Origin of the sequence: Micromonospora sp. WMMD956 (genome assembly GCF_029626125.1) — a bacterium.
Taxonomy (GTDB): domain Bacteria; phylum Actinomycetota; class Actinomycetes; order Mycobacteriales; family Micromonosporaceae; genus Micromonospora; species Micromonospora carbonacea.
The window spans coordinates 1,107,916-1,164,307 of record NZ_JARUBI010000005.1 but is presented as its reverse complement, the minus strand read 5'-3'; the positions used below and the strand labels follow the sequence as shown (position 1 = coordinate 1,164,307).

Sequence of the window (56,392 nt, the reverse complement as noted above, 5' to 3'; positions counted from 1 at the left end):
CGCCCGCCGTCACCCGCCGCCCGGTGGCAGCTTTCCAGGCATCCGTTCGCCCGGTCGGGTCACGCCGAGCCGGAGCCCACCTGCTCCGGGGTGATGATCTGCTCGCGCATCTCGTCGAGCAGTCGGGCGCTGTCGTCCACGGAGAGCTGGGAGAAGATCCCGTTGGTGAGGCTGCCGTGGTCGACCGAGGTGCAGACCACCACGTCTGTGCCGTCGAGCGCGCCGACGGCGCAGCGGGCGAACCGCCCCCGCACGTCGGTGTCGACCACCTGGGGATCGCCGAGCTGGTATCGCGGCTTGAGCCGGGCCAACTCGTCGTCCGCGTCGCTCTCGGGGGTCAGCCGGAAGCCGGTGCCGCCGAACACGACGGCGGGCTTGCCGGCCGACGAGACGTACACGCCGGCGAAGGTGTCCTCGGCCAGGAGGTGCGCCTCGCGCGTCTCGGCCTCCAGCTGATTCGCGGTGGTCTTGCTGCGGGCGTCCTCGCGCAGCGACAGGTCGGCGATCTGCGCCGGCAGCGCCGCCTTCGCCGGATACTGCTCCCACATCGGCTTCACCCAGTACGCGGGGCAGCCGCAGCAGCAGGCGATGCTCAGCAGCAGCACCCACGGCCAGCGCCGCCGGCGTCGGCGGGGCGCCTTCGGCGCGGGCGGGGGAGGGGCGGGCCGGCGTTGCTGCGGAGGCGGTGGCGGCGGTGCCACCGGACGGGCCGCGGGCGGCGACACCGGCCGAGCCGGCGGCGACACGGGTCGGGGCGGCGACACCTGCCGGGCCGGCGGCGGCAGCGGCTGGGCCATGGGCGGCGGCGCGGACCGGGCGGCCGGCGGCGGGCTCACGGGCCGGGCCGCCGGCGACACGGGCCGGGCCGGCTGCGGCGGGGTCACCGGGTGGGACGCCGCCGGGGTGCCGCGACCGACGACGGGCGCTGAGCCGGCCGCCGGCCCCGGGTACTGCCGGGTGGGTGGCGTCGCGGGGTACGGCATGGCCGGCGGCAGCTCGGCGGCGTGCAGGTCCCAACTGCCGGTGTCCACGCCGGCCCACGGGTCCACCGGAACCTGGCTCTCCGGGGGCGGCAGCGGCCCGTGCCCGACCGGTGCGGGCGGCGGCGGAGCCGGGGTCGGTGGCGGAGGGGCGGGCGGGGTGAACATGACGGACTCGCCCCAGCTCCGCTTGCGCGGGGCCGGCGGCGGGACCGATGCGGACCCGCGCAAGCGGGGCGCGGGCGGCTCGGCGGCGGCGGGGTCGACGGTCGTCCGGTCCGGACGCGGGTCCAGCTTCGTGGCGTCGGGGCGGGCGGCGGATCCCGGGGCGTCCGGGCCGGTGTCCAGCCTCGTGGCGTCCGGGCGCGGGCCCAGCTTCGCGTCCGGGTGGGCGTCGATCCTCGTCGGGTCCGGGGTGGGGGTCGGCCTGCCGGCCCTGGCGCGGCCCGGGGCGAAGGCCGGCGGGGTCACCCCGGCCCGGCCGAGGGCGGGCCGCGGCGGCGTGGGCTCGACCCTGGTCGGGTCCGGGCCGGACAGCGGCGGGGTGGGGGCGATCCGGGTCGGGTCCGGGCCGGGGCGCACCGGGGTGGCGGTGCCGACCGGTCGAGGCGGCGCGGGAGGCGCCCCGTGGGCGCCGGCCGGATCGACCCGGGTGGGCTCCGGCCCCGGCGACGACCCGGGCTCCGGCGAGGCGTCCGCTACCGGGACGGTCGCCTCGGCGGCCCCGCCGTCGGGGAGCGCGGCGGTCCTGGTCGCGTCGGTTCCGTGGTCGGTCGCCACCGTCCGGTCGCCGGTCGCTTCCGCCTCGTCGCCGGTCGCTTCCGCCTCGTCGCCGGTCGCTTCCGCCTCGTCGCCGGTCGCTTCCGCCTCGTCGCCGGTCGCTTCCGCCCCGTCGTCGGTCGCTTCCGCCCCGTCGTCGGTCGCCCCGTCGGTCGCCGAACCGTCGGCCCTCACCCCACCGTCGGCCCTCGTCGTACCGTCGGTCGGCGGCTCTCCGTCGGCGCCTGTCGCGCCGTTCGTCCTCGGCTCACGGTCGGTCGGCGTCTCCGGGTCGGTCGGCGTGTGCCCGATGGCCGCCGTCTCGACCGGGGCCGTCGTGTCGTCGGTCGCCGTGGAGCCGGTCGCCGTCGTGTCGTCGGTCGCCGTGGAGCCGGTCGCCGTCGTGTCGGTCGCCGTGGAGCCGGTCGCCGTCGTGTCGCCGGTCGCCGTCGTGTCGGTCGTCGGCTCGGCGGAGGGGACCTGCACGGCATCGACCGGCTCGACCCGCTGGGTGTCGACCCGCTGGGTGTCGACCTGCTCGGTGTCGGTCTGCCCGGCCTGCGTGGGGTCGGTCTGCGGGGGGTCGGCCTGCCCGCTGTCGGTCGGCTCGGCGGAGCCGCGCGGGGCCGGTGCGACCGGCGATGGTACGGGGGAGGGGGCCGCCTCTCCGACGACCGCCGGATCCTGGTCCCGGTCGACGGCCGGGGTGCCCCCGTCGGCCGGTCGATCTGCTCCCGGCTGCGGGTGCGGCATCGCGGCAATCTCCTCTCGCGCCGGTCCGAGGTTAGTACCGGCGTGCCACCGGCGGCGATCCGCCCACGTCCGGGGCGATCATGACGGGGCCCGTGGCGTGCTCCCGGACGCCGCGGGCCGGGGGATCCCAGCGGTGACCGGGGCCGTGCCTCGGCGACGGGCGTTGTTCCGGGTGGGGCAGGCGGGTGGGCGCGCCGGGCGGGCGGCGGGCGGCCGCGTACCCTTGGGCATCATGAGCGTTCCGTCCACCACGCCGAGTCCCACCGTGGAGCCGTCGATCTGGCCCCGCCTGGAGCCGCTGCTGCCCCAGGTGACCAAGCCCATCCAGTACGTCGGTGGCGAGCTGGGCGCGGTGGTCAAGGACTGGGACGCGGCGACCGTGCGCTGGGCGCTGATGTATCCCGACGCGTACGAGGTGGGCCTGCCCAACCAGGGCGTGCAGATCCTCTACGAGGTGCTCAACGAGCTGCCCGACGTGCTGGCCGAGCGGACGTACGCGGTCTGGCCCGACCTGGAGCGGCTGATGCGCGCCCACGGCGTGCCGCAGTTCACCGTCGACGCCCACCGCTCGGTGCGCGGGTTCGACGTGTTCGGCGTCTCGTTCTCCACCGAGCTGGGCTACACCAACCTGCTCACCGCGATCGACCTGGCGGGCATTCCGCTGCTGGCGGCCGACCGCACCGACGCCGACCCGGTGATCGTGGCCGGTGGGCACGCCGCGTTCAACCCGGAGCCGATCGCCGACTTCGTCGACGCCGCCGTGCTCGGCGACGGCGAGGAGGCGGTCCTGGAGATCACCGCGATCGTCCGGGAGTGGAAGGCGGAGGGCTCCCCGGGCGGCCGCGACGAGCTGCTGCTGCGGCTGGCCCGCACGGAGAGCGTCTACGTGCCGCGCTTCTACGACGTGGACTACCTGCCCGACGGCCGGATCCAGCGGGTCGTGCCGAACCGGGCGGACGTGCCGTTCCGGGTGCACAAGCGCACGACGATGGACCTGGACGCCTGGCCGTACCCGAAGAAGCCCCTCGTCCCACTGGCCGAGACGGTCCACGAGCGGTACGCGGTGGAGATCTTCCGGGGGTGCACCCGGGGCTGCCGGTTCTGCCAGGCCGGCATGATCACCCGGCCGGTGCGGGAGCGGTCCATCACGACGGTGGGGCAGATGGTGCAGCAGGGGCTGGAGTTCTCCGGCTTCCACGAGGTGGGCCTGCTGTCGCTGTCGTCGGCCGACCACTCGGAGATCGGCGACATGTGCTCGGGCCTGGCCGAGCAGTACGCCGGCACCAACGTGTCGCTGTCGCTGCCGTCGACGCGGGTCGACGCGTTCAACATCGACCTGGCGCAGGAGCTGTCGCGCAACGGCCGGCGCACCGGGCTGACCTTCGCCCCCGAGGGCGGGTCGGAGCGGATCCGCAAGGTCATCAACAAGATGGTGTCGAAGGAAGACCTGATCCGCACCGTCGTCACCGCGTACACCAACGGCTGGCGGCAGGTGAAGCTCTACTTCATGTGCGGCCTGCCCACCGAGACCGACGCCGACGTCCTGGAGATCGCGGACATGGCGCACGAGGTGATCCGGGCGGGCCGGGCCGCCACCGGCAGCAAGGACATCCGCTGCACCGTCTCGATCGGCGGGTTCGTGCCGAAGCCGCACACCCCGTTCCAGTGGGCGGCGATGGAGCGGCCGGAGGTCATCGACGGCCGGCTGCGGCTGCTCAAGCAGGCGATCAACGCCGACCGTTCGCTCGGCCGGGCGATCGGCTTCCGCTACCACGACGGCGAGCCGTCGTTGATCGAGGGCCTGCTCAGCCGGGGCGACCGCCGGGTCGGCGCGGTCATCCGGCGGGTGTGGGAGAACGGTGGCCGGTTCGACGGCTGGAGCGAGCACTTCTCGTACCAGCGGTGGGTGGACGCCGCGGCCGAGGTGCTGCCGGCCTTCGGCGTCGACCTCGACTGGTACACCACCCGCCAGCGCGACGAGCTGGAGGTCCTGCCCTGGGACCACCTGGACTCGGGCCTGGACAAGGACTGGCTCTGGCAGGACTGGCAGGACGCCCTGTCCGAGTACGAGCAGGACGACTGCCGGTGGACCCCGTGCTTCGACTGCGGAGTCTGCCCGTCGATGGACACCGAGATCCAGATCGGCCCCACGGGCAGGAAGCTGCTCCCACTGACCCCGATCAACGGTGCCGGGCTGCGGATTCCCGCCCCCACCCCGCAGTGATCCCCCGCGCGGGATGACCAACCGATCCGAGGAGCACGACGATCAGTAGGAAACCACAGCCGGAGGGCGGTCAGGCGCCGGTCGTCCAGCGCGTCCGCATCCGGTACGCCAAGCGTGGGCCGTTGCGGTTCACCTCGCACCGCGACTTCGCCCGTGCGTTCGAGCGGGCGCTGCGGCGGGCCGGGGTGCCGATCGCCTTCTCCCAGGGCTTCACCCCGCACCCCAAGATCTCGTACGCCAGCGCGGCGCCGACCGGGGTGGCCAGCGAGGCGGAGTACCTGGAGATCGGGCTGCGCGAGCCGGTCGACCCGGCGCAGCTCCGGGCGGCGCTGGACGCCGCGCTCTCGCCCGGCCTCGACGTGCTCGACGCGGTCGTCGCCGCCGGGGGCAGCCTGGCCGACCGGATCGAGGCGTCGCACTGGCGGATCGAGCTGCCGCAGGTGGAGCCGGCCGTGCTGGAGCGCGCCGTGGCCGCCTTCGCCGCGGCGGGGGAGGTTCAGGTCGAGCGGATGACGAAGCAGGGGCGGCGCACGTTCGACGCCCGCGCGGCAGTCATGAAGATCGATGTGATCCGGTCCGTCGAGACGCCTTCCGGGGTGCCGGGCGTGTCGTGTGCGATACTCGAACTGGTCGTCCGGCAGGTCACCCCGTCCGTACGACCCGATGACGTCCTTTCCGGCCTGCGCGCGGTGGCCGACCTGGAGCCGCCGGTCTCCCCGAGGGTGATCCGGCTGGCGCAGGGCACGCTGACCGCACAGGGCGAGATCGTCGATCCGTTGGACGCGGATCGCGACGGGGCAGCCATCGTGTGAGCGTTGACCGACGGTCAGCGTTCTGGCAGGCAGACTTCGGCGGTCGCGCAGCTTGCGCGCCCGGCGGAAACACTTTTGCGGCGACCCTGCGTGGCAGCGCTCACCCGCGCCCGGGGCAGCCAGAACTGGAGAACGTCCATGCTCGAGAACGAGCCCGAGGGCGGCGAACGGACCGGTTCCCAGCCGGCCGGCGAGACCGCTGACCGCACCACCGACACCGGCCGCGCCAGCGGTGACACCGTCACCGGCACGGCGGATCTCACCGCGGGCGGCCCCACCGCCGAGGGCGCGGCCCCGGCCGGCGGCCCCACCGCCGCGCAGGGCGAGGCCGCCGGGGACGCCGCCGGCGAGGCGCCGGCCCCGCCGCCCCGCAAGCGGGCCACCCGTCGGCGGGCCACCCCGCTCAACCAGCCGGAGCAGACCGAGGCTCCGGTGGAGGCGTCCACCTCCGCCGGCTCGGCCAGCGGGGAGGCCCCCCAGGCCGAGGTCCTCGCCCCGGTTGCCGGTGAGCTGGAGGAGATGCCGAAGACGCCGCGTCGACGCCGGAAGGCGACCACCGCGAAGGCGACGGCGGAGCCGGTCGTCGCCGCTGCCGCGGAGGAGGCCGGCGCGGAGGTCGTACCCCCGGTCAAGGTGACCCGGACCCGCCGCCGCAAGGCCACCGCGCCCCCGGTGGAGGCCCCGGCGGCCGAGCCGGCCGAGGCCGCCGCGACGGGCGAGCAGCCGACGGAGGCCGCGCCGACGCCGGCCGTGGTCGAGCCGCCGGCAGCCCAGCCGCCGTCCGCTGCCGCAGCCCAGCCGGATGCTGCCGCTGCCGGCGGTGCCGTGGACCAGCCGGCAGCCGGCGCGACCGAGGCCAGCCAGCCGGCCGCTTCCGGCCGGGCCGCCGCCGGGCGTGGCCGCCGCCGGTCCAGCGGTGCCGAGAACCGTTCCGGTGAGGTGCCGCCCGGGGTGGCCGTCTCCGGTGCCGTCGAACTGCCGGCCGGCACCGCCGAGGCTGCCGAGATCATCGAGCTGGCCGAGCCCGCCCAGGCCGCCGAGCCCGCGCAGGCCAGCCAGCCCGTCGAGGCCGCCGAGCCCGCCACGCCCAGCGAGCCGGTCGAGGCCGCCGAGCCGAGGACCCGCCGGCGGCGGGCCGCCCTCTCCGCGCCGACCGTTCTGTTCATGGCCCCGCAGCCGGACGAGCTGCCGGTGGCCCGCGTCGTGGTGCCGGCCCCCGTGGAGCCGGAGGCGGTCGAGGAGCAGCCCGAGCCGTCCCGCCGGCGTCGCCGCGCCCGGCGCGAGGTCGAGCCGGTCGAGCAGGCCGAGGTGCCGGAGGTCGAGGAGGAGCCGGCCGCCGAGGCGGAGGAGCCCGAGGCCGCCGACGACGAGGAGGACGAGGAGAGCGCCGCCCGTCGGCGGCGCCGCCGGGGCCGCCGGGGCCGGGGCCGGGGCAAGGGCGGCGCGGACGAGGCCGACGACGACGAGGCCGAGGAGGCCGCCCAGGCCGAGGAGCCCGAGGCCGAGGGTGACGAGGACGAGGGCGAGACCGACGAGGGCGGTGACGGGCTGACCCGTCGTCGGCGGCGTCGCCGCCGCCGGGGCGCGGGGGACACCGACGGGGGCGCCGACGACGGCGTGCCGACGGTCGTCAAGATCCGTGAGCCGCGCAAGGCCGTCGACGAGGTGCAGGGCGTCTCCGGCTCGACCCGGCTGGAGGCCAAGCGGCAGCGCCGCCGGGACGGCCGGGAGCAGCGCCGGACCCGCCCGCCGATCCTGAGCGAGTCCGAGTTCCTGGCCCGCCGGGAGGCGGTCGACCGGGTGATGGCCGTCCGCCAGCGCGGTGACCGCACCCAGATCGCCGTCCTGGAGGACGGCGTGCTGGTCGAGCACTACGTCACCCGCAACTCCTCCGGCACCATGGCCGGCAACGTCTACCTCGGCAAGGTGCAGAACGTCCTGCCGAGCATGGAGGCGGCCTTCGTCGACATCGGGCGCGGCCGCAACGCCGTCCTGTACGCGGGCGAGGTCAACTGGGACACCACCGGCCTGGAGGGGCGGGCCCGGTCGATCGAGCAGGCCCTGCGTTCCGGCGACTCGGTGCTGGTGCAGGTCACCAAGGACCCGATCGGGCACAAGGGGGCCCGGCTGACCAGCCACATCGCGCTCTCCGGCCGGCACCTGGTCTACGTGCCGAACGGCAACGCCTCCGGCATCAGCCGCAAGCTGCCCGACACCGAACGCAAGCGGCTGCGCGACGCGCTCAAGAAGCTGGTCCCGGACGGCGCGGGCGTGATCGTCCGCACGGCCGCCGAGGGGGCGAGCGAGGACGAGCTGGCCCGCGACGTCAAGCGCCTCCAGGCCCAGTGGGAGGACATCCAGGCCAAGGCCGCCTCCGGCGGCGCGCCGGTGCTGCTCTACGAGGAGCCGGACCTGGTCATCCGGGTCGTGCGGGATCTGTTCAACGAGGACTTCCGTGAGCTGGTGATCGAGGGCGACGAGTCGTACGGGATGGTCGAGTCGTACCTCTCGCACGTCTCCCCGGACCTGGTCGACCGGGTGCGCCGGCACGCGGGCGCGGCCGACGTGTTCGCCACCTACCGGATCGACGAGCAGATCCTCAAGGGCCTGGACCGGAAGGTCTTCCTGCCCTCCGGCGGCTCGCTGGTGATCGACCGCACCGAGGCGATGACCGTCATCGACGTCAACACCGGCAAGTACACCGGCTCCGGCGGGAACCTGGAGGAGACGGTCACCCGGAACAACCTGGAGGCGGCCGAGGAGATCGTCCGCCAGCTCCGGTTGCGCGACATCGGCGGCATCGTGGTGATCGACTTCATCGACATGGTGCTGGAGTCGAACCGTGAGCTGGTGCTGCGCCGGCTCACGGAGTGCCTCGGCCGGGACCGCACGAAGCACCAGGTCACCGAGATCACCTCGCTCGGCCTGGTGCAGATGACCCGCAAGCGCATCGGCGCGGGGCTGCTGGAGGCGTTCAGCGAGCCCTGCGAGTGCTGCAAGGGCCGGGGTCTGATCATGCACACCGAGCCGGTGCCGGAGAAGCCGCGTTCGGGCGGTGGCGCGGGGGAGAAGGTCAAGGCGGTCGCCTCGGCGGCCCCCGCTCCCGCCGCCGCCCCGGCGACGGCCGAGCCGGTCGGCGGGGCGTCGTCGCGACGCCGGGCGCGCAAGAGCGCTGCCCCGGAGCGCACGGTCGTCGAGGTGGTCGAGGCCCCTGCCGACACCGACACCGACTACCACGACACGATGGGCTACGACCTGTCCCGGTACGAGGCGGACACCGCCGCCGCGCCGGCCGTGGCGGACAGCCAGCAGGGCGAGTCCGCCCGGCTGGCGGGCGCCGACGACCCGGACGCGCTCGGCGACGACGAGGGCGACGGTGACGGCGGCGACACGGGCGGGGGCCGGCGGCGGTCCCGCCGGGGCGGCGCCCGGCGGCGTACCCGCCCGTGACCGGCTGACCGGCCGCGCGTTTCGCAGGACCCCTGCCCGGGTGACAGCACCGGGGCGGGGGTCCTGTCGCGTGCCCGACCCCGGTTAGGATCGGCCACCCCCGGTCAGGAGAAGAAGAATGCGTCGTCTGCTCGCCCTCACCGTCGCCGCGGTCGTCCTGTCGGCCACGGCGGCCTGTTCCGCCGGGCGTTCCGGCTCCGACCCCGCCGACGGGCCGGGCGGCTCCTCCCCGGCCCCGGCCGGCGGGGCCACCCCGGGCGGCGGGGGCGCGGCGCCCGGCGCGCCGGGCGGGCCGTCCGCCGCGAGCGGCGCGGCCGGGGGGAACGCCCCGGAGGTCTGCGCCGCCGCCCAGCAGGCCAGCGGCACGGCGGTCCGCACGTACGTGGCGGAGCTAGGCCGGATGATCGGGGCGGTCGGCGCGAGCGACAGCGCCACGGCGGAGGCCGCCCGCAAGCGGGCGGAGGCGGCGCTGACCGGCTGGCGCACGGCGCTGCGGGAGCAGTCGACCCGGGCGACCGACCCGCAGCTGCGGACGCTCCTGGCCGATCTCGCCACCGAGGTGGGGATGCTCGGCACCGACGTGGACGCGATCGACGAGGAGGAGCTGGACGAGCTCCAGCAGCGCCTCGACCAGCTCTGCGCCCGCTGACCGGCCCGGTGCGGGTGGGCGGGGTGGCGCACCCCGGTTTGGGTGTCGCCCCGCCGATGGCGTACGCTATCTTGCGGCGCACTTTGGTGTGCCGAGTTCCCGCGTGCCCGCGCCGCCGCGCTTCTGCTACCCGGCGAGCCGCCGAGGGAACGACCGCCAGCAGCCTCAACGACAGGGAGTCCGCCTCCGATGTACGCGATCGTCAAGACCGGCGGCAAGCAGTACAAGGTCGCCGAGGGCGACGTGATCGAGGTCGAGAAGCTCGCCGGTGCCCCCGGCGACGCGGTGAAGCTCACCGCGGTGCTCCTCGTCGACGGTGACGACCTGGTGACCGACGCGGCGAAGCTTGCCGAGGTCGCGGTGTCCGGCGAGATCGCCGCGCACACCAAGGGCCCGAAGATCAAGATCCACAAGTTCAAGAACAAGACCGGCTACCACAAGCGCCAGGGTCACCGCCAGCCGCTGACCCAGGTCAAGGTGACCGGCATCTCCAGCGGGAAGTAGGTCGTCCTCAGATGGCTCACAAAAAGGGTGCGTCCAGCTCGCGTAACGGCCGTGACTCCGCGGCCCAGCGGCTCGGCGTGAAGCGCTTCGGTGGTCAGGTCGTCAGCGCGGGTGAGATCCTCATCCGGCAGCGTGGCACCAAGTTCCACCCCGGTGACCTGGTCGGCCGTGGCGGCGACGACACGCTCTTCGCGCTGGCCGCCGGCTCGGTCCTGTTCGGCACCAAGCGCGGTCGCAAGACCGTCAGCATCGTGCCGCAGCAGTAACTTCGACGCGTCGCGGGCCGCGGACCGGTTGGTCCCGGCCCGCTTCGCTTTTCTCGTACGTGCGGGGCGTCTCCCGCTGGAAGGATTGACGACGTGACGATGTTCGTGGACCGGGTCGTCCTGCACCTGCAGGCCGGCGACGGCGGGCACGGCTGTGTCTCGATCCACCGGGAGAAGTTCAAGCCGTTCGGCGGCCCCGACGGCGGCAACGGCGGGCACGGCGGCAGCGTGACGCTGGTCGTCGACCCGCAGGTGCACACCCTGCTCGACTTCCACTTCCACCCGCACGTCAAGGGCGAGAACGGCAAGGGCGGCGCGGGCTCGAACCGGGACGGCGCGAACGGGCGCGGCCTGGTGCTGAAGGTGCCCAACGGCACCGTCGTGCAGACCCCCGGCGGTGAGGTGCTGGCCGACATGGTCGGCGCGGGCACCACGTTCGAGGTGGCCCGGGGTGGCCGGGGCGGCCGGGGCAACGCCTCGCTGGCCAACGCCCGGCGCAAGGCGCCCGGATTCGCCGAGCTCGGCGAGCCCGGCGAGCAGCTCGACGTGGTGCTGGAGCTCAAGAGCGTCGCCGACGTGGGCCTGGTCGGCTTCCCGTCGGCCGGCAAGTCGTCGCTGATCTCGGTCATCTCCGCCGCCAAGCCGAAGATCGCCGACTACCCCTTCACCACCCTCGTGCCGAACCTGGGCGTGGTCCGGGTCGACAACCACACCTTCACCGTGGCCGACGTGCCCGGCCTCATCCCCGGAGCGGCCACCGGCAAGGGCCTCGGGCTGGAGTTCCTCCGGCACGTCGAGCGCTGCGCGGTGCTGGTGCACGTGATCGACACGGCGACGCTGGAGCCGGGCCGGGATCCGCTGGCCGACATCGACGCCATCGAGTCGGAGCTGAGCCAGTACGGCGGGCTGGCCGACCGGCCCCGCCTCGTCGCCCTCAACAAGATCGACGTGCCGGACGGCCGGGACCTCGCCGAGATCGTCCGCGCCGACCTGGAGGCCCGTGGCCTGCGGGTGTTCGAGGTCTCCGCGGCGACCCGCGAGGGCCTCAAGGAGCTGATGTTCGCCATGGCGGAGCTGGTCGAGAAGGCCCGTGCCGCCGCCCCGCCGGCCGAGCCGACCCGCATCGTCATCCGCCCGAGGGCGGTCGACGACACCGGCTTCACCATCACCGCCGAGCCGGACGGCTCGTTCACCGTGCGGGGCGACCGGCCGGAGCGCTGGGTGCGGCAGACCAACTTCGACAACGACGAGGCGGTGGGCTACCTGGCCGACCGGCTGGCCCGCCTCGGCGTCGAGGACAAGCTGGCCAAGGCCGGGGCCAACCCGGGCGACCTGGTGCGGATCGGGGAGCGCGAGTTCGACTGGCAGCCCACCCTCTACGCGGGCGTCGACTTCGTCCCCGGCAACCGGGGCACCGACGTGCGGCTGGAGGAGAAGTCGAGCCGCCCCTCGGCCGCCGAGCGGCTCGCCGCGCGCAAGGCCCGCCGGGTGCGGCCCGCCGACGAGCTGGGGGCCGACGTCAGCGACGACGAGCCGACCGCCGGCGCGCACCTCGACGGCGACCTCGACGACGAGGAGTAGGCCGGCGCGGGGCGGGGAGGCCGGCGACGGGGACCGGCCCGCCCGCGCGACCACGACCGCTCGCGGGGCCTCCGCCGGCGGGTCGCCCGCCGGAAACCTGCCGGAAATCCGCCGCGCCTAGCTTGACGGAATGCTGATCGAATCGCGGCCCACGACCGACCCGGAGATCGCCACCCTGGTCGTGGCGCAGCAGCGTGAGCTGCGCGAGGCCGACGGCGGGCTGGACGGGCAGGCGACCCTCACGCACGACGACATCCGCTACCTCGCCGTCGTCGACGCCGGCCGGGTCGTCGCGTGCGGCGGCATCCAGGAGCTGGACCCCCACACCGGCGAGCTGAAGCGGATGTACGTCCGGCCCGCCCACCGGGGGCGGGGGATCGCCCGCCAGCTGCTGGCCGCCCTGGAGGACCTGGCCTTCCAGCAGGGGTACGCCGAGCTGCGGCTGGAGACCGGCAGCTACCTGCCGGCGGCCATCGGCCTCTACACCTCCTGCGGGTACGCCCCCATCCCCGGGTACGGCGAGTACGTCGACAACCCGTACAGCCGCTGCTTCGCCAAGCGCCTCCCGGTGGCCGCCTGAGCGGGCAGGGGCGCGCCGGCCGGTCGGGCGGCCCGGTCAGGGGCGGTCGATCGGGTCGTCCAGCCGCCCGCCCGTGCCCATCCCGTTCGACAGCAGCAGGCCCAGCGCGAGCATGCCGAGGCCGAGCAGCAGGTGCAGGAAGTCGTCCGCGCCGTTGAGCGGGATGAAGTTGGCCGCGCCCTGCTCGTTCTCGGCGAACTTGACGAACAGCCCGTAGAGGCAGAGGCCGAGGTAGAGCGCTCCGCCCCCGGCCAGGAAGAGCCGCGCCCCCGCGACGCTGCGGGCCAGGGCCAGCCCGGCCAGCCCGAAGAGCAGGTGCAGGGCGTTGTGCAGGACCGAGACCTGGAACAGCCCCAGCAGCTTGGCGCCCGAGTGGTGCCCGGCGAAGGTCAGGTCGTCGTATCCGGTGGTGACGCCGGGGACGAAGCCGAGGACCCCGAGCAGGAGGAAGAGCGCGGCCACCGCGACGGCGGCCACCTGCACCCGGGCCCGTGGGCGGTGCCGGTCATGCGCCATCGGCGTCACCTCCGTGGATCAGCAGCCCTCGACGATCCTCCATTTTGGGTGCGCGCCGACGCGTTCCGCAGCGAAACCGGGAATCAGGTGTGGGCTGCCGGAGCCAGGGTAGGTCAAAAGACGCCGGCGGGATGAACGCTGGCGAATCCCATGAATTGGCTACCGCTACGACTTTCCGAGCGGAAGGGACATCATGACCTACGATCTCTCACCCACGACGTCCACGTACGGGCAGGAGTCGAGCAACGGCCACGGCGTACGCGATCAGGCCCGCCAGGTGGGCTCGGAGGCCGCGCACGCGGGCGGTGCGGTCGCGCAGACCGCCAAGGAGCAGGGCCGGGAGGTCGTCGGCGAGGCCGCGCGGCAGGCCCGCAACCTCTACGGCGAGGCCCGCGACCAGCTCGCCGGGCAGGCCGGGGAGCAGCAGCGCCGGGCGGCCGGCGGGCTGCGTTCGCTGGCCGACGAGATGCGCACGATGGCGCAGAACAGCGGCCAGTCCGGCCCGGTGACCGAGCTGGCCCACCAGGCCGCCGAGCGCGTCAACGGCGTGGCCGGCTGGCTGGAGGAGCGGCAGCCCGGCGACATCCTCACCGAGGTCAAGGACTACGCCCGCCGCAACCCGGGCACCTTCCTCGTCGGCGCCGCCGTGCTCGGCGTGCTCGCCGGCCGGCTGACCCGGGGCCTGTCCGCGGCGTCCGACGCCACCGGCGGCGGCTCGGCCCCGGCGTACGACCCGGAGCGCACCGCCGTCATCCCGACGCCGCCGGCCCAGCGTGCCGTGCCGGACCAGATCCCCCCGGGCGGCTACCTCGATCCGACCCCCGAGGCCGGTCACACCGGCCAGGGTGCGGCCTACCCCGACCCGGGCACCACCACAAGCTACGCCGACCCGGCGGACGGCACCGGGACGCCGCTGCCCCCGGTGACCCAGACCGACCCGCTGCCGGGCGTGCCGTCCAGCGGCGCTTCCCGCCCGTGAGCCGTCGAGCCAGCCGAAGGGAGGAGACGACATGACCGCGCCGACGCAGGACCCGGGACTGGACTCCGGGTACCACCCCGCGGGTGCCCCGCACACCGCGGACGAGGTCAGGAGCAGCTCGATCGGTGAGCTGCTGCGCCAGGTGACCACCGACCTGTCCACGCTGATGCGCCAGGAGGTGGAGCTGGCCAAGGCCGAGATCCGCCAGGAGGGCAGGAAGGCGGGCAGGGCCGCCGGGCTGTTCGGCGGCGCCGGCTTCGGCGGGTACATGGTCGCGCTGTTCCTGTCGATCGCGCTCTGGGCCGGGCTGTCCAACGTGCTGGACGCCGGCTGGGCCGCGTTGATCGTCGCCGTGCTCTGGGGCGCGATCGCCGCCGTCCTCTACTCCATGGCCAAGAAGCACGCCCAGCGCGTACGCGGCCTCAGGCAGACCAACGACAGCGTGCAGCGCATTCCCGACGCGCTCAAGCCCCACCCGGAGGGAGTCACCCGATGAGCACCGATCCCGACCAGATCCGCCGGGAGATCGAGGCCACCCGCAACAGCCTCAGCACCGATGTGGACGCCCTGGCGTACAAGGTCAGCCCCGGCCGCATCGTCGACGACCGCAAGCAGCGGGCGCGCAACGCGCTGCAGAATGTGAGGGACAGGGTCATGGGCACCGCTTCCGACTACGGCCACAGCACCGGACACGCCGCCCACGCGGTGGCCGACCGGGCGTCGTCGGCCGCGTCCACGGTGAGCGACAAGGCGCACTCGGCGGCCTCCACCGTCGGCGACGCCGCCCAGCGGGCACCGCAGGTGCTGCGGGAGAAGTCCGAGGGCAACCCGCTGGCCGCCGGCCTGATCGCCTTCGGCGTCGGCATGCTGGTCTCCTCCCTGATCCCGGCGAGCCGCCGCGAGCAGCAGGTGGCCGCCCAGGTCAAGGAGCGGGCCGGCGAGCACGCCGGAGTGGTGAAGGAGAAGCTCGGCGAGGCCGCCGGCGAGCTGAGGGAGGAGCTGCGCGAGCCGGCGCAGCACGCGGGCGAGTCGGTGCGGGCCACCGCCCAGGACGCCGTGCACGCAGTCAGGGACGACACCCGGTCGGCCGCCCGCGACGTGCGGGACCACGCCCAGCAGGCCAGAGAGCAGGCCCGGCACTGACGGGACACCCGGTGACGGCGTGGCCGCCCGCGTCGGGAGCGTCGCCCGTGTCGGGAGCGTTAGGAAGGGCCCCCTGTACAACAGAATGCGTTAACAGGGGGCCCTTCCTTGCGCCGGCGGGCGCCGGCCTCAGGCGGTGCGGCGCACGTCGGTGACGACGAGGCCGCTCGGCGGCAGGGCGGGCATCCGCCGCAGGTCGATCGCGAGGTCCTGCGGCGGCACCTCGTAGCGCATGGTCGTGGTCAGGTTGGTGACGGCCCGCTTGAGCAGCTCGATCGTGATCCACTCGCCGGCGCAGCGGTGCCCGGTCAGGTGTTCGCCGCCGCCCTGCGGCACCAGCGCGAACGGGTCGCCGCGCCAGCCGGCGAAGCGCTCCGGGCGGAACCGCTCCGGCTCGGGCCAGAGCGCCTCGTGGTGGTTGGTGCCGTACAGGTCGAGCAGCACCCGCCGCCCCTGCGGGAAGTGGTGCCCCTGCCAGTCGAAGGAGCGCCGCACCCGGGCGGCGGCGACCGGGAAGAACGGGTAGTAGCGGCGGACCTCCTGCACGAAGCACTCGGTGGCGTCGTCGTCGCCGCGTACCTGGTCGCGCCACTGCGGGTGGTCGTGCAGGGCGAGCGCGGCGAAGACCACGAAACGATCGACGGCGACGGTGGGGCGCAGCACGTTGAGCAGCTCCACGGCGGCGATCCGGCGGGGCAGCAGCCGCCCCTGGCCGTCCCGGTGCTCGGCGATCGCCCGCAGCGCGCTGCCGGGCGGGGCCGGCAGGACGCCCACCCGGGCGCGCTCGACGACCTCCCCGAGCCACCGCTCGCCGCGGCGGCGGCCGATCCGGCCCCGCCAGTGCCGGGGGCCGAACGCGGTGGGCCCCTCGATCATCGACCGCATCACCGCGGTGCGCCGGGGCACCTCGGCGTCGGCCAGCGGCACGCCCGCCCAGGCGCAGACGGCCCGGGTGAGCAGCGGGGCCACCTCGTCGTGCAGCACCACCCGGCCGGCGCGCTCCCAGACCGGCACCCGGGCCCGCCACTCGTCGTCGAAGAGCTGGCCGAGCTGCCGGACCGCCGACGGCGTCATGATCGACATGAACATGGCCTTGCGCTCGTGGTGGGCCGTCCCGTCGAGGCCCTGCACCCCGCCCACGCCGGTGAGGGTCCGCTGCATCCGCTTCGGCGCCGCGCCCGCCCGGACGAACCGCTCGGGGTCGTAGAAGAGCGCCGCCGCCGGTCGGCCGCGCAGGCAGATGGTCGGTTCGAGCAGCAGCCGGGTCTGGAAGATGTCCGTGCCGTACCGGTCGCAGCGGTCGCCGATGAACCGGTAGCCCTCGCGCAGCAGGGCCAGGGTGCTGTCCGGGCTGCGGTCGGCCGGCATGCTGGCCATCGGACCCCTCCTGGTGTTCCCCGCCCGGCGGCACCGCGCGGTGGGGGTTCGTCTACCCATCTCGCGGCGGCCGAATCCCCGCCGCCCCTGTCGAGCCCGGTCGAGGCCGGCGGCGTGGCGTCCGTCCGTGCGGCGCGCGCCGGCTGGCCCCTCCCAGGGCGGCGGGAACCTGGTTGGCTTGAGCGCACGGGCCGGCGACCGGTCGGCCCGGGGCGCTCGGGCCGCCGGTGGCGGGAGCGTCGGGTGATCACGACGGGGAGGGCACATGCGGGAGAACGCGTCGCGCTACTGGCGACAGCGGCGGGCGGTCGACGCGCTGGGCGCGGGCCGGGCCGGCGGCGGGGAGCCGCCGGGGCCGCTGCTCGCCCGGCCCCGCCGGGAGCAGCGGCCGCCGCGCTGGTTCACCGTGCATCTCGGCTTCGCCGCCGCCGGGCCCGACGCGGCCCGCGAGCTCGCCGTGACGTACGCCGAGGGGCTGAGCGTGCTCCGCCCCGAGCTGGCCCTCGGGGCCGCCGCGCTCTCCCCGGCCGACGCCTGGCACCAGGCCGAGCGGCTGTTCTGCGGGGCGGTCGGCCCCGACGGCGAGCGCTGCGCCGACGTGACCGGTCACCCCGGCTTCCACCACGCCCCGGGGCCCGGCGGCCTCGGCTGGGGCGACGGCGACTGACGGGCGGTTCGGGGCCGGGCCGGGACCGCCTGCTGCCCGGGGAAGGCGCACGTCGCGCCCCGTCCCCGGGGGTGGCAGGCGGTCCCGGCCCGGCGGCCCGTCGGCTCAGTCCAGGTCGAACTCGCCGTCCTGGGCCCCGGCGACGAACGCGTCCCACTCGGCCTGGGTGAAGACGAGCACCGGGCCGTCCGGCTCGGCGGAGTTGCGCATGCCGATCAGGTCGTCGACGAAGGCCACCTCGACAGCGCCTTCCGAGGTGTCGCCCTCGGCCCGCTGCCAGACCGCCCGGGACAGGTCGAAGTCGCCCTTGGGGTGCTGACCCATTGTTGCTTCCTCCATCGCATGCCGTGACGGGAAACGAGTGTGCTTCCCCATCGGGCAGGATAAGCGGATGCCGAGCCTGAGCCGTGTAGAGGCGACCGCGCGTGGCGCGTTGATTACCGTCGAGTCCTACCACGTGGACCTCGACCTGACCGCAGGCGACGAGCGGTTCCGCTCGCACGCCACGATCCGTTTCCGGGCGACCCCCGGCGCGGAGACCTTCGTCGAGGTGCTGCCCGCGCGGCTGCTGGGGGCGCGCCTGAACGGGCGACCGCTCGACCCGGCGACGCTCGCCGGCAACCGGCTGCCGCTGACCGGCCTCGCCGAGGCCAACACGCTGGTCGTCGAGGCCGAGATGGCCTACTCGAACACCGGCGAGGGGCTGCACCGGTTCGTCGACCCCGCCGACGGCGAGACCTACCTCTACGCGATGTCCTTCCTGGACAACGCGCAGCGCATCTTCGCCGCCTTCGACCAGCCCGACCTGAAGGCTCCGGTCCGGCTCGCCGTGACCGCCCCGCCGCAGTGGACGGTCGCCGCCAACGGCGCGCTGGCCGCCACGCCTCGGCCGGGGCGTTGGGAGTTCGCCCAGACGGCCCCGCTGGCGCCGTACTTCGTCACGCTGATCGCCGGGCCGTGGCACGTGCGCCGTGCCGAGCACGACGGCGTCCCGCTGGGCGTCTGGTGCCGGCGCTCCCTCGCCGCCCACCTGGACGCCGACGTCGAGGAGATCCTCACCGTCACCCGGCAGTGCCTGGACCGGTTCCACGAGCTGTTCGCCGAGCGTTACCCCTTCGGCAAGTACGACCAGGCGTTCGTGCCGGAGTTCAACGCCGGCGCGATGGAGAACCCGGGCCTGGTCACCTTCCGCGACGACCTCGTGTTCCGCTCGGCGGTCACCGACACCCAGCGCGAGCTGCGGGCCACCACGATCGCTCACGAGATGGCCCACATGTGGTTCGGCGACCTGGTCACCATGCGCTGGTGGGACGACCTGTGGCTCAACGAGTCGTTCGCGGAGTACCTGGGGACCCGGGTCACCGCCGAGGCGACCCGGTTCGACCGCGCGTGGACGACGTTCGCGCTGCGCCGCAAGGGCTGGGGGTACGCGGCCGACCAGCGCCCCTCCACCCACCCCGTCGCGCCGGAGGAGGTCGCCGACGCCGCCCTGGCGCTGCTCAACTTCGACGGCATCTCGTACGCCAAGGGGGCCAGCGTCCTGCGCCAGCTCGTCGCCTGGCTCGGCGACGACACGTTCCTGGCCGGGCTGAACGCCCACTTCGCGGCGCACCGGTTCGGCAACGCCACCCTCGCCGACCTGCTCGGCGCGCTCTCCGCCGCCGCCGGGCGGGACCTGTCGGGCTGGGCCGAGCGCTGGCTGCGCTCGGCCCAGGTCAACACGCTGCGGGTCGACGTCACGCTCGACGCCGACGGCCGGTACGCGGACGCGGCGATCGTGCAGACCGCCCCGGTCGGTCACCCGGTGCTGCGCCCGCACCGCGTCGGCGTCGCCCGGTACGCCGCCGACGGCACCGTCACCCACGACGAGGTCGACCTCGACCCGGACGCCGACGGCGGCCGGACGGTCCTCGCCGGGCTGCGCGGGCAGCCGGCCGCCCGGCTGCTGCTGCCCAACGCCGGTGACCTCACCTTCGCCAAGATCCGTCTCGACCCCGCCTCCGTCGACGCGCTGCCGCTGGTGCTGCCGACCCTGGCCGACCCGCTGGCCCGGGCCCTGCTGTGGGGCGAGGCGCTGGACGCGGCCACCGACGGCGAGCGCCCCGTCGCCGCCCTGGTGGAGCTGGTCGCCACCGCGCTGCCCGGCGAGACCGAGGTGATCATCGTGGAGGACGTGCTGCGCAGCGTCCGGCCGCTGGTCGACCGCTATCTCGACCCCCTCGCCCGCGACGCGGCGCTGCTCCGGCTCGCCGACGCCTGCCAACGGCTGCTCGCCGCCGCCGAGCCGGGCGGGTCGCGGCAGCTCGCCGCCGCCCGGGGCCTGATCGGCGCGAGCACCGACGCCGACCTGCTCGCCGGCTGGCTGGCCGGCAAGGACGTCCCCGCCGGGCTGGCCGTGGACACCGAGCTGCGCTGGACGCTGCTCGGCCGGCTCGTCGTGCTCGGCGCGGCCGGGGCGGCCGAGATCGCCGCCGAGGCGGCGACCGACCCGAGCGCCACCGGCGCCGAGCGGGCCGCCCGGTGCCGGGCCGCGCTGCCCGACCCGACCGCGAAGGAGGCGGCGTGGGAGGTCGTGGTGCGCAACACCGAGCTGTCCAACCGGCTGGTCGAGGCCGCCGCGCAGGGGTTCTGGCAGCCGGAGCAGGCCGAGCTGACCCGGCCGTACGTCGAGCGGTACTTCGCCGACATGCCGGCGGCGGCGCGCAGGCGTACCCCCTGGGTCGCCGACCAGGTCGCGGCCGACGCCTACCCCTGCTACGCGGTGGCGCAGCCCACCCGGGAGCTGGCCGCGGCGCTGCTGGCCCGCGACGACCTCACGCCCGGCCTGCGCCGGGTGGTCACCGACGCCGACGACGACCTGCGCCGCGCCCTGGTGGCCCGCACCGCCGTGGCCGCCGCCTCGGCCTGATCCGCCGCAGCCCAGGCCGGAAAGCCCATCTTCGTCACGTTTTCGGCCTTCCCCGGCCCTGGTCGCGTCCCGTGACCTGGGCCGGGGGAGCGGCCGCGGCCCAGGCCGGAGGCGCCGCCGCGCGCGGCCCGCATACGATCGGCGGGTGCGGGAAGACATCCGGCGGGTCGGGATCATGGGCGGCACGTTCGACCCGATCCACCACGGTCACCTGGTCGCGGCCAGCGAGGTGGCCGACCGGTTCGGGCTGGACGAGGTCGTCTTCGTGCCGACCGGGCAGCCGTGGCAGAAGGCGGACCAGCCGGTCACCCCGGCCGAGGACCGCTACCTGATGACGGTGATCGCCACCGCGTCCAACCCCCGGTTCCAGGTCAGCCGGGTCGACATCGACCGGGGCGGGCCGACGTACACCGTCGACACGCTGCGCGACCTGCACGCCGAGTACGGGCCCGAGGTGCAGCTCTACTTCATCACCGGGGCGGACGCGCTGGAGCGGATCCTGTCCTGGAAGGACCTCGACGAGATCTTCGCGCTGGCACACTTCATCGGGGTCACCCGCCCCGGCTTCGAGCTGACCGACGAGCACGTGCCCGCCGACACGGTGAGCCTGGTGCAGGTGCCCGCGATGGCCATCTCGTCGACGGACTGCCGCGCCCGGGTGGCCCGGGGCGAACCGGTCTGGTATCTGGTGCCCGACGGTGTGGTGCAGTACATCGCGAAACGGCGGCTCTATCAGCGGTGATCGCGCCGGATATGCGGTCGTTCGTCCCCGAAACCGGCCAGAACCGACAGGTCGTCACGTCAGCGGGTGTGAGACGCTTGGAGGGTCGCACGGTTGATCGAAGGAGAACGGTGACAGTTTCCGAACGCGCTCACGAGCTGGCGATGGCCGCCGCCCAGGCCGCGGCCGACAAGAAGGCGCAGGACATCGTCATCATCGACGTGGGTGACCAGCTCGCCATCACCGACGCGTTCCTGCTCGCCGCCGCCCCCAACGAGCGTCAGGTGCTGGCCATCGTCGACGCCATCGAGGAGCGGCTGCTGGAGCTGCCGGAGAAGGCCAAGCCGGTCCGGCGCGAGGGCGAGCGGGGCGGCCGCTGGGTGCTGCTCGACTACGTCGACATGGTCGTGCACGTCCAGCACACCGAGGAGCGCGAGTTCTACGCCCTCGACCGGCTCTGGAAGGACTGCCCGCAGATCCCGTTCGTCGACCGGGACCTGGTCGAGGCCGAGGCCGCCGCCGGCACCGCACCGGCCGAATGACCCGACTGATCGTCTGGCGGCACGGCAACACCGACTGGAACGCCGCGAGCCGGGTGCAGGGGCAGACCGACGTCCCCCTCAACGACCTCGGCCGCGAGCAGGCCGCCGCCGCCGCGCCGCTGCTCGCGGCGCTGCGCCCCGACGCGATCGTGGCCAGCGACCTGCGCCGCGCCGCCGACACGGCCGCCGCCCTCGCCGCGCTCACCGGCCTGCCGGTACGCGCCGACGCCCGGCTGCGCGAGCGGCACTTCGGGCGGTGGCAGGGGCTGGAGCTCGCCGAGGCGGCGCGGCTCTACCCCGACGAGCACGCCCGGTGGCGGGCCGGCGACCCCGACCCGGGCGCCGACATCGAGAGCCTCGACGACCTCGGCAAGCGGGTCGGCGCCGCCCTCCAGGAAGCGGCCGACGCCGGGCCCGGCGCGACGATCGTGATCGCCACCCACGGCGGCGCGGCCCGGCAGGGCTGTGGGCACCTGCTCGGCTGGGACCACGCGGTGCTGCGGGCCATCGGCTCGCTGCGCAACTGCCACTGGACCGAGCTGCGCGACAGCGGCACGCGCGGCTGGCACCTGCGGGCGCACAACGTCGGCGTGCTGACCACCACGGCGGCGGCCGAGGCGGTCTGACCCGGCGACCCCCGGTGCACGGCTTCCCGGGCCGGGCGGCCACGGCGGTCCGGGCCCGGATCGGCTACGGTGCCGGAATGCCCGTCGCGGTCGTCACCGACTCCACCGCCTATCTACCGCCCGAGCTGGTGCGCCGACACCGACTCACCGTCGTGCCGCTGACCGTGGTGCTCAACGGCGCGGAGGGGCTGGAGGGCGTCGAGATGTTCCCCGGCGACGCCACCCGGGCGCTCGGCGGCCGGCGGGTCACGGTCAGCACCTCCCGGCCGGCACCGGAGCAGTTCGCGCGGACGTACCGTGAGCTGCTCGACGCCGGCGCAGACGCGGTGGTCTCGGTGCACCTGTCGGCCGAGCTGTCCGGCACCGTCGAGGCCGCCCGGCTGGCCGCCGCGCAGGTCGGCGGCGACCGGGTCGCGGTCGTCGACAGCCGCTCCACCGGCATGGGCCTCGGCTTCCCGGCGCTCGCGGCCGCCGCGGCCGCCGCCGAGGGCGCCGACCTTCCGGGGGTACGCCGCGCGGCGGCCGACGCGATCGACCGCACCACGATCTACTTCTACGTCGACACGCTGGAGTTCCTGCGCCGGGGTGGCCGGATCGGGGCCGCCGAGGCGCTGCTCGGCACCGCCCTGTCGGTCAAGCCGATCATGCACATGCCGGACGGGGCGATCGTGCTCCGGGACAAGGTGCGCACCGCCAGCCGGGGCGTGGCCCGCCTCGTCGACCTCGCCGTCGAGGCGGCCGGCGACGCCGACGTCGACCTCGCCGTGCACCACCTCGCCGCCCCGCAACGCGCCGGGCACCTCCTCACGGCGCTCACCGAGCGGCTCGGCGACCGGGTGCGCTCGACGTACGTCACGGAGGCCGGCGCGGTGGTCGCCGCGCACGCCGGCCCGGGCCTGGCCTGCGTCGTCGTGCACCGCCGCCCCGGCCCGGCCGAGGCGGGTTCCGGCGCAGGCAGGGCCGGCGTGGACTCGCCCGGTGCGGCTTCGGCCGGCCTGGCTTCGGTCGATGAGCCGGAGGTCCGCTGACATCCTGCTGCGTAGGGAGCTGAGTCGAATACGACATCACCAGACCTGGCAGCAGCCAACGCCGACACCGCGCCCCACCGGCACGCCCCCTGGCCCGTCGATCAAGAGAAGGCGTCAGAGTTGATCTCTGCGATGACGCAGACCTCTTGACCACCGGGCGGGGTGGGGTGGGCGTATAGCAGATGGTGGGCATGATCAGGCGATTGTCCACAGAGGCTTTCGTTGTCCACAGGTGGCGGTCGGTGGGCCCCGGAGGGACCTGTTGCCGGCCTAACCTCGCGCCGTGTCAGACGACGAGGAGACGGTCGTACGGCGGCGGCTGCGATGGTTGGCGGGTGGACCGCCGGCGACCACGCCCCCGGTACGCCCAGCTGTGCCGGCAGTGCCGGCCGAACCGGTCGCGCCACCGACAATCGGGCGGCCCGAGGCGGCCGGGCCGCCGCCGGGGCCGATGGGCGGGCCTGCTGTCGGGCGGGCCCTCGTGGTGCCGCCGGAGGACCGGTGGCCGCTCGCCGGCGAGCCGCTGGCCGAGCGGCCGGTGCCCTGGCCGGGGGAACGGCATCCCGGCTCGGGCCGACGGGTCGTCCGCGCGTCGTCTTCCGTCCCGGGCTCGCTCGGGGGCGGTGGCCTGGGCCGGGCTGGCTCGCTCGGAGATGAGGGTCTGGGGCGCGTCGGCCTGCCCGGGGGCGAGGGTCTGGGGCGCGACGGTCCGCTCGGGGGCGCGGATCCGGGGCATACCGGTGAGTCGACACCCGGCCCCGACGGCGAGCCGGCGTCCGGGTGGTCGTCGCGGCTGCCGGGGCCCGGTGCGTTCGACCCCGGCCGGCGGGGCGTGCGGGCGCTGGCGGCGGTCGCCGTCGCAGTGGTGCTCGGTGCCGGCTTCTGGGCGTGGCGCTCCCGCCCGCAGGCCGAACCGGTCCGGGCCGAGCCGTCCGCCGCCGCCGGCTTCGACGCGGCGCCGGAGGCGGGAGCGCCGGCCGCCGCCCCGACGCCGGGCGGCGAGCTGGTGGTGGCGGTAGCCGGAAAGGTGCGCCGCCCCGGGCTGGTCCGGGTGCCGGCGGGCGCGCGGGTCGGCGACGCCGTGCAGGCGGCCGGTGGCGCGTTGCCCGGTGTCGACGTGGCGTTGCTCAACCCGGCCCGCAAGGTCGCCGACGGCGAGCTGATCCTGGTCGGCGTCACCGCCCCGCCGGGCCAGCCCGGTGCCGCCCCGGCCGCCCCCGGGCAGCCGGCCGGCGGGGGGCCGGCGGGCCCCGCCGGGCTGGTCAACCTGAACACGGCCACCCTCGCCCAGCTCGACACGCTGCCCGGGGTGGGGCCGGTGCTGGCCCAGCGCATCCTCGACCACCGCGACCGCACCGGCGGGTTCCGTTCGGTGGGCGACCTGCGCCAGGTGGAGGGCATCGGCGATTCCCGGTACGAGCAGCTCAAGGAACTGGTGACGGTGTGAGCGCAAGCGCGGGGCCGCCGGCGGCGGGCGCGTCGCCAGGCCACGGCGGCGCGGTCGTCACCGCACCCGGTGCCCCGGCCGGGGTCGGCACGGCGGGCGATGCGCCGGCCGAGCGGGCCGCCGGCACCGTGGACGGGCCCGACCTGCGGCTGGCCGGGCTGGCCGTGGCCGCCTGGCTGGCCGCGCTGGTGAGCCTGCACCTGAGCGCCCGCGCGGCGGCGCTGCTCGCCGCCGGGGCGGCCGGGCTGGCCGCGCTCGTCGCGGCGCACCTGCTCGGTCGGTGGGGACGCCCGGCTGGCCCCGTCCGGCGGCACGGGTGGATCGCCGTGGCCGTGCTGCTCGGCGTGGTGTGCGGGGCGACGGCGACGGCCGCCCGGCTCGGCGTCCGGGACGCCCCCGCCGTCCGCGCGCTCGTCGACGACCGGGCCACGGTCGGCGTCGACCTGATCGTCCGGGCCGACCCACGTCCGGTCCGGGGCGTCGCGGGCCGGCCCGCCACCCTGCTGGTCCGGGCCGAGCTGGTCGCCCTGACCGGCCCCGACGGCGTCCGGGTCGGCGCGCCGCTGCGGGTCCTGCTGCTCGCCACCGACCCGGCCTGGCGGGCGGTGCTTCCCGGGCAGCGGCTCAGCGCCGAGGGGCGACTCGGCGCGCCGCGCGGCGGCGACCTGACCGCTGCGGTGCTCACGGTGCGCGGCCCGCCGACGCGGCACGGGCCGCCACCGTGGGCGCAGCGGGCCGCCGGCGTCCTCCGGGCCGGCCTGCAACGCGTCTGCGAGCCGCTGCCCGACGAGCAGGGTGGGCTGCTGCCCGGCCTCGTGGTGGGCGACACCAGCCGACTGCTGCCGGCCGTGGAGGAGGACTTCCGCACGACGGGGATGACCCACCTGAACGCCGTCTCGGGCTCCAACGTGGCGATCGTCGTCGGCGCGGTGCTGCTGCTGGCCCGGTGGTCGAGGGCCGGCCCCCGGGTGGCCGCCGGGCTGTGTGTGCTGGCCCTGGTCGGGTTCGTCATCCTGGTCCGCCCCTCGCCGAGCGTGGTGCGCGCCGCGACCATGGGCGCGATCGGGTTGGCGGCGCTCGCCGCCGGCCGGCCCCGGGCCGCCCTGCCGGCGCTCGCCGCGGCGGTGGCCGCGCTGGTGCTGTTCGACCCGGACCTGGCCGGCGACCCGGGGTTCGCCCTGTCCGTGCTGGCCACGGCCGGGCTGCTGCTGCTCGCCCCGGGCTGGCGCGACGGGCTGCGCCGGCGGGGCGTGCCGCCCGGTTTCGCCGAGGCGCTGGCCGTGCCGGCCGCCGCGCAGCTCGCCTGCGGCCCGGTGGTCGCCGGGATCTCCGGCACGGTGAGCCTGGTGGCGGTCCCGGCGAACCTGCTGGCCGTCCCGGCGATCGCGCCCGCCACGGTGCTCGGCGTGGCGGCGGCGGTGCTCTCCCCGGTCTGGCCCTCCGGCGCGGGGTTGGCGGCCTGGTTGGCGAGTTGGCCGGCCTGGTGGCTGGTCACCGTCGCCCGGTACGGTGCCCGGCTGCCGGCCGGCACGCTGCCCTGGCCGGACGGCGCGCCGGGCGCGCTGCTGCTGGCCGGGCTGACCGTGGCGCTGCTGGTCGCCACCCGGCGGCCGGTGGTGCGCCGGCTGGTGGCGGTGGTCGCCGTCGCGGTGGTCGCCGGCACCCTGCCGGTTCGCCTCGTCGCCGGCGGCTGGCCGCCAGAGGGCTGGGTGGCGGTGGCGTGCGCGGTGGGCCAGGGCGACGCGCTGGTGCTGCCGGTGGCGGTCGGCCGGGCGGTGGTGGTCGACGCCGGTCCCGACCCGGCGGCGGTGGACGGCTGCCTGCGGCGGCTGGGCGTACGGGAGGTGCCGCTGCTGCTGTTCAGCCACTTCCACGCCGACCACACCGGTGGGGTCGCCGGGGTGTTCCGGGGCCGCCGGGTCGCGGCGGTACGCACCCCGCAGTGGCCCGAGCCCGCCGCCGGGCGGGACCTGGTGCGGGCCGTCGCAGCGGCGGGCGGGGCGGCGGTGGCCCCGGCGGGGGTCGGGTGGGCGTACCGGGGCGGCGGGGCGGAACTGGTCGTGCTCGGGCCGCCGTATCCGCTGCGGGGCACCCGGTCGGACCCGAACAACAACTCGCTGGTGCTGCGCGCCACGGTCGCCGGGGTGCGGATCCTGCTCGCCGGGGACGCCGAGACGGAGGAGCAGCGGGCGCTGCTGGACCACACGGCGGCCGGCGGCCTCCGGGCCGACGTGCTGAAGGTCGCCCATCACGGGTCGGCCTACCAGGATCCGGCGTTCCTGGACGTCGTCCGGCCGAGCGTGGCGCTGGTGCCGGTCGGGACCGGCAACTCGTACGGGCACCCGAACGCCGCCGTGCTCGCCCGGCTGGCGCGGGGCGGAGCCCGGGTGCTGCGCACGGACACCGACGGGGACGTGGCGGTGGTGCGCGGCGCCGGCGACCGGATGGCCGTGGTGGTCAGGGGCGTGCCGGCCGGGAGCCGCCCGTGAGGACCTTGGGCATTGGTGGCATTGATGGTGGAGAGAGTTGAATGTCTAGATTTGCGTTGAGTGCGGGGTCTGCCGTCACGGGGCTCGACGAGCAGGCACGCGCGGCGGAGCGGACGTGCGAACATGGGCGGCGTGACCGCGCCCGACCTTGCCCCCATTCTGCTGGTCCTCGGCGACGAGGAGCTGCTCGCCACGCGCGCGGTGACCGAAGCGGTGACCCGGGTCCGCGCCGTCGACGCGGGCGTGGACGTCCGGGAATACCAGGCCGGCACACTGACCGTCGGCGAGATCGCCGAAATGCTCAGCCCGTCGCTGTTCGGCGGCCGGCGGGTGCTGGTCCTGCGCTCCGGTCAGGACGCCCGCAAGGACCTGGTCGCCGCCCTGCTGGCGTACGCGAAGAACCCCGACCCCGAGGTCCACCTCGTGGTGCTGCACCTCGGGGCGGCCAAGGGCAAGGCGTTCGCGGACGGGCTGCGGGCGGCCGGCGCGACCGTGGTGCCGGCGGCGAAGCTCAAGGGGCACCGCGAGCGGGTGGCCTTCGTCCGCGACGAGGTCCGCCGGGCCGGCGGCAAATGCACCGACGACGCGGCGGAGGCGCTCATCGCGGCGGTCGGCACCGACCTGCGCGAGCTGGCCGCCGCCTGCTCCCAACTGGTCGCCGACACCGACGGCCGGATCGGCGCGGACACCGTGGCCCGCTACTACAAGGGGCGGGTGGAGGTGAGCGGCTTCACCGTCGCCGACGCCACCATGGTCGGCGACGTGCCGGCGGCGCTGGAGGCGCTGCGCTGGGCGTTGCACGTCGGCGTGGACCCGGTCCCGATCGCCGACGCGCTCGCCGACGGCGTGCGCACCGTCGCCCGGGTCGCGGCGGCCGGGCGGGGTGACCCGTACCAGCTGGCGAGCAGCCTCGGCATGCCGGCGTGGAAGGTCAGGAGCGCCCAGCAGCGGGCCCGGGGCTGGACCCCGGAGGGGCTGGTGCGGGCGATGCAGGCGGCCGCCGAGTGCAACGCGGCGGTCAAGGGCGGCTCGGACGACCGGGCGTACGCCCTGGAGCGGGCGGTCTTCTCGGTCGCGGCGGCCCGGCAGGGCGGCGCCCGGTGACCCGGCCGGTCCGGGCGTCGTGGGCGACAGTGCCCACCGAGGAGGAGCGCTACCGTCCCCTCTACGCCCGGGCCCTGGGCCTCCGGTTCGTCAACCCCGGCGGGGTGCTCTGCTTCCTCTTCTTCGAGGGGGCCGTCTCGCTGGCCGCCCTGCTCGCCCTGGCCGAGCTGGTGACCTGGTGGGCGGTGCTGGTCCTGCCCGCCGCCGTGGCCGTGATGGTCAAGCTCAACGACATGGTCGCCGAGTTGGTGGTCCGGACGGCCGCCCTGGTGCCCGAGCAGGAGCGGGACCGCTTTCGCCGGCAGTTGGCACCTGTCGTCGGCCGCGCCACGGTGCGGAGCGCGGCGGCAGCGCCGTTCGGCAGCCCGGGTGCCTCTTTCGGCGACCCCGCTGCGTCGGCCCGGAACGTCGGTGTCACCGTGCCCGGTGCCGGCGGCCACGCTGGTGCGGCCGGCGCGGCAGGCGCCCGGGGTCGGGTCGCCATCAGCGGCATGCGTTCCGGCGGACCGCCCGTGACTCGGGGCGTGGGCCCCGACTCCCGGTTCGCCGGCTCCGAGTTCGCCGGCTCCGAGTTCGCCGGGTTTGGGCCGGCACCCTGGGTGGAGGAGACCCGACCCGACCGGTGATCCGACTCCCGGCCCGGCAAGCGGGATCCTCCGGAGAGAAGCGATCCTCCAGGACGGGCGATCCGCTGGACGCACGATCCCGCGCTGGGCCGGTGGCGGACTGAGGTGATCGACTCCATGTCGCCGACATGGTGGTATCAGCGCCGCCGGAAGGCCCCATGTCGCCGACATGGCAGTGCCGGCGCCGCCGGGAAGGCCCCGCGCGCCGGGAAGGCCCCGCGCGCCGGGAAGGCCCCGCGCCGGGCGGGCCGGCACGCGGAAAGCCGGAAGCCCCGGTGATCCCGGGGCTTCCGGCTCAGGTCCGTGTTCGCCGCGTCAGGCGGAGAGCGAGACCACGCGCTTGGCGATCGCCGACTTGCGGTTGGCCGCCTGGTTGGAGTGGATCACGCCCTTGCTGACCGCCTTGTCCAGCTTGCGCGAGGCGTCCCGCATGAGAACGGCAGCCTTCTCGGCGTCGCCAGCCTCAGCGGCCTCGTGGAACTTCCGGATGGCGGTCTTCAGCGACGACTTGACCGACTTGTTACGCAGCCGGCGCTTCTCGTTCTGCCGGTTGCGCTTGATCTGGGACTTGATGTTCGCCACGCGACAGCCTCGTCTTGATAGCTCGGGTTGGTCTGCTTGTGCGCGCGACGAGCATGCGTCATCGCTGCGCGAAGAGCCAGGTTACCAGGTCCGTCGGGACGAGCCAAAACGGCCCGTCGCGCCCCGCCGGACAGGGCGCCGCGGGCCGGTCGGGGCCGGGCGGCGCCGTCCCGGCCCGGTGGCGGCGTCGCACGTCACCGGGTGGCGAGATCCCCACCCCGTCAGGTGGGGCGTCGCAGGTGGTCAGGCGGGGAGGTCCGGGCCCCGTCAGGTGGCGAGGTCCCAGCCCTGGCGGGCGGCGAGCCAGCCGAGGGCCTGCTCGCCGCTCCAGCGCTGGTGGGCCCGCAGGTGCGGGGACGCGTCGGTCGGGCCGGCGGCCGCCGAGGTGAGCAGGTATCCCGAGAGCGCGGCGAGGGTGACGTCGAGGGCGTCCGCGGGCGCCCCGGCCGTCGCCGGGTGCCCCGCGAAGCGCGCGTCGGCGTCGAGGCCGCCGGCGTGGGCGGTGATCAGCAGGCTGACCAGGTCGAACCAGGCCGGCCCGTGGCAGAGCCAGTTCCAGTCGCAGAACCAGGCCCGCCCGGCCGGGTCGACGAGCACGTTGTCCAGGCGCAGGTCGCCGTGGGCGAGGCCGCCGCGGGCGGCGTAGTCGGGGAGGCGGGACTCCAGCGCGACCAGGTCGGGCAGCCGCCGCCGCGCCCCGGGCGGCAGGTCCGGGGCCGGCTCCCGGCCGGCGGCCACCTCGCCCCACCAGAGGATGTCCTCCCGGGCCAGGTCGGCCAGCCGAGGCAGGCCGAGCGCGACCAGTTCGGGCGGCGGGTCGGCCAGGGCCGCCGCCACCTCGGCGTAGCCGGCCAGGGTGGCGTCGAGGTCGGCGCGTGCCCAGGGCAGCGTGGGCGTCCGCCCGTCGATGGCGTCCAGGCCGAGGGCGTACCAGCCGGCCGCCGCGACCGTCCAGCGCGGGCGGGGGACCGGCAGGCCGGCGGGGAGCCGGTCGAGCACGGCGGCCTCCCGGGCGTACCAGTCGACGAGGTGACGCTGCTCGGTGAGCGACGCCGCCTTGACGAACACGCGCCGGCCGTCGGCCCCCGCCACCACGGCGGCGAAGCCCCGGGTGAACCCGGCGCCGGCCACCTTCACCACCGACACCGGCGTGCCCAGCCGGGCGGTCACCGCCGCCCGCAGCCCCGCCGGCAGGTCGGCCCAGGAGGGCCGCTGGGCGGTCGCGTCGTACGACACCGGGGGGAGCGCGCTCGGGGTCACCAGCCCATGCTGCCCCACCCCGCCCACTCCCGCCGTACCGTGTCGCCCGCCGGCGTCGGACGGCTCTGCCAGACTGCCTGACCATGAGGACCGACGACTTCTGGCAGTTGATCGACCAGGCCCGGGCCGGCGGGGGCGGCGCGGCCGGCGCGGTCGCCGCCCGGGCGGTCGCGCTGCTGGCCGAGCGCGACGCCGCCGACATCATCGGGTACGCGCGGCACCAGCGCCGGGTGATGGCGGCCTCCTACCGGGCCGAGCTCTGGGGCGCGGCCTACCTGATCAACGGCGGCGCGTCCGACGACGGGTTCGAGTACTTCCGGGGTTGGCTGATGACCCAGGGCCGGCAGGTCTTCGCCCGTGCCGTGGCCGACCCGGACTCGCTGGCCGAGCTGCCGAAGATCCGTCAGGCGGCGCTCACCGGGGAGGAGTTCGAGGCGGAGGCGATGCTGACGGTCGCGGAGGAGGCGTACCGGAAGGCGACCGCCGCAGAGCTGCCGCCGGTGGAGGACGTCCCCTACCCGGAGTTGGGCGAGTTCTGGGACTTCGACGACGAGGACGAGGCCCGCCGCCAGTTGCCGAAGCTCGCCGCCCTGTTCGTGGAGGCCCCGGCGGAGTGAGCCAGGGCGTCGGGAGGAGTGATCCGACCGCCCCCGGGGCGACGTGGGAGCATAGAGGGGGCTGGCGTCCGCGCCGGCCCGCTCACGTCAGCCGACCAGAACGGACCGCTGTGCCACCGACGCTCGATTCCGGCGCGAACGCTCCTGGTGCCACCGACCCGGCGCGCATCCGGAACTTCTGCATCATCGCCCACATCGACCATGGGAAGTCGACCCTGGCCGACCGGATGTTGCAGCTCACCGGTGTGGTCGACCCCCGGCAGATGCGCGCGCAGTACCTGGACCGGATGGACATCGAGCGCGAGCGCGGCATCACCATCAAGAGCCAGGCCGTGCGGATGCCGTGGACGATCCGGGAGGGCGACCGGGCCGGCGAGCAGGCCGTCCTCAACATGATCGACACCCCGGGGCACGTCGACTTCACGTACGAGGTGTCCCGGTCCCTGGCCGCCTGCGAGGGCGCGCTGCTGCTGGTGGACGCCGCGCAGGGCATCGAGGCGCAGACCCTGGCGAACCTCTACCTGGCGCTCGAGAACGATCTGAAGATCATTCCGGTGCTCAACAAGATCGACCTGCCGGCCGCCCAGCCCGAGAAGTACGCCGAGGAGCTGGCCCACCTGATCGGCGGCGACCCGGCGGACTGCATCCGGGTCTCCGGCAAGACCGGCGACGGGGTGCCGTACCTGCTCGACGAGATCGTCCGGCAGTTCGTCCCGCCGGTCGGCGACGCCGCCGCGCCCGCCCGCGCGATGATCTTCGACTCGGTGTACGACGTCTACCGGGGCGTGGTCACCTACGTCCGGGTGATCGACGGTCGGATCAGCGCCCGGGACCGGATCAAGATGATGTCGACCGGCGCGGTCCACGAGCTGCTGGAGATCGGCGTCATCTCCCCGGAGATGGTGAAGGCCGACGCGCTCGGCGTCGGCGAGGTGGGTTACCTGATCACCGGCGTGAAGGACGTCCGCCAGTCCCGGGTCGGTGACACCGTCACCATCAACGGCAGGCCCGCGACCCAGGCCCTCGGCGGCTACAAGGACCCGAAGCCGATGGTCTACTCCGGCCTCTACCCGATCGACGGGTCCGACTACCCCAACCTGCGCGAGGCGCTGGACAAGCTCAAGCTCAACGACGCCGCGCTGGACTACGAGCCGGAGACCTCGGGCGCGCTCGGGTTCGGCTTCCGCTGCGGCTTCCTCGGCCTGCTGCATCTGGAGATCATCCGGGAGCGGCTGGAGCGGGAGTACAACCTCGACCTGATCTCCACCGCCCCGAACGTGGTCTACCGGGCCATCACCGAGGACGGCCAGGAGCTGGTGGTGACCAACCCGAGCGAGTACCCCACCGGCAGGATCGCCGAGGTGTACGAGCCGGTGGTGCGGGCCACGGTCCTGACCCCGAACGACTACGTCGGCGCGGTCATGGAGCTGTGCCAGGGCCGCCGGGGCAGCCTGCTCGGCATGGACTACCTTTCGACCGACCGCGTCGAGCTGCGCTACACCCTGCCCCTGGCCGAGATCATCTTCGACTTCTTCGACCAGCTCAAGAGCCGCACCAAGGGCTACGCCTCGCTGGACTACGAGCCCTCCGGCGAGCAGGCGTCCGACCTGGTGAAGGTGGACATCCTGCTGCACGGCGAGCCGGTGGACGCGTTCAGCGCCATCGTGCACAAGGACAAGGCGTACAACTATGGCGTCACCATCGCCGCGAAGCTGCGCAACCTGATCCCGCGCCAGCAGTTCGAGGTGCCGATCCAGGCGGCTATCGGCAGCCGGGTGATCGCCCGGGAGACCATCCGGGCGATCCGCAAGGACGTGCTCGCCAAGTGCTACGGCGGCGACATCAGCCGCAAGCGCAAGCTGCTGGAGAAGCAGAAGGAGGGCAAGAAGCGGATGAAGATGGTGGGCCGGGTCGAGGTCCCCCAGGAGGCGTTCATCGCCGCCCTCTCGTCCGACGCCGGCGACGGCAAGGCCGCCGGCAAGAAGTGAGTGGTGTCGCCACTGCGCGACACCGACCCGGCCGGGGCGCGACGCCCCGGCCGGGTTTGGGATTTCGGGCCCCCGGGAACTTAGCGGTCACGACAGCTTCAACACACCGTTGTGACACTTCCTGAGGAGGAGGACGACCGTGGAGCTCACCGTTTGGGGCATCATCACCGCCATCGTCGTTGGTCTCATCGTCGGCGCGCTGGGCCGCCTGGTCGTCCCGGGTCGGCAGAACATGCCGATCTGGCTGCACATGCTGATCGGCATCGGCGCGGCCCTGCTCGGCACCGTGCTCGCCCGGGCGATGGGCATCGCCACCGAGACCGCCGGCGTGGACTGGGGCGAGCTGCTGGTCCAGGTCGTCCTGGCCGCCATCGCCGTGGCCCTGGTCGCCGGGGTGGGCCGCCGCCGCAGCGTCACCCACCGGTAACGACACATCGCTGGCCCGACGGGCGCCCGACCATTCCGGTCGGGCGCCCGTTCGCATTCCGGTCGGTGTCTCCGGCCGGCGCAGGCGCGCCGCGACGACGTCTTGGCAAATACATCCCGCGATGACGGGTTTGAATTTCTGGCGGCCCGGGAACTTGATGGTCGCGACAGTGAACAAGTCTTTCTGAGCTTTCTGAGGAGAACGACCATGACCGTTGTCGGAATCATCACCGCGCTCATCGTCGGTCTGATCGTGGGCGCGCTGGGCCGCCTGGTCGTCCCGGGTCGGCAGAACATGCCGATCTGGCTGCACATGCTGATCGGCGTGGGCGCGGCCCTGCTCGGCACCGTGCTCGCCCGGGCGGTGGGCATCGCCACCGAGACCGCCGGCATCGACTGGGCCGAGCTGCTCGTGCAGGTCGTGGTCGCCGCCATCGCGGTCGCGATCGTGGCCGGGGTGGGCGGTCGCCGCAGCGTCACCCACCGGTAAGCACCCCACGGCGCACGAACGGGCGTCCGGCCTCCGGGTCGGGCGCCCTTTCGCGTGTGTACGCCCGGCTTTGCCCCGATGTCGGGCTGCCCTCGGCCGCCTGGCCTGCGGTACGGTCGCCTCGCCCCCGCCCGCCCCCTGTCGTAAAGGAATTTTACCTACTAGGGTGCGGCAGAGAAGGTTAGTGCCAGGACGGCGCGAGGGAGATGTGGCGTGAACAGGTGGAAACGGCTGGCCCCGGTCACCGCCGTGGTGGCGTCGGCCGCGATGGTGCTCGCCGGCTGCGGCGGCTCGGGCGACGACGAGGCCGCCGACAACAGCAAGCTGACCGTCTGGATGATGGGCGAGGGCAGCGAGGCGCAGACGGCGTTCCTCGACGGCGTCGAGGCCGAGTTCCAGAAGAAGCACCCCGACACCGACGTCGTCGTCCAGTACATCCCCTGGCTCGAGGCGCCCAAGAAGTTCCAGGCGGCGCTCGCCGGCGGCGAAGGCCCCGACGTGACCGAGCTCGGCAACACCGAGACCCAGGGCTGGGCCGCCCAGGAGGCGCTCGCCGACGTCACCGCCAAGTTCGCCGCCTGGCCCGAGGGCAAGGACATCCTGCCCGACCTCGTCCGCAACGCCCAGCTCGACGGCAAGCAGTACGGCGTGCCGTGGTACGCCGGCGTCCGCGCCCTCTACTACCGCACCGACTGGTTCGCCGAGGCCGGCGTCAAGCCGCCGACGAACTGGGACGAGCTGGTCGCCGCCGCCAAGGCCGTGCAGGCCAAGAAGCCGGGCACCTACGGCATCGCGCTGCCGGGCAACTCGGAGCTGCCCTTCTACTCCTTCCTCTGGGGCGCGGGCGGCGAGATCGCCACCCGGCAGGGCGACGCCTGGAAGTCCGGCTACACCAGCCCACAGGCCCAGCAGGCGGTCAAGTTCTGGACCGACCTCGTCACCGTGCACAAGGTCGCCCCGCCCGCCGCCGCCGGGTGGAACGAGATCGACGCCCGCACCCAGTTCGCCACCGGCAAGGCGGCGATGGCCTTCGCCGGCAGCTGGCAGGCCGGCGCCATCAAGAAGGACAACCCCGAGATCGAGAAGGTCTGGGGCACCTTCCCCGTCCCCGGCCCGGACGGCAAGCCGGCCCCGGCCTTCGCCGGCGGCTCGGACGTCGCCCTGTGGCAGGACAGCAAGAAGCAGGACCTCGCCTGGGACTACCTGACCGTGCTGCTGAGCAAGCAGAAGGACAAGGAGTTCGCCAGCAGCCTCGGCTTCTTCCCGGTCTACTCCGACCTCGTCGGCGGCGGCGAGTACGCCAACGACAAGATCATGGCCGCGTTCGCCACCTCGTTGCAGAACACCAGGCTTACCCCGCTCACCCCGAAGTGGGTCGAGGTCAGCCGCACCAAGACGGTGACCCAGGCTATGAACAGCTCGGTCATCAAGGGTCAGAAGACGGTCGAACAGGCCACCGCCGACGCGGCCGCCGAGATGGAAAGCATCCTCAACGCGAAGTGACCACGCTGACCCAGGCGCCGGAGACGCCCGCCGCGCGGGAGACCCCCGCGCGGCGGCGTCGCCGGGTCGACCGCCTGCCCTACCTGCTGCTCCTGCCCTGCCTGGCGATCATCGGCGTCCTGCTGCTGTGGCCGCTCGGCCAGGTCGTGACGATGTCCTTCTTCCGGCTCGACAACGTCCGGCAACTGCGCGGCGACCGGGACTGGCCGTGGGTCGGGCTCGGCAACTACGCCGAGATCCTCGGCGACCCGTTCTTCCGCACCGTGCTGCGCAACACGGTGCTCTTCGCCGCGGCCAACGTCGCCCTCACGATGGTCCTCGGCACGCTGGTCGGGCTGCTGCTCAACCGGCTCGGCCGGCGGATGGCCACCTTCGTCGGGAGCTGCGTGATGCTGGCCTGGGCCACCCCGGCGCTGACCGGCACCATCGTGTGGAAGTGGCTGTTCGACGACACCTCGGGCCTGGTGACCTGGCTGTTCAACGCCCTGCCCGACGGGCTGTCGAACGCGCTGTTCGGCCGCGCCGACTGGACCGGGTACGGCTGGTTCAACTCGCCGCTGATGTTCTTCTCGATCCTCACCCTCGTGGTGGTCTGGCACTCGTTCCCGTTCATCGCCGTCAGCGTGCTGGCGGGGCTCAAGAGCGTGCCGAGCGAGCTGCACGAGGCGGCCCGGGTCGACGGGGCCGGCCCGTGGAAGGTCTTCTGGAAGATCACCTTCCCGCTGCTGCGGCCCGTCTTCGGCATCCTCGTGGTGCTCTCCACGATCTGGGACTTCAAGGTGTTCACCCAGCAGTTCGTGCTGGCCGGCGGCACCCAGGACCGGCCGACGTTCATGCTGTCGATCTACTCGTACGCCGAGGCGTTCTCCCCGCCCCCCAAGTACGGCCTGGGCGCGGCGATCGCCGTCATCCTCACGCTGATCCTGCTGGTGGTGACCGGCCTCTACGTGCGGATGGTGCTCAAGCAGGAGGAGGACGCGTGAAGCGCGGCGCGGTGGTGAAGCGGATCGCCCTCAACGGGGCGGGCCTGCTGGTGGCGCTCTTCGCGGCGTTCCCCGTCTACTGGATGATCGCGACGTCGCTCAAGCCCAACCGGGAGATCTTCTCGGCCACGCCCCGGCCGGTGCCGACCGCGCCGACGCTGGAGCACTACCGGGAGATCCTCACCGGCAACCTCATCCCCGGCGTGACCTTCCTGGACTTCTTCCTCAACTCCGTGCTCGTGGCGGTGTCGACCGTGGTGCTCAGCGGCCTCGTCGCGCTGCTCGCCGCGACGGCGGTGGCCCGGTTCCGGTTCAAGCTGCGCACCAGCTTCCTGATCATGCTGCTGGTGGTGCAGATGATCCCGCTGGAGGCGCTGGTCATCCCGCTGTTCCTGATGATCCAGCGGCTCGGCCTCTACAACACGCTGCCCAGCCTCGTCCTGACGTACCTCGGGTTCTCGCTGCCGTTCGCGGTCTGGATGCTGCGCGGGTTCGTGGCCGCGGTGCCCAAGGAACTGGAGGAAGCCGCGGCGATCGACGGCGCGAGCCGCGCCCAGACCTTCCGCCGCGTCCTGTTCCCGCTGGTCGCGCCGGGCCTGGTGGCCACCAGCATCTTCTCCTTCATCACCGCCTGGAACGAGCTGATCTTCGCGCTGACCTTCGTCAACGACCAGGACCGCTACACCCTGCCGGTGGCGATGACGTTCTTCTTCGGCCGCGACGACACCGCCTGGGGGCCGGTGATGGCCGCCTCGACGCTGTTCACCCTGCCGGTGATCGTCTTCTTCCTGCTGGTGCAACGCCGGATGGTCTCCGGCCTGGTGGCGGGCGCCGTCAAGGGCTGAGGTGCAAGGAAGGGCCGCTTGTTAACGCATTCTGTCGAGAAGGGTCCCCTTCTCACACCCCGTCGGGCGGACGGGCCGCGTCGGGCGGGGATCGGCGGGCCGCGATGCCGCCGTAGGCTGTCGCCATGACGGGCAGGCTGGTGACGGTGAACCTCGGCGCGGCGACCGAGGCGGAGTGGGCGGGCGACGCGAGCGGCCGCAGCGGCATCGACAAGCGGCCTGCGGACGGGCCGGTGCTGCTGCGCGTCGACGGGGTGGCCGGCGACTTCATCGGCGAGCGGGCGCACCACGGCGGGCCCGACCAGACGGTCTACGCGTACGCCGAGGAGGACGCCGCGTGGTGGGCGGTCGAGCTGGGCCGCGACATCCCGCCGGGGGCCTTCGGCGAGAACCTGACGACGTACGCGGTGGACGTGACCGGCGCGGTCGTCGGCGAGCGGTGGCAGGTCGGGTCGGCCCTGCTGGAGGTGACCAAGCCGCGCACGCCGTGCCGGACGTTCGCCGGGTTCTGGGGCGTGCCGGATCTGATCAAGCGGTTCACGGCGCGCGCCGCCCCCGGGGCGTACCTGCGGGTGCTGCGGGAGGGCGAGGTCGGCGCGGGCGACCCGGTGGAGGTGGTGGAGCGGCCGGAGCACGGCGTGACCGTCGGCGAGGTGTTCCGGGCGACCACGCTCGAACCGGAGCTGCTGCCCCGGCTGCTCGACGTGCCCGAGCTGCCCGAGTCGCTGCGGCGGAAGGTCGAACGCAGGCTCGCCACGCCCGACGCCTGAGGGCCCCGGCGGCCCCAGGGGCGCCGCGCCCGAGCGCCGATCGCCGCCGCGCCCGCCCCGCCGCCGACCGCCGTGCCCGGGCACGCTCGCCGTGCCCAGGCGTTAACAAGGGCCCCCTGCTATGCGGAATGCGTTAACAGGGGGCCCTTCCTTACACCGTCAGCGGAGCCAGGGGATGCTGCGGTCGAGCAGGCCGCGCTCCTTGAGCTCCTTGCGCAGCGGGATCTCGTCGTCGATGTACCCGTTCCAGTTGATGCCCCAGTAGTTGGCGGTGTGGGTGCCCTCGCCGCAGAGCTGGCGCTGCACCGGCGTGCGGTTGGCCCACCACTCGCCGTCGGTGTCGATGTGCAGCTCGTCCAGCGGGCGGATCCACCGGTAGGTGTAGCCGACGAAGAGCATCTTGCGGGTGATGTTCGACAGGTTCGTCGACCGGGAGTGCCACTGGCGGCGGTCGAAGATGAAGGCGTCGCCCGGGTTGGCGGTGATCTCCACCGTGCCCTCCGGGTCCGGGTTGTGCACCGTCAGGTCCGCCGGGCGGGGCAGCGAGTTCCACAGGTGGCTGCCCGGGATCACCTTGGTCGCGCCGCGGCCGGTCTCCGACAGGTCGGAGAGCACGTACGCCACCTTCAGCGAGAACATCGGCCGGGGCAGGTTCGGGTCCATCGTCTCCGGGTCGGAGTTCTGCCGGTAGCCGTCCTGGTGCCACCCCCAGTACGGCTTCTCCGGCTCCAGGGCCGGCGGGGTGACGTCGAGGTGGTTGTGGTGGGTGTAGATGTTCCACCCGGCCAGGCCCCACATGTACGGGAAGGCGATCGGGTGGGTCAGCAGCTGGCCGAAGAGCTCGTCGCGCTCCAGGAAGCCCAGCAGGTGCAGGGTGCCGTCCTTGGTGGTGTTGCCCTTGGCCTTCTCCTCCGCGTACACGCGGTCGACGGCCTCCTCCAGGGCGGCCCGGTGGTCCTCCGTCAGCACGTTCCGCAGCAGGAGGAAGCCCTGCTCGTGGAACTCCTTGCGGTCGGTGTCGCTGATCGGTTCGTAGCCGGTCCGGCCGTCGTAATCGAACACCGCGTAGTACCCCTCCCCATGAGGTGAAACCATTTCTGGCACAGGACGCCGATGCTACTGCGCCCCTTCAGGGGGGTGCGGAGCGCGCCCGACGGTGTGGGGGAGTGCTCGGACCGTTGGCACCCGGTTGGGTGCGGAGAGTGAGAATGGGCGCTTGTTCGGCGGCTTTCGCCGGATATGGAGGATTGTGCGGTAACCGTCGGTGTGGAGAATCGCGACCGCTCAGGCGTCGGCGAAGACCTCGGCGAGCACCTCGCCGTCGTTCTCCGTCGCGTCGCCCACCCGGCCCCAGGTGCCGGCCTTCGCCGTCCACTCCAGGCCGGCGAAGCGCACCCGCTTCACCCCGTGGTCGGAGGCGTGCGAGACCAGCCAGTGCGCGTACCGCCAGCCGTCGCGCCGGTCGTCGGCCGGCACCGCGAGGCCGGTCAGCTCGGCCGGGGACGCCGCCTCCGGCAGCCCCCAGTCCAGGCTCAGGCCCCGGGTCAGCGCGGCGGCGGCCGCCGCGCCCCGCATCACCGGCGTCGCGCCGACCGTGCAGGCCACCGCGCCGGTCGCCTCGCCGAGCAACGCCCGGGTCAGCACCTCCGACTCGTCCGCCCACTTCTGGTACGCCTCGGGGAACGCCGAGCGCTGCACCTTCTGCGCCGCGTCGGTGACCCGCATCTTCTCCCAGCCGCGTACCCGCTTGAGGGCGGCGTAGAACTTCCTGGTCGAGTACCGGGGGTCGGCGATCTGCGCCTCGGTGCCCCAGCCCTGGCTCGGCCGCTGCTGGAACAGGCCCAGCGAGTCCCGGTCGCCGCCGGAGAGGTTGCGCAGCCCGGACTCCTGGTAGGCCGTGGCGAGGGCGACCACCACCGCCCGCTCGGGCATCTTCCGCTGCACGCCGATGGCGGCGATCGTGGCGGCGTTGGCCATCTGGTCGGCGTCCAGCCGCACCTGGCCGTCGGCCTGCACCGTGCAGGTGCGGCTGGCCAGGGACAGCGGCAGGCGTAGCTGCCCGCCGGCCTGGCGGACGACGAGCCAGATCCCCACCGCGGCGATCACGGCGACGACGACACCGGTCGCGACGACTGCCCGACTTCGCACCCGCACCCCCTGTTCGACGGCGTCCGCCAAGAGTACGTCCCCGCCGCCGCCGTCCGGCCCGTCCGGCCCGTCCGACCGGTTCGCTCCGTTCCGTGGCGGGTCGGCCGCGATGCGTGTCCGCCTTCCCGGTGCTCCGGCCCGGAAACCGCCAGCCAGTCGGCCGGCCGGCCCGGACACCGCCAAGCGGCCCGGAAACCGTCAGGCGGCAAGGGAACCGTCAGCCGGCCCGGGGCCGGTCAGTCAGTCGGCACCCAGCTCGCGTCGCGCTTCTCCCGGAACGCCAGCACGCCCTCGCGCCCCTCGTCGGAGAGGAAGAACCCGGTCGACAGGGCGGCCAGCTCGGCGACCCCGGCCCGCAGGTCGGCCGCCGGGGGGCGGCGCAGCAGCTCCTTCGCCCCGGCCAGCGCGTTCGGCGCGCCCCGCACCAGCGAGGCGCAGGCCCGTGCCACCGCCGCGTCCAACGCGTCCGCCGGCACCGCCGTGCTGACCAGGCCGATCTCGGCGGCCCGCCGCCCGTCGAAAGTGTCGCCGGTGAGGTACAGCTCGGCGGCGGCCCGGGGCGTCAGCCGGGGCAGCACGGTCGCCGAGATCACCGCCGGGATCACCCCGATCCGCACCTCGGTGAACGCGAACGTCGCCTCCTGCGCGCAGATCGCCAGGTCGGCCGCCGCGATCAGGCCCAGCCCGCCGGCCCGCGCCGGCCCGGCCACGCGGGCCACCACCGGCTTCGGGCACTCCCAGACCGCCGCGAGCACCTCGCCGAGCATCCCGGCCGGGACCGTCCCGCTGGCGTACGCGGCGGCGGTCTCCTTCAGGTCCGCGCCGGAGCAGAAGACGGGGCCGGCGTGGTCGAGCACCACCACCCGGACCGCGTCGTCGGCCACGGCGGCGGCCAGCCCGGCCAGCAGCTCGGTCATCAGCGGCGTGGAGAGCGCGTTGCGGTTGTGCGGGCTGTCCAGGGTGAGGGTGGTCACCCCACGGGCCGTGGCGACCCGCACGAGCGCGGCGGTGGAGGTCATGCCGGGCACACTAGTGGCCATGCCCGGCGTCCTTCCAGAAGGCGAGCCCGTCCCGGCCGACGGCTCGCTGCCCACCACCGCGACCCGCGCCGTCGGCGCGCGCGGCTTCGGCGTGTACGTGCACGTGCCGTTCTGCGCCAGCCGCTGCGGCTACTGCGACTTCAACACCTACACCGCCGACGAGCTGGGCGGCGGGGCGAGCCGCGAGGCGTACGCCGACACGGTGCTCGCCGAGCTGGCGCTGGCCGCCCGGGTGCTCGGCGACGCCCCGCCGCCCCGGGTCGACACCGTGTTCGTCGGCGGCGGCACGCCCACCCTGCTGCCCGCCGACGACCTGGCCCGCATCCTCGACGGCATCGACCGCGCCTGGGGGCTGGCCGCCGACGCGGAGGTGACCACCGAGGCCAACCCCGAGTCGGTGACGCCGGAGTCGCTGAAGACCCTGCGGGCCGCCGGGTACACCCGGATCTCGCTGGGCATGCAGTCGGCCGCGCCGGGGGTGCTGGCGATCCTCGACCGCCGGCACCGCGCCGGCCGGGCCACCGAGGCCGCCCGGGAGGCCCGCGACGCCGGGTTCGACCACGTCAACCTCGACCTGATCTACGGTACGCCGGGAGAGAGCGCCGACGACTTCGCCGCGTCCCTGGCGCAGGTGGTGGCCGGCGGGGTGGACCACGTCAGCGCGTACGCCCTGATCGTGGAGGACGGCACCCGGTTGGCCGCGCGGATGCGGCGCGGCGAGCTGCCGTACCCCTCCGACGACGTGGCGGCGGACCGCTACCTGGCCGCGGAGGCGGCCCTCGACGCGGCCGGCTTCTCCTGGTACGAGGTGTCCAACTGGGCCCGCACGCCGGCCGGCCGGTGCCGGCACAACCTGCTCTACTGGACCGGCGGCGACTGGTGGGGCCTCGGGCCGGGGGCGCACAGCCACGTCGGCGGGGTGCGCTGGTGGAACGTCAAGCACCCGGCCGCGTACGCGAAGCGCCTCGCGGCGGGGGAGTCGCCCGGCCTGGCCCGGGAGGTGCTCACGCCCGACGAGGCCCACACGGAGGACGTGATGCTGCGGCTGCGGCTCGCCTCGGGGCTGCCCCTGGCCGTGCTGGACGATGCGGGCCGGGCCGCGGCCCGGCGGGCGTTGGCCGACGGCCTGCTCGACCCGGCCGGGCACGCGGCGGGCCGGGCGGTGCTCACGCTGCGCGGCCGGCTGCTGGCCGACGCGGTCGTGCGCGACCTGCTGCCCTGACGGGGGTGGCCCCGACCGGCCGGGGGAGCGGCCGGTCGGGGTCACGTGACCAGCGGGGTCACTTGATCAGGTTGACGGTCATCGGGTAGCGGTAGGGGCTGCCCTCGTTCGCCTTGATGCCGGCGACGATGCCGAAGATGATGCCCACGATCATCGCGCCGAACCCGATCAGGAGCCCCACCAGGATGCAGGTGAGGATCCAGCCGATCAGGGCGATGACCGACCAGAGGAGCTGGAAGTTCAGCGCCGCCACCGCGTGCGCGCGGACCGTCGGTGACTGGTTGCCCCGGGCGAGCAGGGCGATCAGCGGCGCGAGCCAGCCGAGCACGCCGCCGCCGAGGAACATCCCCGCCGCGCCGCCGAAGTGGGCCACCAGGACCCAGGTCTTGTCCTCGTTGTTGGCGTAGCCGCCGGAGGGCGGGCCGTACGCGCCGCCGGTCGGGTAGCCGCCACCGGGCGGGGGGAAGCCGCCCGCCCCGGGCGGCGGGTAGCCGGCCGACGGCGGCTGGTCGCCGGTGGGCGGCGGATAGCCACCGGGCGGGGGATAGCCGCCCGCCCCGGGCGCGCCGGACAGTGGTGCGGTGGGCTCGTGCCCCGGCGAGCCGTACGGTGCCGACGGGTTCGGCTCCGGCGGGTAGCCGCCGGGGTCGCCCGATCCGGGAGGGCGAGGTGGTTCAGTCATGCACGTCACGGTAGGGGTTGCGGGCAAGTCGGCACCAGTGCGACACCAGCTCGGCGGAGCGGATCTTCGGCCCGCGTGCGCAGGTGACGGCCCGCGCCGGGCGGCCGTCGACCGGTCGGCCCGCGCCCGCGCGGCGGCCACCGCACCCACGGTCCGTCGTTGATCTTACCCAGGACGGGGCAGCCGACGTAGACTGGCACTCGTTACAGTCGAGTGCCAGGCGTCGACGCGCCGGCGGAGCGCCGACCTGCGGTGCCGCCGCGCCGCCGGGCCCGACGTGCGACAGGAGGTGGCAGGGTGGGTCTGGACGACCGCAAGCTCGCCGTGCTCCGCGCGATCGTCGAGGACTACGTCGCCACCCAGGAGCCGGTCGGCAGCAAGGCGCTGGTCGAGCGGCACCAGCTCGGCGTCTCCCCCGCGACGGTCCGCAACGACATGGCGGTGCTGGAGGAGGAGGGCTACATCCGGCAGCCGCACACCAGCGCCGGCCGGGTACCCACCGACCGGGGCTACCGCCTCTTCGTCGACCGGCTGTCCCGGGTCAAGCCGCTCAGCCCGGCCGAGCGCCGGGCGATCGAGCGCTTCCTGGTCGGCGCGGTCGACCTCGACGACGTGGTGCACCGCACGGTGCGGCTGCTGGCGCAGCTCACCCGGCAGGTCGCCGTGGTGCAGTATCCCTCGCTGGCCCGCTCGTCGGTGCGGCACCTGGAGCTGGTGCCGATCTCCACCACCCGGCTGATGCTGGTGATGATCGCCGACACGGGCCGGGTCGAGCAGCGGCTGGTCGAGCTGCCCGCGCCGGTGGCCGCCGACGACGTCACCGACCTGCGCCGGCTGGTCAACGAGAAGCTCGTCGGCAGCCGGCTGTCGGAAACCCCGCCGTTGGTGCAGGCGCTGGTCGAGGAGTCGACCCCGCACCTGCGCGGCACCATGACCACGCTCTCCACCGTCCTGCTGGAGACGCTGGTCGAGCGGCACGAGGAGCGCATCGCGCTGGCCGGCACCGCCAACCTGACCCGGGGCGGCCTGCTCGACTTCCAGGGGTCCCTGCGGCCCATCCTGGAGGCGCTGGAGGAGGAGGTGGTGATGCTCAAGCTCATCGGCGAGGCCGAGTCGACCACCACCCGCGTGCTGATCGGCGACGAGAACGAGATCGACAACCTGCGGGCCGCCTCGGTGGTCAGCACCGGCTACGGCCCGGGGGCGACCGCGCTCGGTGGACTGGGCGTGGTCGGCCCCACCCGGATGGACTACCCCGGCACCATCGCCACGGTGCGGGCCGTGGCACGCTACGTGGGCGAGCTGCTGGCCCAGAACTGACCAGTCAGGGCCGACGGCCGGCTCCGGCCGACGACCGGCGCAACGCGACAAGAACATGAGGACACGGGACGCAGTGGCCAGGGACTACTACGGCATCCTCGGCGTGAGCCGGGAGGCCTCCGACGACGAGATCAAGCGCGCCTACCGCAAGCTGGCGCGGCAGTTCCACCCGGACGTCAATCCGGACCCGGAGGCACAGGAGAAGTTCAAGGACATCAACGCCGCGTACGAGGTCCTCTCGGACGACCGGAAACGGCAGATCGTCGACCTCGGCGGCGACCCCCTCGCCCCCGGCGGCGGTGGCATGGGCGGCCCGGGCGGGCCCGGCGGGGCCGGCCCGTTCGTCGGCTTCCAGGACATCATGGACGCCTTCTTCGGCGGCGCGGCCGGCGGCTCCCGGGGCCCGCGCCCGCGCACCCGCCCCGGCGCGGACGCGATCCTGCGCCTGGAGCTGGACCTGCACGAGACGGCGTTCGGTGTCGAGGCACCCATCACCGTCGACACGGCGGTGCTCTGCACCACCTGCTCCGGGGCGGGCACGGCGGCCGGCACCCACCTGGCCACCTGCGAGGCGTGCGGCGGCCGGGGCGAGGTCCAGTCGGTGCAGCGCACCTTCCTCGGCCAGGTGGTCTCCGCCCGGCCGTGCACGGTCTGCCAGGGCTACGGCACCACCATCCCGCACCCCTGCCCGACCTGCACCGGCGACGGTCGGGTGCGCACCCGCCGCTCGCTGACCGTCAAGATCCCCGCCGGGGTCGAGGACGGCATGCGCATCCGGCTCGCCCAGCAGGGCGAGGTCGGCCCGGGCGGCGGCACCGCCGGCGACCTCTACGTCGAGATCCACGAGCGCCCGCACGACGTCTACTCCCGCAAGGGCGACGACCTGCACTGCCGGGTCACCGTCCCGATGACCGCCGCCGCGCTCGGCACCCGGCTGACCATCAAGACCCTCGACAGCGAGGAGACGGTCGACGTCAAGGCCGGCACCCAGCCGGGCAGCACCCTGCGGCTGCGCGCCCGGGGCGTGCCGCACCTGCGCGGCACCGGCCGGGGCGACCTCTACGTCCACCTCGACGTGCGCACCCCGACCAAGCTCGACGCCGACCAGGAGAAGATGCTGCGCGACTTCGCCAAGACCCGGGGCGAGGAGGTCGCCGAGCTGAGCAAGCAGGGTGGCTTCTTCTCCCGGATGCGCGACGCCTTCAACGGGCACGCCTGAGGTGTCGGCGCCGCTGTTCCTGGTCGACGCGCTGCCCACCGGCGACTCGCTGACCCTCGGCGGCCCGGAGGGGCACCACGCGGCCACCGTGCAGCGGCTGCGCGCCGGCGAGGAGCTGCTGCTGGCCGACGGCCGGGGCGGCACGGCCACCGCCGTGGTCACCGCCGTCGGCAGGGGCGCCCTCGACCTGCGGGTCACCGCCCGGGGGCACGTCGACGCGCCCGTCCCCCGGCTCGTCGTGGCGCAGGGCATCGCCAAGGGCGACCGGGGCGAGTTGGCCGTGCAGGCGATGACCGAGGTCGGGGTCGACGAGATTGTGCCCTGGGCGGCGGCCCGCTCGGTGGCGCAGTGGCGCGGCGACCGGGGCGTACGGGCCCGGGAGAAGTGGGCGGCGACCGCCCGGGAGGCGGCGAAGCAGGCCCGTCGGGCATGGCTGCCCGTGGTGGCCGGCGCCCCCGACGAGTCCACGGCCACGGTGGCCCGCCGGATCGCGGGGGCCGCCGCCGCGTTCGTCCTGCACGAGGAGGCGCAGGAGCCGCTGACCGCCGCCGCGCTGCCCGCCGCGGGCGAGATCGTGCTGGTCGTCGGCCCGGAGGGCGGCATCACCGACGCGGAGGTGACCGCGTTCACTCAGGCCGGCGCCCGCCCGGTGCGCCTCGGCCCGCACGTGCTGCGCACCTCCACGGCGGGCGTCGCCGCCCTCTGCGTCCTGGCGACCCGCCTGTCCCGCTGGTGACCGTGACCCGCCTGTCCTGTCGGTGACCCGTCTGTCCCGCCGGCGGTCCGCCTGTCCTGTCGGTGACCTGCCTGTCCCGCCGGCGGTCCGCCTGTCCTGTCGGTGACCTGCCTGTCCCGCTGGTGACCCGCCTGTCCTGTCGGTGACCCGCCTGTCCCGCTGGTGAACCCCGGCCGGGTCAGGTGCGCAGGTAGGACGCGCCGTTGAGGTCGACGACCGTGCCGGAGGCCCACTCCGCCTCCGCCGACGCGAGCCAGTGGACCGCCGCCGCGATCTCCTCCGGGCGGGCCACCCGGCCGAACGGGCTCTGCGCCCGGATCGCCGCGCCGCTCTCGCCGGCGAGGTGCTCCGTGGTCATGTCCGTCTCCACGAAGCCGGGGGCCACCGTCGCGACCGCGATGCCGTACGGGGCCAGCGCCACCGCGAGGGACTGGCCGAGCGCGTTGAGCCCCGCCTTGCTCGCCCCGTACGCCGGCTGCTCCGGCTCGCCCCGGAACGCGCCCCGCGACGACACGTTGACGACCCGGCCGCCCCGCCCCCGCATGTGCTGGGCCGCGCACCAGGTCACGTTGGCCGCGCCCGTCAGGTTGGTCTCCAGCACCAGCCGCCAGCGCCGCTGCCAGTCGGCGTAGGACGCGCCGAACACCGGGTGCGGCGCGTTCCGCTCGCCGTACACCCCGGCGTTGTTGACCAGCACGTCGAGCCCGCCGAGGCGGGCCGCCGCGTCGTCGACCATCACCCGTACCGCCTCGGGGTCGGCCAGGTCCGCGCGGACCACGACGTGACCGTCGCCCGGCAGCTCCGCGCGCAGCCGCTCGGCCAGCTCCCCGGAGCCCCGGTGGTGGATCGCCACCCGGTCCCCGCCGGCCGCGAACCGCGTCGCCACCGCGCGCCCGATGCCCCGCGAGGCCCCCGTCACCAGCACCGCCCGTGAAGTCACGCGGCCATCATGCCCCAGCCGCCCGGCACCACTTACCATGCCCCGATGGGATCCGACTGCCTGTTCTGCCGCATCGTCGCCGGGGAGATCCCGGCCACCGTCGTCCGGGAGACCGCCACCACCCTCGCCTTCCGCGACATCGACCCGAAGGCCCCGGTGCACGTGCTGGTCATCCCCAAGGAGCACTACGCCGACGTGGCGACCCTCGGCCAGGGCGACCCGGCGCTCGCCGGCGAGCTGCTGGCCACGGCCGCCGCCGTGGCCGAGGACGAGGGGCTGCTCGGCGACGGCTTCCGGCTGATGTTCAACACCGGGGCGTACGGCGGCCAGGAGGTCTTCCACGTGCACGCCCACGTGCTCGGCGGCGCGCCGTTGGGCCCGATGCTCTGCCGCTGAGGGAGCGGGCGCGTCCGTGCGGGCGCGTCCGTCGCGGACGCGCCCCGCGCCGAGGTGTTAGGAAGGGGCCCTTCCTATGCAGAATGCGTTAACAAGGGGCCCCTCCTTACACTGCGGGCGTGGGTGGAATCGGCGAGCGGCTCGGGCGGATGGTGCGGCGGGTCCAGGCCGAGGGGCGGGTGCCGGCGGTCGCCGCGGCCCTGCACCGGGCGGACCGCCCGCTCTGGACCTGCGAGGCCGGCGGCACCGGCAACGACACCGCGCTCGGCCCGCAGACGCTGTTCCGGATCGGCTCGGTCACCAAGACGTTCACCGCCGTGCTGGTCATGCAGTGCCGCGACGCCGGCCTGCTCGACCTCGACGACCCCGTCGGCGCGCACCTCGACGTGCCCGCGCACGGCGAGCTGACCGTGCGCCGGCTGCTGTCGCACACCGCCGGCCTGCAACGGGAGCCGCACGGCGACGTCTGGGACACCCTGCGCGCCCCCGGGGCGGACGATCTGCTGGCCGACCTGGCGCGCGCCGAGCGGGTCCTGCCGCCGGCCCGCCGCTTCCACTACTCCAACCTGGGCCTGGCGGTGCTCGGCCAGCTCGTCGCCCGGCTGCGCGGCGGCACCTGGGCCGAGGTGCTCGCCGACCGGGTGCTCGACCCGCTCGCCCTGACCGCCACCACCGACCGGCCGGGCCCGGCGGCGGCCACCGGGTTCCTCGTCGACGCGTACTCCGACGAGGCGCACCCGGAGCCGCCGACCGACTTCGGCGCGGTCGGCCCGGCCGCCCAGCTCTGGAGCACCGCCGCCGACATGGCCCGCTGGGCGGCGTTCCTGGCCGACCCGGCGGCGCTCGACCCCACCGGCGCGGTGCTCGCCCCGGCGACGCTCGACGAGATGCGCTGGCCGCTGACCGTCACCGACGAGACGTCCTGGGGCGCCGGCTTCGGGCTGGGGCTGATCCTGCTGCCGCAGGGCGACCGGGTGGTGCACGTCGGCCACGACGGGGCGATGCCCGGCTTCCTCGCCGCCGTCTACGGCCGCCGGGGCGGCGACGGCACCCCCGGCGCGATGGGCGCGGCGGTGCTCGGCTCGTCCGGGACCGGCGTGGACGTGATCGACCTGCCGCACCGGCTGCTCGCCGCCGCCGTCGAGCACGACCCGGTCGACGTCGTGCCGTGGCGGCCGGGCCCACCGGCCCCGCCGCACCTGCGCGGCATGCTGGGCCACTGGTGGGGCGAGGGCTTCGCGTACGTCTTCACCTGGCACGACGGCACCCTGCGGGCCCGGGGCGCCGACGACCCGGCCGGCAAGCCCCCGGCGGTCTTCGCCCCGCTGCCGGACCGGCCCGACGTGTTCCGCACCGTCTCCGGGCGGGAGACCGGCGAGCTGCTGCGGCTGACCCGGGACGCGACCGGGGCGGTGGTCCGGCTGCACTGGGCGACCTACCGCTTCACCCGGGGCCAGGAGACCTTCGACGGGTACGACTTCCGGCGCTGACTCCCGCCCCCGCCGCCGGCCGGGGGAAATGGGCGAGGTGCCGCCGGGCGGGAAACGTTACGATGGGGGGTAACGTCCGACCGCCGCGCCAGCAGGGCCCGGCGCCGAGATCGAGAGCAGGTGCGCAGGGCCCCTCGGCCCGACCCATGACCGGCACCCCACCTCCCGGCCCGCCCCGGGTGCAGACCAGGATCACCGTCCCCGACTCGAAGATCATGGTCAACCTGCTGGGCGCGGGCGACGAGATCCTGCGACTCGTCGAGCGTTCGGTCGACAGCGACGTGCACGTCCGCGGCAACGAGATCACCATCACCGGTGCCCCGGCGGACAACGCCATCGCCGAGCGCCTCTTCAGCGAGCTGCTCGAACTGATCGAGAAAGGCGAGACCCTGACCACTGACGCCGTGCGGCGCACCGTCGGGATGCTGGAACAGGGCGGCACCGAGCGGCCCGCCGAGGTCCTGACGCTCAACATCCTCTCCCGGCGCGGGCGCACCATCCGCCCCAAGACGCTCGGGCAGAAGAAATACGTCGACGCGATCGACGCGCACACCATCGTCTTCGGCATCGGCCCCGCCGGCACCGGCAAGACCTACCTGGCGATGGCGAAGGCCGTCCAGGCGCTCCAGGCCAAGCAGGTCAACCGGATCATCCTGACCCGGCCGGCGGTCGAGGCGGGGGAGCGGCTGGGCTTCCTGCCCGGCACGCTCAACGAGAAGATCGACCCCTACCTGCGCCCGCTCTACGACGCGCTGCACGACATGCTCGACCCGGAGACGATCCCGAAGCTCATGGCGGCCGGGACGATCGAGGTCGCGCCCCTGGCATACATGAGGGGGCGTACCTTGAATGATGCGTTCATCATTCTCGACGAGGCGCAGAACACCACGCCCGAGCAGATGAAGATGTTCCTCACCCGGCTCGGCTTCGGTTCCAAGATCGTGGTCACCGGCGACGTCACCCAGGTGGACCTTCCGGGCGGGACGACCAGCGGCCTGCGGGTGGTCCGGGAGATCCTGGAGAACGTGGAGGACGTGCACTTCGCGCAGTTGTCCAGCTCCGACGTGGTGCGGCACCGGCTGGTCGGGGAGATCGTCGACGCGTACGCCCGCTGGGACGCCGAGCGGGAGAACCAGCAGGCGCAGGGCGTGCACGCCGTGCCGGGGCGCACCGCCCAGGGCGGCCGGGCCGGCCGGCGCCGTCAGACCTAGGGAACCCAGTTGTCCATCGAGATCGCCAACGAGTCCGGTGTCGACGTCGACACCGACGCCGTGCTCGCCGTCGCCCGGCACGCCCTCGACGAGATGGGGGTCAACCCCCTCGCCGAGCTGTCCGTGCTGCTGGTCGACATCGACTACATGACCGAGCTGAACCACCGCTGGATGGGCGGCGACGGCCCGACCGACGTGCTCGCCTTCCCCATGGACGAGGGCAGCGTCGACCACGGGCCGGGCGAGTCCAGCGCGGCCGGCGGCGAGCCGGCGCTGCTGGGCGACATCGTGCTCTGCCCGGAGGTGGCGGCCAAGCAGGCCGCGACGGCCGGCCACTCCTCGGCCGACGAGCTGCACCTGCTCACCGTGCACGGGGTGCTGCACCTGCTCGGTTACGACCACGCCGAGCCGGAGGAGGAGCGGGAGATGTTCGAGCTCCAGGCCCGGCTGCTGGCCAGCTGGCGGTCGACCCGGTCCGCGTGATGCCCCTCCAGGTGTCGGCTGCCGGCGCGGCCGCCGGCCTGCCCGACCTGCAACTACTCGTCTTCGCGGCCGGGCTGGTGGTGCTCGCCGGCCTGATCGCGATGACCGAGGCGGCGCTGGCCGCCGTGTCACCGGCCCGCGCGGCCGAGCTGGCCCGCGACGGGGCCCGGGGCGCGCGCACGCTCCAGGCCGTCGCCGGTGACGTGGTCCGCCACCTCAACCTGCTGCTGCTGTTGCGGCTGCTGGCCGAGCTGACCGCCACCACGCTGGTGGCGCTGGTGGCGGTCGACACGTTCGGCGCGGGCTGGCGGGCGGCGCTGGTCACCGCCGGCGCGATGACCGTGATCAGCTTCGTGGTGGTCGGGGTCGGGCCGCGCACCCTCGGCCGGCAGCACGCGTACGCGGTCGGCCGGGCCGTCGCGCCGCTGGTGCGCTGGCTGGGCCGGGCGCTCAACCCGCTGGCGTCGCTGCTGATCCTGATCGGCAACGCCGTCACCCCCGGGCGCGGCTTCCGGGAGGGGCCGTTCGCCACCCAGGTGGAGCTGCGCGAGCTGGTCGACCTGGCCGAGCAGCGGGGCGTCGTCGAGCACGGCGAGCGGCAGATGATCCACTCGGTGTTCGCGCTCGGCGACACCATCGCCCGCGAGGTGATGGTGCCGCGCACCGAGATGGTGTGGATCGAGGAGAGCAAGACCCTCTCGCAGGCCCTCGCCCTGTTCCTGCGCTCCGGCTTCTCCCGCATCCCGGTGATCGGGGAGAGCGTCGACGACGTGCTCGGCGTGCTCTACCTCAAGGACCTGATCCGCCGCACCCAGGGCGGCGACCCGGCGGCGTCCCGGCTGCCGGTGTCGGAGCTGATGCGCCCGGCGACGTTCGTCCCGGAGTCCAAGCCGGTCGACGACCTGCTGTCGGAGATGCAGGCCGCGCGCAACCACCTGGTCATCGTCGTCGACGAGTACGGCGGCACCGGCGGCCTCGTCACGATCGAGGACATCCTGGAGGAGATCGTCGGCGAGATCACCGACGAGTACGATGTCGAACGCCCGCCGGTCGAGCGGCTGGCGGACGGCGCGGTGCGGGTCACCGCCCGGCTGCCCGTCGAGACCCTCGGCGAGCTGTTCGACGTCGAGCTGCCCGCCGACGAGGTCGAGACGGTCGGCGGCCTGCTCGCCCAGGCCCTGGGCCGGGTCCCGATCCCCGGCGCGGAGGCCGAGGTGGCCGGGCTGCGCCTGGTCGCCGAGGGCACCACGGGCCGGCGCAACCGGATCGACACCGTGCTGGTGAGCCGGGTCGAGCCGACCGACCACCCCGACACCACCCCCGGGCGCGGCGAGCCCGCCGAGGCCCGGGGCACCCAGAACCGAGCCGAGGAGAGGCAACCCGCCGATGCCTGAGTCACCCGCCGCGCCCGCCGCGCTACCCACCCCGTCCGCGCCGGTCGAGCTGAGCGCCGAGGACGGCAAGCTGGTCATCCTCGCCCGGGGGGCCCGGGGCCGGGTGGGCGCCGTGGAGGGCGCCGCGGTACGCGACCAGGACGGCCGGACGTACGCGGCGGCGAGCGTGTCGCTGCCCTCGCTGACCCTCACCGCCCTCCAGCTCGCGGTGGCCTCCGCCGTGGCGGCCGGGGCGACCCGGCTGGAGGCCGCCGTCGTGGTGACCGAGGCGTCGACCCTGGATGGGGCGGGGCACGCCGCCGTCCGTGACCTCGCCGCCGACGCGCCGATCCACGTGGCCGCGCCGGACGGCGCCGTCTTCGGCACGGTGGTCGAGTGAGCGACGTGCGGAGTGGCCGGCCGGGCGACGCCGGCGTCGGCGGGGCGCGCCCGTACCGGGCGGGGTTCGCCTGCTTCGTGGGCCGTCCGAACGCCGGCAAGTCGACGCTGACCAACGCGATCGTCGGCACGAAGATCGCGATCACCTCGAACAAGCCGCAGACCACCCGGCACGTCATCCGTGCCGTGCTGCACCGGCCGGAGTCGCAGCTCGTCCTGGTCGACACCCCCGGGCTGCACCGCCCGCGTACGCTGCTCGGCGAGCGCCTCAACGACCTGGTCCGCTCCACCTGGAGCGAGGTCGACGTGATCGGCCTGTGCATCCCGGCCGACGAGCCGGTCGGCCGGGGCGACCGGTTCATCACCGGGGAGCTGGCCGAGCTGAAGGCGACCGTGCTGGCGGTGGTGACCAAGACGGACCTGGTCGACAGGAAGCGGCTGGCCGAGCAGTTGCTGGCGGTCAGCGAGCTGGGCGAGTTCGCGGCCGTGGTGCCGGTCAGCGCCGTCTCCGGGCACCAGCTCGACACGCTGGTCGACGTGATGACCGGCTACCTGCCCGAGTCGCCGCAGCTCTACCCGGACGACATGCTCACCGACGACCCGGAGCAGGTGCTGGTCGCCGAGCTGATCCGGGAGGCGGCGCTGGAGGGGGTGCGCGACGAGCTGCCGCACTCCATCGCCGTGGTGGTGGAGGAGATGATCCCCGAGGGCAACCTCATGAAGATCTACGCCGACGTGTACGTCGAGCGGCCCAGCCAGAAGGCCATCGTGATCGGCCACCGGGCGAGCCGGCTCAAGGAGGTCGGCACCACCGCCCGCCGGCAGATCGAGGAGCTGCTCGGCACCCGCATCTACCTGGACCTGCACGTCCGGGTGGCCAAGGACTGGCAGCGCGACCCCAAACAGCTCCGCAAACTGGGCTTCTGACCCCGCCCCGGCCGCACCCCTCCGCTTCGTGCCGGTGATCAAGAGAAAAGCGTCAGAGTCGATCTCCACGATGACGCAAACCTCTTGATCACCGGGGCGGGGTGGAGTTTGGCGAGGCCCTCGGCGGCCCCGACTCGGCCCTCCCCTGAGATCGTGCTCGATCAGGGAGAGTGTGGCTTCACTGCGGGCATGAGGACACACTTTCCGGGATCGAGCACGATCTCGCCCGCCGTTCCCGCGCACACCTAGACTGTGACGGGCTCAGGCGGTGCGCTTTGCCAGGGAGAGGAAGCCGCGCCAGGCGGACGGCGAGAAGGTCAGGGTGCCGCCATCGCGGTCCTTGGTGTCGCGGACGAGGACGACGCCGGGAAGGTTGTCGGCGACCTCGACGCAGTTGCCGCCGCTGGTGCCACTGCGGGTGGACTTCTTCCATCGAGCGCCGGTCAGGTCCATTGGCTCGCCACCTTCTTGATCAGGTCCAGGGACTGTCGCCGCGACAGTGCCTCGCTGCGGACGCTCTCCCCCCCGCTCGAAAAGCGTAGCCAGGCCATCCGGGCGATCCACGACGTCGCCGCCCAACTGGTTCTCCAGGTGGCCCAGCCAGCGGCCGTCGGGCAGGTGCGCCAGCGACAGCGGGCCGGGGAGTCCAACATGGAGCCCCACCTCCGCAGGAACGACATGAACCCTGGTAGTGGGACGCTCGGCGCAGGCTACGAGCTGAAGCAACTGCTCCGACATCATCTTCTCCGCGCCTTCGCTGATGCGACGGACCGCATGTTCGTCAACCACCACGACAACTTGTGGCTGCCCTGGTCGCCCGCCTGGCGTCGCTGCTGGAGGAGGCGACCGCGCACCTGACGGAGCTGACTCCGCCGGGCGACCTGACCAACCGGTTCCTGTCCTGGGTCCGCGCGCCGCTGCCGGCCACCGGGGAGGCGGACCCCGCTGAGCGGGCCTAGGCCGTGTTTCGTAGGGCTCGGAGCCATTGGTTGATGGCGGCGATGGTGAGGGTGGCTTCGTAGCGCACGGCGAGTTTGTCGTACCTGGTGGCCATGGCGCGGTGTTGTTTGAGCTGGTTGATGCCGCACTCCACGGCGTGACGCAGGCGGTAGAGGTCGGGGTCGAAGGCGGGCGGACGTCCGCCTTTGGAGCCTTTGGCCTTGCGGTGCGCGTCCTGGTCGGCCTTGCTCGGGATGCACGCGCGGATGCCGCGGGATCGCAGGTGGGCTCGGTTGGCCTTGGACGTGTATGCCTTGTCTGCCAGCACCATGTCGGGGCGGGTCCGGGGCCGGCCGCCACCGGCGCGGGGGACGCGGAGCCTGGCCAGCACGGGGATGAACTGTGGGCTGTCGCCGCGTTGTCCGGCGGTCACCACCACGGCCATCAGTTTGCGGCCTTGTTCGCAGGCCAGATGGGTCTTGGTGGTCCAGCCGCCCCTCGACCGGCCGAGCCCGTGGTCTGCCGGTTCGGTCTGCACACCACCGGGGGGCTCTTTCTGCGCCTGACCGTCGCGGCGGGCCCCAGCGGCGTGGTGATGGGCGCGGCTGATGGTCGAGTCCACGCTCACCGTCCAGCCGATCAACCCCGCCGCGTCCGCGCTGGCCTGTAACGAGGTGAGAATCTGAGACCAGACGCCATCACGCTGCCAGCGTCGAAACCACCGGTACAGGGTCTGCCACGGCGGGTAGGGCAAGGGGACGTCCCGCCACGGTGACCCGGTCCGGACCCGCCACCGGATCCCGTCGATGATCACTCTCATGGTCCATCTGCGCGGCCGAGCACGACCCGTTCCCGCAGGCAGCAACGGCTCGAGTACCGCCCACTGCACGTCGGTCAGGTCATGTCGCCTCGCTGCCGCTACGCTCGGCACGAGGTCTCCGGTGTGAAGTTCTAGCTTGGTCGCTGAACCAACTACCGGAGACCTCTCCCATTAGCGACCACCGCCACGCCGTCGACCGCTACGAAACACGGCCTAGTTCCCGGTCCTGGGCACAAGGATGGGGTTTCTCACTTTCGGGGTGGTTTGGTGGCCGTTTCGCGGGGGAGGGCCGGAGGGTAGGTAGCCATTGCCCCCTTTGCTCCCGACCGGAAGCCGGCTGATGCGAAACCGGTACCTGGATCTGCTCCGTGCCCTGGCGATCGTCCGTGTCGTCGTCTACCACGTGACCGGTTGGGCCACGCTGACCCTGGTCTTCCCGGCCATGTCGGTGATGTTCGCGCTCGCCGGGTCGCTGATGGCGGCGTCGCTGGACCGGTCCGGCCCGTCGGCGGTCCGCCGGCGGCTGCGCCGCCTGCTGCCCTCGCTGTGGGTACTGGCCGCGATCTTCGTCCCCGCCATGCTGCTCACCGGGCTGCCGCTGACGCCGAAGGTGCTGCTGTGGGCGTTCCCGGTCGCCGACCCGCCCGCCAACTACTGGGGGGCGCTGGCGCTCAGCGTGATCTGGTACCTGCGCGACTACCTGTGGTTCGTGTTCGCCTCGCCCGTCGCGCTGTGGCTGTTCCGGCGGGCCCCGTGGCCCACCCTGCTCGCCCCGTACGCGCTGCTGGCCGCCATCGAGTTCGGACTGTTGCCCGCCGCGCCCACCGTGCTGCGGGAGTTCGGCCTCTACTT

The 56,392-nt window shown here is 74.3% G+C and carries 55 protein-coding genes and 1 pseudogene (1 of these 56 cut by a window edge); 42 read left to right on the top strand and 14 right to left on the bottom strand.

Annotation, left to right across the window (positions count from 1 at the left end; genetic code table 11):
- Positions 1-59: 59 nt before the first annotated feature.
- Positions 60-2,492 (bottom strand): hypothetical protein, encoded by a 2,433-nt coding sequence (locus O7628_RS05380; RefSeq protein WP_278128788.1) that lies wholly within the window; start codon positions 2,490-2,492, stop codon positions 60-62.
- 232 nt (positions 2,493-2,724) lie between these two features.
- Between O7628_RS05380 and O7628_RS05375 the strand changes: the two genes are divergently transcribed.
- From O7628_RS05375 to O7628_RS05340, 8 genes are all read left to right on the top strand, one after another.
- A complete protein-coding gene (locus O7628_RS05375) occupies positions 2,725-4,716 on the top strand; it encodes a TIGR03960 family B12-binding radical SAM protein (protein WP_278128787.1) in 1,992 nt (663 codons plus the stop codon).
- A gap of 98 nt (positions 4,717-4,814) precedes the next feature.
- Positions 4,815-5,528, top strand: a complete 714-nt coding sequence (locus O7628_RS05370; RefSeq protein ID WP_278136227.1) for a TIGR03936 family radical SAM-associated protein — start codon at positions 4,815-4,817, stop codon at positions 5,526-5,528.
- Positions 5,529-5,666: 138 nt separating this feature from the next.
- Entirely contained in the window at positions 5,667-8,978 is a 3,312-nt protein-coding gene (locus O7628_RS05365) for an Rne/Rng family ribonuclease (protein WP_278128784.1), read from the top strand.
- Positions 8,979-9,096: 118 nt separating this feature from the next.
- The gene (locus tag O7628_RS05360; protein ID WP_278128783.1) at positions 9,097-9,627 is read left to right on the top strand and encodes a hypothetical protein; all 531 of its coding nucleotides are present in this window, start codon (positions 9,097-9,099) and stop codon (positions 9,625-9,627) included.
- Positions 9,628-9,816: 189 nt separating this feature from the next.
- Positions 9,817-10,131 carry a 50S ribosomal protein L21 gene (rplU, locus tag O7628_RS05355; protein ID WP_007072512.1) on the top strand — a complete coding sequence of 105 codons (315 nt, stop codon included), beginning with the start codon at positions 9,817-9,819 and terminating at the stop codon, positions 10,129-10,131.
- 11 nt (positions 10,132-10,142) lie between these two features.
- Complete coding sequence (gene rpmA / locus O7628_RS05350) at positions 10,143-10,397, top strand: 50S ribosomal protein L27 (protein ID WP_043966727.1); 255 nt, start codon at positions 10,143-10,145, stop codon at positions 10,395-10,397.
- 93 nt (positions 10,398-10,490) lie between these two features.
- Complete coding sequence (gene obgE / locus O7628_RS05345; protein WP_278128781.1) at positions 10,491-11,978, top strand: GTPase ObgE; 1,488 nt, start codon at positions 10,491-10,493, stop codon at positions 11,976-11,978.
- Between the two features lie 130 nt (positions 11,979-12,108).
- Complete coding sequence (locus O7628_RS05340) at positions 12,109-12,558, top strand: GNAT family N-acetyltransferase (protein ID WP_278128779.1); 450 nt, start codon at positions 12,109-12,111, stop codon at positions 12,556-12,558.
- 36 nt (positions 12,559-12,594) lie between these two features.
- Here O7628_RS05340 and O7628_RS05335 read toward each other — a convergent pair whose 3' ends face one another.
- Positions 12,595-13,074, bottom strand: a complete 480-nt coding sequence (locus O7628_RS05335) for a DUF4383 domain-containing protein (RefSeq protein ID WP_278128777.1) — start codon at positions 13,072-13,074, stop codon at positions 12,595-12,597.
- A gap of 193 nt (positions 13,075-13,267) precedes the next feature.
- On the opposite strand from O7628_RS05335, the gene O7628_RS05330 reads away from it, so the two are divergent.
- From O7628_RS05330 to O7628_RS05320, 3 genes are read left to right on the top strand one after another with little or no spacing between them, the layout of a single operon-like run.
- Positions 13,268-14,053 carry a hypothetical protein gene (locus tag O7628_RS05330; protein WP_278128775.1) on the top strand — a complete coding sequence of 262 codons (786 nt, stop codon included), beginning with the start codon at positions 13,268-13,270 and terminating at the stop codon, positions 14,051-14,053.
- Positions 14,054-14,084: 31 nt separating this feature from the next.
- Entirely contained in the window at positions 14,085-14,549 is a 465-nt protein-coding gene (locus tag O7628_RS05325; protein WP_278128773.1) for a phage holin family protein, read from the top strand.
- The gene (locus O7628_RS05320; RefSeq protein ID WP_278128771.1) at positions 14,546-15,196 is read left to right on the top strand and encodes a DUF3618 domain-containing protein; all 651 of its coding nucleotides are present in this window, start codon (positions 14,546-14,548) and stop codon (positions 15,194-15,196) included. The genes O7628_RS05325 and O7628_RS05320 overlap by 4 nt, the downstream gene beginning before the upstream one ends.
- 129 nt (positions 15,197-15,325) lie before the next feature.
- On the opposite strand, the gene O7628_RS05315 is transcribed toward O7628_RS05320, so the two are convergent.
- Positions 15,326-16,573, bottom strand: a complete 1,248-nt coding sequence (locus O7628_RS05315) for a cytochrome P450 (protein WP_278128769.1) — start codon at positions 16,571-16,573, stop codon at positions 15,326-15,328.
- Between the two features lie 265 nt (positions 16,574-16,838).
- Here O7628_RS05315 and O7628_RS05310 point away from each other — a divergent pair, with 265 nt between their 5' ends.
- The gene (locus O7628_RS05310) at positions 16,839-17,240 is read left to right on the top strand and encodes a hypothetical protein (protein WP_278128768.1); all 402 of its coding nucleotides are present in this window, start codon (positions 16,839-16,841) and stop codon (positions 17,238-17,240) included.
- Between the two features lie 105 nt (positions 17,241-17,345).
- Here the strand turns inward: O7628_RS05310 and O7628_RS05305 are convergent, their stop codons facing one another.
- Positions 17,346-17,564, bottom strand: coding sequence for a DUF397 domain-containing protein (locus tag O7628_RS05305; protein WP_013287999.1), 219 nt, complete (start codon positions 17,562-17,564; stop codon positions 17,346-17,348).
- 67 nt (positions 17,565-17,631) lie between these two features.
- On the opposite strand from O7628_RS05305, the gene pepN reads away from it, so the two are divergent.
- From pepN to O7628_RS05260, 9 genes are all read left to right on the top strand, one after another.
- Complete coding sequence (gene pepN / locus O7628_RS05300) at positions 17,632-20,148, top strand: aminopeptidase N (RefSeq protein ID WP_278128766.1); 2,517 nt, start codon at positions 17,632-17,634, stop codon at positions 20,146-20,148.
- Between the two features lie 145 nt (positions 20,149-20,293).
- Positions 20,294-20,890 carry a nicotinate-nucleotide adenylyltransferase gene (gene nadD, locus O7628_RS05295; RefSeq protein ID WP_278128765.1) on the top strand — a complete coding sequence of 199 codons (597 nt, stop codon included), beginning with the start codon at positions 20,294-20,296 and terminating at the stop codon, positions 20,888-20,890.
- A gap of 110 nt (positions 20,891-21,000) precedes the next feature.
- On the top strand, positions 21,001-21,411 hold the full coding sequence (rsfS, locus tag O7628_RS05290; protein WP_178066109.1) for a ribosome silencing factor: 411 nt from the start codon (positions 21,001-21,003) through the stop codon (positions 21,409-21,411).
- Positions 21,408-22,037, top strand: coding sequence for a histidine phosphatase family protein (locus O7628_RS05285; RefSeq protein WP_178066108.1), 630 nt, complete (start codon positions 21,408-21,410; stop codon positions 22,035-22,037). The genes rsfS and O7628_RS05285 overlap by 4 nt, the downstream gene beginning before the upstream one ends.
- Before the next feature lie 77 nt (positions 22,038-22,114).
- Positions 22,115-23,065, top strand: a complete 951-nt coding sequence (locus O7628_RS05280) for a DegV family protein (protein ID WP_278128761.1) — start codon at positions 22,115-22,117, stop codon at positions 23,063-23,065.
- 694 nt (positions 23,066-23,759) lie between these two features.
- Positions 23,760-24,512: a ComEA family DNA-binding protein gene (locus O7628_RS05275; RefSeq protein WP_347405228.1), complete on the top strand. Its 753-nt coding sequence runs from the start codon at positions 23,760-23,762 to the stop codon at positions 24,510-24,512.
- 128 nt (positions 24,513-24,640) lie between these two features.
- Positions 24,641-27,001: a ComEC/Rec2 family competence protein gene (locus tag O7628_RS05270; RefSeq protein ID WP_278136225.1), complete on the top strand. Its 2,361-nt coding sequence runs from the start codon at positions 24,641-24,643 to the stop codon at positions 26,999-27,001.
- 123 nt (positions 27,002-27,124) lie between these two features.
- The gene (gene holA / locus O7628_RS05265) at positions 27,125-28,105 is read left to right on the top strand and encodes a DNA polymerase III subunit delta (RefSeq protein WP_278128759.1); all 981 of its coding nucleotides are present in this window, start codon (positions 27,125-27,127) and stop codon (positions 28,103-28,105) included.
- A 29-nt stretch (positions 28,106-28,134) separates the two neighbouring features.
- Complete coding sequence (locus O7628_RS05260) at positions 28,135-28,731, top strand: hypothetical protein (RefSeq protein WP_278136224.1); 597 nt, start codon at positions 28,135-28,137, stop codon at positions 28,729-28,731.
- 315 nt (positions 28,732-29,046) lie between these two features.
- Here the strand turns inward: O7628_RS05260 and rpsT are convergent, their stop codons facing one another.
- Both rpsT and O7628_RS05250 read right to left on the bottom strand, forming a co-directional pair.
- On the bottom strand, positions 29,047-29,313 hold the full coding sequence (rpsT, locus tag O7628_RS05255) for a 30S ribosomal protein S20 (protein WP_043966753.1): 267 nt from the start codon (positions 29,311-29,313) through the stop codon (positions 29,047-29,049).
- 267 nt (positions 29,314-29,580) lie between these two features.
- Positions 29,581-30,573, bottom strand: coding sequence for a phosphotransferase (locus O7628_RS05250; protein ID WP_278128756.1), 993 nt, complete (start codon positions 30,571-30,573; stop codon positions 29,581-29,583).
- An 83-nt stretch (positions 30,574-30,656) separates the two neighbouring features.
- Between O7628_RS05250 and O7628_RS05245 the strand changes: the two genes are divergently transcribed.
- From O7628_RS05245 to O7628_RS05210, 8 genes are all read left to right on the top strand, one after another.
- Positions 30,657-31,190 (top strand): DUF4240 domain-containing protein, encoded by a 534-nt coding sequence (locus tag O7628_RS05245; protein WP_178066104.1) that lies wholly within the window; start codon positions 30,657-30,659, stop codon positions 31,188-31,190.
- A gap of 110 nt (positions 31,191-31,300) precedes the next feature.
- Positions 31,301-33,178: a translation elongation factor 4 gene (gene lepA / locus O7628_RS05240; protein WP_278128755.1), complete on the top strand. Its 1,878-nt coding sequence runs from the start codon at positions 31,301-31,303 to the stop codon at positions 33,176-33,178.
- Between the two features lie 139 nt (positions 33,179-33,317).
- Positions 33,318-33,605 (top strand): GlsB/YeaQ/YmgE family stress response membrane protein, encoded by a 288-nt coding sequence (locus O7628_RS05235; protein WP_043966762.1) that lies wholly within the window; start codon positions 33,318-33,320, stop codon positions 33,603-33,605.
- A gap of 207 nt (positions 33,606-33,812) precedes the next feature.
- Positions 33,813-34,094, top strand: coding sequence for a GlsB/YeaQ/YmgE family stress response membrane protein (locus tag O7628_RS05230; RefSeq protein WP_178066103.1), 282 nt, complete (start codon positions 33,813-33,815; stop codon positions 34,092-34,094).
- Between the two features lie 213 nt (positions 34,095-34,307).
- Entirely contained in the window at positions 34,308-35,597 is a 1,290-nt protein-coding gene (locus O7628_RS05225; RefSeq protein WP_278128753.1) for a sugar ABC transporter substrate-binding protein, read from the top strand.
- On the top strand, positions 35,594-36,580 hold the full coding sequence (locus tag O7628_RS05220) for a sugar ABC transporter permease (protein ID WP_278128751.1): 987 nt from the start codon (positions 35,594-35,596) through the stop codon (positions 36,578-36,580). The genes O7628_RS05225 and O7628_RS05220 overlap by 4 nt, the downstream gene beginning before the upstream one ends.
- 11 nt (positions 36,581-36,591) lie before the next feature.
- Positions 36,592-37,425 (top strand): carbohydrate ABC transporter permease, encoded by an 834-nt coding sequence (locus O7628_RS05215; RefSeq protein WP_074474918.1) that lies wholly within the window; start codon positions 36,592-36,594, stop codon positions 37,423-37,425.
- 125 nt (positions 37,426-37,550) lie between these two features.
- Positions 37,551-38,195: an MOSC domain-containing protein gene (locus O7628_RS05210; protein WP_278128749.1), complete on the top strand. Its 645-nt coding sequence runs from the start codon at positions 37,551-37,553 to the stop codon at positions 38,193-38,195.
- Positions 38,196-38,354: 159 nt separating this feature from the next.
- On the opposite strand, the gene O7628_RS05205 is transcribed toward O7628_RS05210, so the two are convergent.
- From O7628_RS05205 to O7628_RS05195, 3 genes are all read right to left on the bottom strand, one after another.
- Positions 38,355-39,257 (bottom strand): phytanoyl-CoA dioxygenase family protein, encoded by a 903-nt coding sequence (locus O7628_RS05205; protein WP_228986774.1) that lies wholly within the window; start codon positions 39,255-39,257, stop codon positions 38,355-38,357.
- A 222-nt stretch (positions 39,258-39,479) separates the two neighbouring features.
- Positions 39,480-40,349: a hypothetical protein gene (locus O7628_RS05200; RefSeq protein WP_278136223.1), complete on the bottom strand. Its 870-nt coding sequence runs from the start codon at positions 40,347-40,349 to the stop codon at positions 39,480-39,482.
- Between the two features lie 230 nt (positions 40,350-40,579).
- On the bottom strand, positions 40,580-41,362 hold the full coding sequence (locus tag O7628_RS05195; protein ID WP_278136222.1) for an enoyl-CoA hydratase-related protein: 783 nt from the start codon (positions 41,360-41,362) through the stop codon (positions 40,580-40,582).
- 19 nt (positions 41,363-41,381) lie between these two features.
- Here O7628_RS05195 and hemW point away from each other — a divergent pair, with 19 nt between their 5' ends.
- The gene (gene hemW / locus O7628_RS05190; protein ID WP_278128745.1) at positions 41,382-42,605 is read left to right on the top strand and encodes a radical SAM family heme chaperone HemW; all 1,224 of its coding nucleotides are present in this window, start codon (positions 41,382-41,384) and stop codon (positions 42,603-42,605) included.
- Between the two features lie 58 nt (positions 42,606-42,663).
- Here hemW and O7628_RS05185 read toward each other — a convergent pair whose 3' ends face one another.
- On the bottom strand, positions 42,664-43,287 hold the full coding sequence (locus O7628_RS05185) for a DUF4870 domain-containing protein (protein ID WP_178066097.1): 624 nt from the start codon (positions 43,285-43,287) through the stop codon (positions 42,664-42,666).
- 297 nt (positions 43,288-43,584) lie between these two features.
- On the opposite strand from O7628_RS05185, the gene hrcA reads away from it, so the two are divergent.
- From hrcA to O7628_RS05170, 3 genes are all read left to right on the top strand, one after another.
- The gene (hrcA, locus tag O7628_RS05180; protein WP_278128743.1) at positions 43,585-44,607 is read left to right on the top strand and encodes a heat-inducible transcriptional repressor HrcA; all 1,023 of its coding nucleotides are present in this window, start codon (positions 43,585-43,587) and stop codon (positions 44,605-44,607) included.
- Between the two features lie 73 nt (positions 44,608-44,680).
- Positions 44,681-45,826 (top strand): molecular chaperone DnaJ, encoded by a 1,146-nt coding sequence (gene dnaJ, locus O7628_RS05175; protein WP_176734858.1) that lies wholly within the window; start codon positions 44,681-44,683, stop codon positions 45,824-45,826.
- Between the two features lies 1 nt (position 45,827).
- On the top strand, positions 45,828-46,562 hold the full coding sequence (locus O7628_RS05170; RefSeq protein WP_278128742.1) for a 16S rRNA (uracil(1498)-N(3))-methyltransferase: 735 nt from the start codon (positions 45,828-45,830) through the stop codon (positions 46,560-46,562).
- A gap of 178 nt (positions 46,563-46,740) precedes the next feature.
- On the opposite strand, the gene O7628_RS05165 is transcribed toward O7628_RS05170, so the two are convergent.
- A complete protein-coding gene (locus tag O7628_RS05165; RefSeq protein ID WP_278128741.1) occupies positions 46,741-47,502 on the bottom strand; it encodes an SDR family oxidoreductase in 762 nt (253 codons plus the stop codon).
- Between the two features lie 45 nt (positions 47,503-47,547).
- Here O7628_RS05165 and O7628_RS05160 point away from each other — a divergent pair, with 45 nt between their 5' ends.
- The 7 genes from O7628_RS05160 to era all read left to right on the top strand — a co-directional run bounded on the left by O7628_RS05160 (position 47,548) and on the right by era (position 53,781).
- The gene (locus tag O7628_RS05160) at positions 47,548-47,898 is read left to right on the top strand and encodes a histidine triad nucleotide-binding protein (RefSeq protein ID WP_043966787.1); all 351 of its coding nucleotides are present in this window, start codon (positions 47,548-47,550) and stop codon (positions 47,896-47,898) included.
- Positions 47,899-48,017: 119 nt separating this feature from the next.
- On the top strand, positions 48,018-49,388 hold the full coding sequence (locus O7628_RS05155; RefSeq protein WP_278128737.1) for a serine hydrolase domain-containing protein: 1,371 nt from the start codon (positions 48,018-48,020) through the stop codon (positions 49,386-49,388).
- A gap of 146 nt (positions 49,389-49,534) precedes the next feature.
- Entirely contained in the window at positions 49,535-50,599 is a 1,065-nt protein-coding gene (locus O7628_RS05150) for a PhoH family protein (RefSeq protein ID WP_074474581.1), read from the top strand.
- A 9-nt stretch (positions 50,600-50,608) separates the two neighbouring features.
- The gene (gene ybeY / locus O7628_RS05145; RefSeq protein ID WP_074474582.1) at positions 50,609-51,082 is read left to right on the top strand and encodes an rRNA maturation RNase YbeY; all 474 of its coding nucleotides are present in this window, start codon (positions 50,609-50,611) and stop codon (positions 51,080-51,082) included.
- Complete coding sequence (locus O7628_RS05140) at positions 51,058-52,476, top strand: hemolysin family protein (RefSeq protein ID WP_278136221.1); 1,419 nt, start codon at positions 51,058-51,060, stop codon at positions 52,474-52,476. Before ybeY ends, O7628_RS05140 begins: the two co-directional genes overlap by 25 nt.
- Positions 52,469-52,855: a cytidine deaminase gene (locus O7628_RS05135; protein WP_278128733.1), complete on the top strand. Its 387-nt coding sequence runs from the start codon at positions 52,469-52,471 to the stop codon at positions 52,853-52,855. The genes O7628_RS05140 and O7628_RS05135 overlap by 8 nt, the downstream gene beginning before the upstream one ends.
- 5 nt (positions 52,856-52,860) lie before the next feature.
- Positions 52,861-53,781 carry a GTPase Era gene (gene era / locus O7628_RS05130; protein WP_278136220.1) on the top strand — a complete coding sequence of 307 codons (921 nt, stop codon included), beginning with the start codon at positions 52,861-52,863 and terminating at the stop codon, positions 53,779-53,781.
- 261 nt (positions 53,782-54,042) lie between these two features.
- Here era and O7628_RS05125 read toward each other — a convergent pair whose 3' ends face one another.
- Together O7628_RS05125 and O7628_RS05120 are read right to left on the bottom strand one after the other, a co-directional pair.
- Entirely contained in the window at positions 54,043-54,228 is a 186-nt protein-coding gene (locus O7628_RS05125) for a DUF397 domain-containing protein (RefSeq protein ID WP_278136219.1), read from the bottom strand.
- Positions 54,229-54,381: 153 nt separating this feature from the next.
- A pseudogene (locus tag O7628_RS05120) lies at positions 54,382-54,570 on the bottom strand (Scr1 family TA system antitoxin-like transcriptional regulator); the annotation flags it as partial.
- An 11-nt stretch (positions 54,571-54,581) separates the two neighbouring features.
- On the opposite strand from O7628_RS05120, the gene O7628_RS05115 reads away from it, so the two are divergent.
- Positions 54,582-54,740 carry a hypothetical protein gene (locus O7628_RS05115; protein ID WP_278128732.1) on the top strand — a complete coding sequence of 53 codons (159 nt, stop codon included), beginning with the start codon at positions 54,582-54,584 and terminating at the stop codon, positions 54,738-54,740.
- On the opposite strand, the gene O7628_RS05110 is transcribed toward O7628_RS05115, so the two are convergent.
- The gene (locus tag O7628_RS05110) at positions 54,737-55,651 is read right to left on the bottom strand and encodes an IS5 family transposase (protein WP_278128730.1); all 915 of its coding nucleotides are present in this window, start codon (positions 55,649-55,651) and stop codon (positions 54,737-54,739) included. The genes O7628_RS05115 and O7628_RS05110 overlap by 4 nt on opposite strands.
- A gap of 229 nt (positions 55,652-55,880) precedes the next feature.
- Between O7628_RS05110 and O7628_RS05105 the strand changes: the two genes are divergently transcribed.
- A protein-coding gene (locus O7628_RS05105; RefSeq protein ID WP_278128728.1) for an acyltransferase crosses the window boundary here: on the top strand, positions 55,881-56,392 show its 5' end (the start). 643 nt of this gene lie beyond the right edge of the window; 512 of the gene's 1,155 nt are visible here — the first part of the coding sequence; it begins with the start codon at positions 55,881-55,883; its stop codon lies off the right edge, out of view.

What these genes read in the sequence shown, in the direction of transcription:
- O7628_RS05315 (WP_278128769.1), bottom strand. Translation starts at nt 16,573, where the DNA reads ATGGCCAGCATGCCGGCCGACCGCAGCCCGGACAGCACCCTGGCCCTG.
- O7628_RS05280 (WP_278128761.1), top strand. Translation starts at nt 22,115, where the DNA reads ATGCCCGTCGCGGTCGTCACCGACTCCACCGCCTATCTACCGCCCGAG.
- O7628_RS05185 (WP_178066097.1), bottom strand. Translation starts at nt 43,287, where the DNA reads ATGACTGAACCACCTCGCCCTCCCGGATCGGGCGACCCCGGCGGCTAC.
- O7628_RS05230 (WP_178066103.1), top strand. Translation starts at nt 33,813, where the DNA reads ATGACCGTTGTCGGAATCATCACCGCGCTCATCGTCGGTCTGATCGTG.
- rplU (WP_007072512.1), top strand. Translation starts at nt 9,817, where the DNA reads ATGTACGCGATCGTCAAGACCGGCGGCAAGCAGTACAAGGTCGCCGAG.
- O7628_RS05305 (WP_013287999.1), bottom strand. Translation starts at nt 17,564, where the DNA reads ATGGGTCAGCACCCCAAGGGCGACTTCGACCTGTCCCGGGCGGTCTGG.
- O7628_RS05365 (WP_278128784.1), top strand. Translation starts at nt 5,667, where the DNA reads ATGCTCGAGAACGAGCCCGAGGGCGGCGAACGGACCGGTTCCCAGCCG.
- O7628_RS05310 (WP_278128768.1), top strand. Translation starts at nt 16,839, where the DNA reads ATGCGGGAGAACGCGTCGCGCTACTGGCGACAGCGGCGGGCGGTCGAC.
- O7628_RS05360 (WP_278128783.1), top strand. Translation starts at nt 9,097, where the DNA reads ATGCGTCGTCTGCTCGCCCTCACCGTCGCCGCGGTCGTCCTGTCGGCC.
- O7628_RS05160 (WP_043966787.1), top strand. Translation starts at nt 47,548, where the DNA reads ATGGGATCCGACTGCCTGTTCTGCCGCATCGTCGCCGGGGAGATCCCG.
- O7628_RS05195 (WP_278136222.1), bottom strand. Translation starts at nt 41,362, where the DNA reads ATGACCTCCACCGCCGCGCTCGTGCGGGTCGCCACGGCCCGTGGGGTG.
- hemW (WP_278128745.1), top strand. Translation starts at nt 41,382, where the DNA reads ATGCCCGGCGTCCTTCCAGAAGGCGAGCCCGTCCCGGCCGACGGCTCG.
- O7628_RS05320 (WP_278128771.1), top strand. Translation starts at nt 14,546, where the DNA reads ATGAGCACCGATCCCGACCAGATCCGCCGGGAGATCGAGGCCACCCGC.
- O7628_RS05135 (WP_278128733.1), top strand. Translation starts at nt 52,469, where the DNA reads ATGCCTGAGTCACCCGCCGCGCCCGCCGCGCTACCCACCCCGTCCGCG.
- O7628_RS05245 (WP_178066104.1), top strand. Translation starts at nt 30,657, where the DNA reads ATGAGGACCGACGACTTCTGGCAGTTGATCGACCAGGCCCGGGCCGGC.
- holA (WP_278128759.1), top strand. Translation starts at nt 27,125, where the DNA reads ATGGGCGGCGTGACCGCGCCCGACCTTGCCCCCATTCTGCTGGTCCTC.
- O7628_RS05375 (WP_278128787.1), top strand. Translation starts at nt 2,725, where the DNA reads ATGAGCGTTCCGTCCACCACGCCGAGTCCCACCGTGGAGCCGTCGATC.
- O7628_RS05325 (WP_278128773.1), top strand. Translation starts at nt 14,085, where the DNA reads ATGACCGCGCCGACGCAGGACCCGGGACTGGACTCCGGGTACCACCCC.
- pepN (WP_278128766.1), top strand. Translation starts at nt 17,632, where the DNA reads ATGCCGAGCCTGAGCCGTGTAGAGGCGACCGCGCGTGGCGCGTTGATT.
- O7628_RS05380 (WP_278128788.1), bottom strand. Translation starts at nt 2,492, where the DNA reads ATGCCGCACCCGCAGCCGGGAGCAGATCGACCGGCCGACGGGGGCACC.
- O7628_RS05330 (WP_278128775.1), top strand. Translation starts at nt 13,268, where the DNA reads ATGACCTACGATCTCTCACCCACGACGTCCACGTACGGGCAGGAGTCG.
- O7628_RS05335 (WP_278128777.1), bottom strand. Translation starts at nt 13,074, where the DNA reads ATGGCGCATGACCGGCACCGCCCACGGGCCCGGGTGCAGGTGGCCGCC.
- O7628_RS05150 (WP_074474581.1), top strand. Translation starts at nt 49,535, where the DNA reads ATGACCGGCACCCCACCTCCCGGCCCGCCCCGGGTGCAGACCAGGATC.
- O7628_RS05285 (WP_178066108.1), top strand. Translation starts at nt 21,408, where the DNA reads ATGACCCGACTGATCGTCTGGCGGCACGGCAACACCGACTGGAACGCC.
- O7628_RS05210 (WP_278128749.1), top strand. Translation starts at nt 37,551, where the DNA reads ATGACGGGCAGGCTGGTGACGGTGAACCTCGGCGCGGCGACCGAGGCG.
- O7628_RS05340 (WP_278128779.1), top strand. Translation starts at nt 12,109, where the DNA reads ATGCTGATCGAATCGCGGCCCACGACCGACCCGGAGATCGCCACCCTG.
- rpmA (WP_043966727.1), top strand. Translation starts at nt 10,143, where the DNA reads ATGGCTCACAAAAAGGGTGCGTCCAGCTCGCGTAACGGCCGTGACTCC.